Origin of the sequence: Roseibacillus ishigakijimensis (genome assembly GCF_016595415.1) — a bacterium.
GTDB classification, from domain to species: Bacteria; Verrucomicrobiota; Verrucomicrobiia; order Verrucomicrobiales; family Akkermansiaceae; genus Roseibacillus; species Roseibacillus ishigakijimensis.
The window spans coordinates 1-56,582 of record NZ_JAENIO010000020.1; the positions used below are offsets into that span (position 1 = coordinate 1).

Sequence of the window (56,582 nt, forward strand, 5' to 3'; positions counted from 1 at the left end):
TTCTGCAAACCCATTGCAAACCCACAAAAAAAGCGACCGTTAAGTCGCTCATTTTTAGTTACTAAAATGGTGGAGGCGAGGGGGATCGAACCCCTGTCCTGGATGCCTTTCACACAAGCGTCTACATGTGTAGCCGGACGTTTGCTGCTTTAAGAAGCGCGAGCCTCATCCGGCCCGTTCGCACTTCCGATGTCCCTGTTGTATCTCACTGCGTCACCCGGAACCCCGGCTCAACAGCCAGCCTGCTAGTTGTCGGCGGCCCTGATAACAGGCATCTCAGGGCGGCCGTTGCCGTCAATTAAGCAGCAAGTGCGAGCTCGTTAGAGTCTGCAATTATGTTTTTGGACGGCTTTTTTAAGAGGCCAACCGACCAACCTCTACATGCAGCCAGCGTTTCCAACATCCAGTCGAAGCCAAGGCGCCCCCGTTTTTCACGCGGAGTGTCGGGTAGGATGCACGCGAATGAGCCACTAATCAAGGGAATCTTCAAAAAAGTGTGCGCAGCAAACCCACGCCTCTTTCGCCTGGGAAAAGGCCCAGCTCCATCTGGTTCATGGTGTAAGCAAAGGAGAGCCCGCTCTCCGGATCGCAAAAAGCATGACTCCCTCCCGCCCCGGGATGACCGAAAGCCCCTTCGTGAGGACCAAAGAGCATCCGCAACTTCTGCCCCTCTCTCATCGGGTCAAACATGGGACCGGGCCCGAAGGAAGTCTCCAGGTTCATGACCTGATCCGGGCCCTGAATCAGCCGCGTCGCCAGCTCAGCGCGCACCTCGGCCGGAAAGACCTCTGCCGCCGTATTCCCCAACACGGCTTGGTAGAATTTCGCCAAAGCCCGCGCCGAGCCCACTCCTCCAAAAGCCGGAAAACCGCCCGCCCACGCCGCCGGATCGTTCATTTCGCTGGCGGACTGATAGCCCTTCAGGGAGCCGAAAGCCCGCCGGGCAGCGCTTCCCTCGGTCTGCATCGCCTCGTAGAAAGGCTTCTCTTCCCTGCGCACGAGATAGCGCCCGGGATAGAGCTTGGCCACGCGCGGAAACTCCTTCTCGGGCAGTCCGATCCAGAAGTCGAGGTCGAGAGGATCCCCCACCCATTGGCGGAAACACTCTCCCAACCTTCTGCCCATTAGACGCTCACAGAGTTCATCGAGCAGAAATCCGATGGAGCGGGCATGGTAGCCGTGCTCCAGCCCCGGTTCCCAAAAAGGCTCCGTCTTCTCCAAAGCGGTCACCACCTCGGCCCGCTGTGACACCTGCACCACCCCGTCGACCCCGGGCAATCCCGCCCGATGGGAGAGCAGCTCAAAGAAGGTCAAGTCCCCCACCTGAAGCTCGGGCCACACCCGGCGCACCAGGTCCTCCCCCGTCAATCCCGCCTCGCGCAGAACCAGTAAAAAAGTAGCCGCTGCGGGCACCTTCGACACCGAATAAACCGGCACCAGGGTCTCATCCGTCCACGGCCGCTCCTGCTCCCGCTCGCACCAGCCGTCGGACAGAGTCACGACCTCTTCCCCATTCCGCCAGACGGAGACCGAAGCACCAATCTCCCCCCGCTCGGCAAAATTTTCGGCAAAGACCTCCTGCAAGCGCTCCAAATTCATCCCGCTGCCATACCCCGCCGCCGCCCAATGGACAAAGCCAAGTCGGCAAAATCGGAAAATTTTCCCTCTGTCCCCATTTTTCAGCCGCGACAGAAGAGAAAACGTCCTTTGCTTTGGAATCGACTCTCGCTCTCAGCCCGACACACTGGGAGAAACTATGAAAGCACTCGCTTGGATCGGGGGCAGCCTGGCCGCCCTCATCATCCTCACCCTCGCCTTTTCCTCCATCCAGCAATCCGGCAGCACGTCCAGTGGCCCAGCCTTGGGAAATTACCCCGCACTGGCCACCGTGGAGTTTGACGATCTCTCCCAACTCCAAGTGCTCAAACTGGAACGAGGTCAGCTCCTCGACGGAGACCCCACGCCGCCGAAAACGGGGATTGTTTCCTTCGCCGCCCATGGCAGTCGGACAACAGCCTACACCAACCGTTTCTCCATCAGAACCCAACAGATTAATGGCCAGATAACGGGCAGGGAATACACCAATTCTGCCGCTCCCAGCGGACTCTTTTTGTTATTGGAGGCTCCCTTCTTTCACCACGCCCCCAAGTATTCGTTCAACCAAGGCCAACTCGACGACCATTCCTTTGGTCAAAAGGGGGCTCGGGCCGTCGAGTATGTAGAGAGCCCGGCAACAGAAATGCAGAGCGGACGGCCCCACCTTCCTCCCCTCTGCCTTCAGCTGGCCGACGGTCAGGGAGGTTGGCACACGGCCATCGGCCCCATTCAGGAAAACGAGGCCGACGATTCTCTGGCGGTGGTGACCTTTCCGGTGTGGCCGACGACAGCGAAAACCCTGGACTTCCGCGCCCTCATCCCCGGAGAAGCCCCCGAGACCTTCTCTTTGCCCAATCCCTTCCCCGCTCCCAAGGCGCTCTCGATGACTCCCAGTCCCTTGCCCCAGACCCATGCCGAAAAAGACTTCACCCTGACCCTCAAATCTGCAGGCTTGACCGCCATCCCCGAGCTCGGCGAGATTCTCCACCTTGACTATCACTTTGAGAGCCATTTGCCAAAACCACTCCACACCAGATTCCCTCTCCGATCGCCAGTAGAGGTCACGGTGCCTAGTCTACGAACAGAATGGGGACAAATTACCGAGATCGGAAATTTCCGTATGCCGGACGACTCCTTTGAGCATGGCCATGTCATTGCCAGTGATGGCAGTCAATTCGAGGCCACCTTTCGTATCGAGCGTTCAAGTTTTTTCCCCCGAAAGCTCTCTGACGTGATCATTTTGGCCAAAGCCAAAGTCGCCCCGGATGGCAAAACAATCTCTCTGCTTTCACAAGAAAAAGGACTCGGCCTGAAATCTCTCCTTCCCGGGGAACTCAGCCCCGAAGGTGGAGGGCAAAAGCTCCCCCTGAGTGCCCAATTCGAATGGAAATCCCCTTCTCAGCGGAAGGCCGCAATCGGAACAATGAGCTACGGTTCTCTGACCTTTTATCTTTTTGTGGCAAACGCGACCACATCAAGTGGAGGAACCCAATCAAACGGGAGTGGTCAGGGCTCAGGCCCCTTCAAAGAAACCCTCCAGAGTTCGCAGACCTGGTATGGAGCACTCAATCCTGGCGACGAGTTCACCATCGCCATCGGAGAAAAACTACCTGATCAAGAAATCACCTTCACCTTCGACCGCAGTCACTTGCGACAAGGCGAGTGAGGGAAAAGTTCAGGGTTGGCGGAAGGGCGAATCCGGCTCACTCTCAACGCGATGCCCACGGTGCTTTTGATTGAGGACGAGATCGCGATTGCGGAGACCCTGCTCTATGCCTTGCGCACGGAGGGGTTCGCGACTCATCACACCCTCACCGGGCAGGAGGGCTTGCGGTGGTTACGTGAGAATAAGGCCGACTTTCTAGTGCTCGACATCGGCTTACCCGACATGCTGGGCTTCGATCTCTGCCGCGAGCTGCGCACTTTTTCGCACATTCCGGTGCTCTTCCTGACAGCGCGAAGTTCGGAGATCGATCAAGTGCTGGGCCTCGAGCTGGGGGCGGACGATTACGTGACCAAGCCCTTTTCTCCCCGCGCCGTTGTCGCCCGGGTGCGGGCCATACTCCGGCGGCTGGCTTCCGCCGAGACGCCCTCCGCTCCAGCGCAGGTGCCCTTTCTCCATCATGAGAAGGAAGCAATGTCCATTCACTGCCAAGGCCAAGCTCTTCCGCTCACCGCCCACGAATACAAGCTGCTCGCTCTTCTCCTGGGTCAGCCGGGGCGCACCTTTACCCGGGATCAGTTGCTGATGCAGGCTTGGGACGACCCCGGTTCGGCCATGGATCGCACCATTGACGCCCACATCAAGAGCTTGCGGGCCAAGATTCGTCAGGCCGCGCCCGGGCATGACGACCCCATCCAGACCCGCCGGGGCTTGGGTTATTGCCTCCAGCTCTAGTCGGCCAGATGGACAGACACGAAAAAAGCCTTGGAACAAGAGGAGTCCCAAGGCCTTCCCGATTCACGCGACAGAAAAAATGTCGCGGAAGAAATTAGGGCAAAAGATTGACAGAACGAGCGCGCTTGATTTCGCGGACGATACGGCGGTGCATCTTGGCGGAGACGCCAGTGACGCGACGAGGAAGGATTTTGCCAGTCTCGCTGGTGAACTTGGAGAGGGTCTCGGGGTTCAGATAGCTGACTTTTTCAAGCGGCAGATCAATGCGCTTGCGGGGCATGCAACGGTTCGCCTTGCGGAAAGCGATACGGCGTTCGACTGTTTTCGGTTCTGACATGGATAAAAATTCTGGCAGGGGTTAGCGCATCTCGCGGTGCAGCGTGCGACGCTTGAGGAAAGGATTATACTTCACCTTCTCGAGACGTCCGGGTGTGCGGAGGCTCTTTTTGTTGCGGGTGGAAGTGTAACGGGACGTCGGCTTGCCCTCAGCTTTCGCTTCGGTGCACTCGAGGATAATGATATCGCGCGGCATGGTTCTGTTTCGGAAAAGGGGCGGGAGACTACCTTAATCGTCTGACGAGTCAAGCGAAACCGAACGATTACTGTCAGCAAATGCTCCAAAGCCATACTCCCCGGGGGCGACCCCGCGGCTGCGCTGCTCGGCTTCCCACTTTTCCTGACAATCGCGAGTGAGGCGTGCAAAGGGCAGAACCTCAAGTCGTTCCTTGGGGATTTTCTCCCCCGACATTTCGCAAATTCCGTAGGTGCCTTGGGCGATACGATCGAGAGCCATCTCGATCTCATGCAAGGCATCTTTTTCCTTTTCCAGCATGCTGAGGGCAAGATCGCGGTCATAGGAATCGCTGCCCGCATCGCCCTGGTGCTGGCCATTGCCTGCATCCGAGTCGCCGGAACCGGCCTTGATGGCCTCACTTTGGACGCCATGAAGGGCTTCCATCAAGTCGGCATGGAGTTCGAGGAGCTTCTGCTGCTGCTTCTTGACGAAGGGACTCAACTTCACCGGATCGGTGACGAGGTCTTTGGTCTCAGTCAGGCTGGAATCCGCTTTGGCTTTCTTGGCGGCAGTTTTCTTAGTCGTTTTTTTCGCAGGCATGGTCTTTCGGGGGGAGAGAAACGGCGTTGTTAGTCGATAAATCAAGTCCTATGACGAGGAAATGAGGGGCGTCGATTACGTGGAGTTTTCGCCCACCGCAAGCTAAAAGTGAGGGTAACACGTCGTGGGTGCCTGCACTTGCGCTTGAACCCCTGCTCTCAGCCCATTAACAAACCGGGTCCACCCATGGAAATCACTGCAATCATTGAGGCCCTCCTCGTAGCCTCCGACGATCCCCTCCCCGCGGCGGAAATCGCCCGCCTGATTCGGGCCCGTGCCGCCGAGCGGGAAGAAGAGCTTCTTGAGGAGCAGGAAGAGGGTGCGGAGCCAGTGCCCACCACAGAGGCCGATGCCGCCCTGCGAGCTCTCGGGGCGACCAGCGAGATGGAGGTTATCGAGGGATTGGCGCAATTGAATGCCCACTACGAAGAGAGTGGCCGCGCCTTCCGGGCTCTCGAGCGGGCCAAGGGGTGGAAAATATACACCTCGCCCGACTATGGCGAGTTCGTGAAGCACCTCTTCCCGGGCCGCAAACCCAAGCGCCTCTCCGGTCCGGCTATGGAAACCCTGGCGGTGGTGGCCTATCGCCAACCGGTGACCAAGGCGGCGATCGATGCCGTGCGGGGCGTCTCATCCGATGGCATGTTGCAGAAGCTGCTCGATCTGGAATTGGTCAAAATCGGGGGTCGGGCCGAACTACCCGGCCGTCCCCTGCTCTACGAGACCACCGACTACTTTTTTGAGCACTTCGGGGTAAAATCACCTGACGACCTCCCCAACGCCCTGGAACTTCGCGGCATGGACCTCCCCGATGGCAGCGAGAGCGAGGAGGAAACGACAGGCGACAAGGAGGAAGGGAAACAACTCAACCTAGCGGAATCCTCCTCCGCCGACGAGCCTTCGCCACCCTCTGGAGCAGACGAAACCCCCTCGCCAGCAGAGAACTCCTCACCCACCGAGCCCCCCGGGGACTGACCCGGCTCCTGCACGGACTCGATTCACCATTTCCTTTTTGTAAAAACCTTTCTTAAGCTCCCCGCCGTGACTCTAGACGACATCCGCGTTCAAATCGACGCCATCGATTCCCAGCTCCTCGACCTTCTCTCCCAACGGGCCGATCTGGTCCATGAAGTGGGCGTGGTGAAAAAGCGCGATGGCCTGCAAATCTACGCTCCCGAGCGCGAGGACGCCCTCCTGCGCAAACTGGTCGCGATGAACGAGGGCCGTCTTCCCGAGCGCTCCATCCGGGCCATCTACCGCGAGATCATGTCGGCCGCCCTCGCCTTGGAGGACGACATGAAAATTGCCTATCTGGGACCGGAGGGGACCTGGACCCATCAGGCCGCAATCAAAAAATTCGGCCACTCGGTGGAGTATCTTGCCCAGCCCAGCTTCGCGGATGTCTTCGATCAAGTGGCTCGCCGCCAGGCCTCCTATGGAGTGGTTCCCATCGAAAACTCTACGGAAGGGGCCGTTTCCCACACTCTCGATCTCTTCGTCGACTCTCCCTTGCACATCTGCGCGCAGATTCTCCTGCGCATCGAGAATAGTCTGCTGGCCGCCATTCCACGGGAGGAAATCAAGACTCTCTACTCCCATCCCCAGGTCTTCGGTCAATGCAAGAACTGGATTCTGCGCCACTTTCCCCACGCGGATCTGGTGGAAGTCTCCTCCACCACCCGGGCGGCGGAGATCGCGGCGGAGCGGGCCAGCGAGGGAGCAGCAGCCCTTGGGGGAGCCCTCGCGGCCGAGCTCAACGGCCTGGCAGTGGTGGAAGCGGCCATCCAGGACCGCGCAACCAATACCACCCGTTTTCTCGTCGTCTCCGAGAAAACTTGTCCCCCCACCGGAAACGACCGCACCTCCATCCTTTTTGCCGTGCGCGACCAGCCCGGCTCTCTGGTGGAGGCCTTGAAAGCCTTCAATGATTTCCAGATCAATATGTCGAAGATCGAATCGCGACCCTCCAAACAAAAGGACTGGGAATACATCTTTTATGTCGATTTGGCAGGTCATTGCGAAGACCCCGAACTAGCGAAAGCCCTGCGGGAGCTGGAAAGCCACTGCTCCTTGGTCAAGCTGCTCGGCTCCTACCCCGATGCCCGGGAATAGGCGACCAGCCCGCCTCCTCCCAAAATGAGGAAGGCAGAGTTTTTCATCGCTTTTTAAGCAAACTTGGAGATGTTGCCTCTCCAAAGAGGCTTCCACTGGTTCCAAATTTACAAATCATCTTTCATCCTCTACAATTTCTTCCACTCCCGACCCAAGTTCATGGCACGCGCATCCAATCTCACTATGTGTTCCTTCTGTGGCAAAAGCCATTCGGAAGTCAAAAAGCTCATTGCCGGACCGGGCGTCTACATTTGCAACGAATGTATCGACGTCTGTTCCACCATTCTGGAAAAAGAGTTGGTGGGTGAGAGCCGGGAACGCCTGGCCGCTGCTCCCGAGCTGGACCATGCCATCCCCAGCCCGGCGCATCTGATGGCCAAGCTTGATGAGTTTGTCATTGGCCAGCAACACGCCAAGAAAGTGCTTTCGGTGGCCGTGCACAATCACTACATGCGCCTTTTCCACCAAAATCAGGAGGTGCCCGAGGAGTTGGCCGAGGTCGAAATCGAGAAATCCAATGTCCTCCTTCTCGGCCCCACGGGCTCGGGAAAGACCTTGCTGGCCCGCACCCTTGCCCGCCTGCTGGATGTCCCTTTCTGCATTGTCGATTCCACCAATTTGACGGAAGCCGGTTATGTGGGTGAAGATGTCGAAAACATCATCCTCCGTCTGCTGCAGGCTGCCGACTTCGATGTCGAGAAAGCGGAACAGGGCATCATCTATATCGACGAAATTGATAAGATTGGGCGCAAGACCGAGAACGTGTCCATCACCCGGGATGTTTCCGGCGAGGGGGTGCAGCAAGCGCTCTTGAAGATTCTCGAGGGCTCGGTCTGCAATGTCCCGCCCCAAGGGGGCCGCAAACACCCGCAACAAGAATACATTCAGGTCAATACCGAGAAGATTCTCTTTGTCTGCGGAGGAGCCTTTGTGGGTATGGAAGACATCGTCAAGCGGCGCCTGGGCAACAACTTCCTCGGCTTCCGGGCCCAGAGCGATGACGCCAGCGAGGAGGAGAAAGAAGAGACCATTTTGGAAAAAGTTCAGCCCGAGGACCTGCTCCACTTCGGCCTCATCCCCGAGTTCATTGGCCGCCTGCCCGTGCATTCCGCGCTCAACAAGCTGAAGCGGGACGACCTGATTCGCATCCTCACCGAGCCCAAGAACGCGCTGGTCAAGCAGTACACCAAACAACTGGCCTTGCATGATGTGAAGCTGAAGATCACCCCCGATGCCTTGGAAGCCTTTGCGGAAGAAGCGGTCACCCGGGGCACGGGAGCGCGCGCCCTGCGGAGCATCTTCGAGCGCATCATGCTCGACGTCATGTTCGAGGTCCCCTCCCGCGACGATTTGGAGTCGGTCACCATCACGGCAGAAGTGGTGAGAGGAGAAAAAGAACCGGTGATGCGGAAAAAGCGCCGCGCGGCTTGATTTCTCCCCCCTCATCCCCGAAGGTCTGCCCGCCTGCCAACATGAAATTTCTCCCTTTCCTCGCCTTTCTGTCCATCGTCGGGCTGGCTTCCTGCGCCAACAAAAGCGACGAGAGTGAGGCCGACAAAGAAGACGGTGCGGCCACCGAATTGGCTAAGGGTGAGGGCGTCATCCCGCCCCCCGGGGGAGAAGAAGGACTCCCGGAAACAGGAGAGGAGATCGGCTTGCCGGAACTCACCGCTGAGGACCAGGCCGGCCAACCCGCCAAGAAAATCACGGAGTTGGACGGCTTCATCTTTGAAGACCCGACCGGAGATTTACCCGATTCCCGTGATCTGGCTCCTCCCCCCCAGCCCGTGCTGGGAAATCCTTCCGAGATAACCTCGGGAGACGAAACAAGCTTGCTCCCGGAGCGCTAGTCTGTTTTGCAAAGGTCTTCCCCAGCCCGTCACCAGGCGTGCTGAGGACTCTGAAATCGACCCCTTTCACTGCCGTGCGCCCGCCGAAGAAGTTCAAGCCCATCCCCTTTCCCTACCACCACGAGCTCACCCTCGAGATCGACTCCCTCACCAACCTCGGGGCCGGGGTGGGCCGGGTCCAGCTGCCCGAGGCACCGAAAGAGCAAGGCCCTTGGGTCGTCTTCGTGCCCTTCTGCCTCCCCGGGGAAACCGTCCGAGCCCGCATTTACCGGAATGATGCCAATTGCTCGCAAGCTGACCTCATCGAGGTCCTCACTCCCTCTCCCGACCGGGTCACCCCGCGCTGCCCCCTTTTCGGCAAATGCGGAGGCTGTCAATACCAGCATCTCGCCTATCCCAAGCAATTGGAATGGAAAAGGCAACAGGTGGCCGAGCTAACCCGCCGCATGGCGCACCTCGACATTCCCGTCCTCCCTCCCGTCCCCTCGCCCAAGGAATGGCACTATCGCTCCAAGCTCACCCCCCACTTCGCCAAACCCCGCGACGGCGAACTGGGACCAATCGGCTTTCTTGCCCCCGGCACCCGCAGCCGCCTCATCGACGTGCCCCAGTGCCCCATCGCTCTGGAGCCCATCAATGAGGCCCTGCCCGCCATCCGCCAAGAGGTCAGCAAGCGGGCCCACACCTACAAGAAAGGCGTCACCCTGCTCCTCCGGGCACATGAAGAAGGCGTGGAGACCAATCCCCGGGCGGTCATCAGCGAGAAGGTGCACGACCTCACCTTCCACTTCCTGGCCGGAGACTTCTTCCAAAACAACCCCGCCATCTTGCCGGCCTTCGTCGACTACGTGGCGGCCGAGGCCGCCCAGGACGGCTGCACCCACCTCGTGGATGCCTACTGCGGCTCGGGGCTCTTTGCCCTTTCGCTCGCCAAGCACTTCCAGCAAGTGGCCGGGGTGGAGGTTTCCGAGACTTCGGCAGACTTTGCCCGCCGCAATGCCGAACTCAACCAACTGCCCCAGGTCAGCATCATGACGGCTTCGGCGGAGGAAATCTTTGCCGACATCACCTTTCCGGCCGAAGAAACCGCGCTCGTCATCGATCCGCCACGCAAAGGGTGCACCCCAGGCTTCCTCGCCCAGCTGGCCCGATTCGGCCCCCGCCGGGTGGTCTACGTTTCCTGCAATCCAGCCACTCAGATGCGCGACTTTGTGGCCCTCGATGAAGCGGGTTACGAAGTGGAAAAAATTCAGCCCTTCGACCTCTTCCCCCACACCCGCCACCTCGAGTGCGTGGCCACCCTCAAGCGCAAGTAAAAGGGAATGGGAGAGACCGGGGCGGCGCGCAGCTCCCCCGGGCGCGGGAAGAAATCACTCTTTGAGCAGCGCTTCCAGGGTCAACTCGGCGAAAGGGCCCGGCACTCCCCTGTGCTGGATTTTTCCTTGCTTATCGAGCACCCAGCAAGCCGGATAACGCGCCACTTGATAGAGTTCCGCAATCTCCCCTTTTTCATCGAGCCAGTTTTCCCAAGTCACAGTTCCATCCTTGATGAGATGGCGCAACTGCTCGGGGCTCTCACTCGCCACCCCCAGGATAGCCGCTCCCTGGGAGGACTGCTGCTCGGTTACTTTCCGTAGAAAAGCCATCGTCTCGTCGGCCGCTTCCATGCGAGTGTGCCAGAAGACAATCATCACCGGCTGTCCACGGTAATCCTTCAATCTCATGGCGTCTCCAGCCACATTCCATCCCAGAATATCGGGGGCCTTCATCCCTTTCTCCAGATTCATGGTGGCGAAGAGAAAGCGCTCCACCATCTCGCCGATGGTGGTTTGCCCCACCTTGACGTGAGCCGATTGGATCACCGCCTTGCGGATGCGCTCCATGCGCTGCTTGTTCGCCTCCAAATCACCCCCACCCATTTCGCGGGAAAGAAGCACCAGCGCGAAGGCAGCCACCCCCTGCACCTCTTTATCAGGATGAGTGAGCTCCACTTTTTCGAGAAACTTGCGGGTTTTGGGACCATTGTCGACCACGAGAGCAAGACAGAGCGCGCCAATTTTGGGACTCTCGAAATGAAAGCGCTCCGCCGCCGAGCGCACCACTGAGAGCGGGGTCTTGTCGGGAGCCGTCGGAACGGGCTTGACCGAATAAGCGGGGGCCAACTCCAAGAGCTTGGGCGCGTAATCAAGAAACCAGTCCTGATTCCAGGAGCCATCCAGCTGCCGCAGGAGGTCCTGCCCGAAAGCATCGGGATTAGGGCCGACTTTCCAAAGCTGGCGGCGAGCTTCCACATCGGGAGCCGCATTGACCTTGGCGACCCACGCAGCCACTTCACGCTCATAGTCCGCGACTACTTTCTTGGCACCCGCCTCATCTGCGAGCAAGGAAGGGAGCGGAAAAAGGAGAAAAGTAAGAAGAAATCGGAAGAGATGGGAACGGTTCATGAGGAAAAGGTAAGCGATAGCAGTCAGTTCTTTTTCTTGAGAAGTTTGCGTAATTCCGGCCACTGCTCCTGACTGACGATGTAGCCGATGCAGTTGGCTGCCCCGCAGCGGCAAGGATGGTCCTCGTAGCACTCGAGGTCAAAGCCATAATCGAAGGTAAGCTCTTCGCCCTTCTCGATGTCGCGCAGAGCGTAGATAATGATGCGGTCCTCACCATCCCCCTCAACGGTATAGGCGATACAATTCGGATCGCAGGAATGGTTGATCAGGCGCGCGGCGTTCCACTCCACGCTGCCATCAAGGTCCCATTCCTCATTGAGAGTGAAGATGTAGACGGCCGCATCGCCATCCTTTTCGGCCTTGGCCATTTGCGCCCAAGCGCGGCGCTCGCTCTCCTCCTTGTCAACGGGCTCGCCCACATACTCGATGATCTCGGTATCTTCGAGGATGTCGCAGGCGGCGTAGACGCCAGTGCCGTGGATCTCGGACTGACGCACCTCCACCCATTTGCTCTCCCCCCGCAGCTTCATTTCTTCCAGGCGCCGGGCGGCGGCCTCTGCAGTGCGCGCGGCCCGCGAGCGCTTATTCTTCTTTTCCTTAGCCATGTGACCAATCGACAAAGGTCTCAATACCCTCCGCGCTCACCAGATTGCGGAAGTTTTTCTGAAACAAATCCAATGACCCGGTATCCCCCTCAGTTGACGCGGCGAAAGCCCTTCTCTGGAATGGCAAAGTCGGCAATATCACTGGGCAGGGAAGGAAAGAAGCCTCTGAGCTCCTGCACTTCCAACGTGGAGCCATTGATAAAGCCCCAGCTCGCCCCCTCTTCTTTCCCGCGAATCGCCACTTGATAATCAGTCAATTCGATAAATTCCTTGACCCCGGTAGCCGGATCGATGCGGCGCACCTGCCGCTTGGTGGGCACGAAGACAAGCCATTCGTTGAATTCGGGAATATCGAAGCCGCTCACCGCCGGCTCGGCCGTAAACTTGGTAATGGTCAAGCCCGAGGCCGCGAACTCATCGACCGCCCGCTCCATCTCGGCGGCGATTCTGTCGTTCCCCCCCGCTTTTTTGGCAGCGCGCTTCAGGTAGCGAGGATAGGTCTTGTTCACCACCTCGGCATATTCTCCCCGCAGCGTCAAATCACCAAGCTCTTGCACAGCCTGCACCGCTGCCGCCAGAATATCGGCCGGCACGGGTTGGCGCTCGATTCTCTTTTCGAGAATATCGGCATCTTCCAACCGCCCTTCTTGGGAGAAAGCGGGACAGATTCCGAGGAGGGAGAAGGCAAGGATGAAACTGGGAATGCGCACGTCCTACGAGATGCACCCCAAGCCCCCGCAGGTCAAGCCAAAGGCTCGCCAAGTCCCGCCGCCCCCTGCCCGCAGGTAAAAAAAAACGGCCCGGGCGAACCCGGGACCGCTTTTGCAAAATTCGAGCGGAGATTCTCTTAGAGAGAGTCGCCGAGCATCTTCATGGCATCCGCAGCACGGCAGGAGTAACCCCACTCGTTGTCATACCAAGAGCAGACTTTCACCATGTTGCTACCCATGACCATGGTCAGGTCGGAGTCGTAGATGGAGCTGTGGGGGTTGCCCACGATGTCCTGCAGGACGAGAGGCTCCTCGGAGTATTCGAGGACCCCTTTCAAGGGACCTTCCGCCGCAGCCTTGAAGGCTTCGTTCACCGCTTCCGCAGTCACTTCCTTCTTCGTGATAGCCACAAAGTCAGTGAGGGAGCCGGTGGGAGTGGGCACGCGGAAGGCACCACCATTGAGCTTGCCGTTCAACTCGGGAATCACGAGGCCGATGGCCTTGGCCGCCCCCGTGGAGGAAGGCACGATGTTGATGGCCGCTGAACGCGCACGACGGAGATCGCCGTGAGGAGCGTCAAGGAGACGCTGGTCGCCGGTGTAGGAGTGAATGGTGCTCATCATGCCCTGCTCGATGCCGAAGGTATCGTTGAGAACCTTCACCAGGGGCGCGAGGCAGTTGGTGGTGCAGGACGCGTTGGACACAATGTTGTGCTTGGCCGCGTCATACTCATTATCATTGATGCCGAGGCACATGGTGAGGTCGGGATCCTTGGCTGGAGCCGAGATGAGAACCTTCTTGGCTCCGGCTTCGAGGTGCTTGGAAGAACCCGCACGGTCCACGAAGAAACCAGTGGACTCGAGCACGACGTCCACGCCCCACTCAGCCCACTTGAGATTGGCGGGGTCACGTTCCGCGGAAGCGTGAATCTTGTGCCCATTGATGATGATGAACTCGTCATCATAGCTCACCTCGCCGTCGAAAATGCCTTGGCTGGAGTCGAACTTGAGAAGGTGCGCGAGAGTCTTGTTGTCGGTCAGGTCGTTGATGGCGGCGATGCTGGTGAGTTCGCCTTTTTCGACCAGTGAACGAAGGACCATGCGGCCAATGCGTCCAAATCCATTAATTCCGTATTTTGCCATAGAATGAGCGGTTTGTTTTTGTGTGAATGACGGCTCGAATTAGCGCGCCAACGAGAGGGACTTAGCGAAGGAGGGGCCGGAGGTCAACTATCGCTTGGGACTTTGCCCCCAGCCAGATTGTAACGCCTTCCTCACTTGGACCACTCGCCGCGAGGAGATTTCGCCCTTTCCCCGGGCCTCCAATTCTTGCTAGGGATAAATCATGACAAATCGCGAACTTTGGCAAAGGCTGGCGAGCTTTTCCTTCGATGTCCCCGGCGCGGCCTTCACCTTCACCGACCGCCTGGCCAAGGAGAATCTCTGGAGCCAAGGTTTTGCCCGCCAGGTTTGCGAAGAATACCGCCGCTTCCTCTACCTCTGTGTGACGGCGGGCCATCCCGTCACCCCCTCGGAGGAAGTGGATGCCGCTTGGCATCTGCACCTCCTCTACACCCATTCCTATTGGCAAGACCTCTGCCAGGACACTCTGCAAAAAGAAATTCACCACGGCCCTACCCAAGGAGGCGAGGCCGAGGATACCAAACACCGCGACTGGTATGCCCGCACCTTGGCCAGCTATGAGAAGGAGTTTGGCCAGCCCGCCCCCGCCGCCATCTGGCCCCCGGCGGACAAACGCTTTGCGGGCGACATTCGTCCCGTCGACATCTCCCGCAACTTCGTACTGCGCAGACGCACGGTCTATCTCTCAGGATTGGTCACGACGAGCTCTCTCGCTCTGGCTAGTTGTAGTGATGGCGAAGGAAGCCTCTTGATCTGGGCCTTTTTCATAGTCGTCCTCTTCATCGGAATTATCAAGATGGGTGCCGGTCGAGGTGGCGGAGGCGGAAAAGGGGGTGGTTTTGGCGGTGGCTGTGGTTCCAGCTGCGGCTCCAGCTGTGGAGGCGGCTGCGGCGGCGGAGGCGATTAGTCCACTCGCACCCGCCGGTGGTGCCACTTGAAGTATTCCTGATGCGAATAGCCGTCCTGAGTATATCTCATCATCGTGCCAGCGGGAAAGGCGAGATCCCCAATGCTCTTGCGCAGGAGAGGTAGCCCTTTCTCGGAATCCGAAAAGTCGATTCGAAAATAGTTCTCTGCAATCTCCCCATCCCCGCTCCCCCCGCTCGAAGAGATTGTCCCTACATTCCACTTTTTCAAAATGGCCTCCACCGGTTCGAGGTATTGCTTTTCCCCTTCTTCCCAGCCAATCCCTCGAACCCTCACCTCAACGGAGAGCGGAATTTTTTCGCGATCGGCCTCCTCCTCGCTTTCTATAGCCTCGGCAAAAGGGTCCCCAGAGAGCGACCCTCCAACGGTTCCCTCAAAATGCTCCAATGCCCATTCCTCGGCGTCAATCTTCCGCGAATTCTTCGCATCCCTGCGAATCTCTGACACTCGCATTAAAAACGAAAGCTCATCAAATTCCTCACCGCTCTGGGAGTGCTCCCAAGCCTCGCGAATGTAAAATGACATCCAATCAGGATGCTCGATTCCCCAGCTCTCGAAGTTTTTTCGCACTTCCGATTTCTCACTTGTGTTCCAGAGATCGAATTTGGAACGCAGTTGAAAGCCGATCAATCTTCTTGGAGATTTGAAAATTTCTTCTCTCGTCTCCGCCGAATGCTCCTCATTCAACTTAGCGACGAGTTCCTCCAGAAACAACTCTCCAACCGGGAGGATTTTTTCCGATTCGGCCTCGTCGGCCTCAGTCTCGGCAAAGAGGGCCACTGACAACGAAGCAAAGAACCCCAAAAATAAAGCGCGCCTTCTCATCAGCAAACAAAAAGAATGGAATCCACACTAACGGCACAAGCAGCGCTGTCGAGTTCCTTCCACCGCCTTGCCTCCTAACCCTCAGCGTTCTTCACCCAAGCACTCCAAAGAAACACCCCGGCCAAAGTCGGTGGCACTCATCCGTCTGGAGCCTTCCGGCTGCACTTGGCTGAGCAAAAGCGAACCTTCGCCACAGGCGATTTGGAGCCCGTCCGGATGAGCCAGAACCTCCCCGGGAGTCCCGCCGGCGTCCAGGACTTCCGTCGGAGGAAACACCTTGAGCCTTCTACTCTTCCCCCGCCCGTCGCGGTAAGTGGTAAAGGTGCCCGGCCAAGTGTGGTAAGCCCGGATGAGCCGTTCCAGCTCCTCCGCGCCCTGTGACCAATCGAGGCGACCGTCCTCGCGCTCCAGCTTGGGGGCATAACTGGTCGCTGATTCGTTCTGGGGCGTGCGGGTGGCGGTATCGTTTTGCAAGGCCTCCAAGGCCGAAAGAAGAGCCTCCGGCCCCTGCTCCGCCAAGCGATCGTGCAACTCGCTGGCGGTCTCCTGCCTGCCGATGGCGGTGGGATGAGTAGCAATGATGTCGCCAGCATCGAGCGCCTTAACCACGTGCATCACGGTCCATCCCGTCTCCGCATCGCCGTTTTGAATGGCAGCTTGAATGCAGCTCGCGCCCCGATATTCCGGTAACAGAGAGGCATGGAGATTGATGATGGCCTTGCGTGGCAGATCGATGAGCTTTTGCGGCAAAATTTGCCCGTAAGCCATCACCACCATGACCTCGGCCTCCAGCGCGGCCAGCTCGGCCAAAGCCTCCGGTGCCCGCACCTTCTCCGGTTGCAGGACGGGAATGTCGGCCTCTTGCGCGATCACCTTGATGGCGGGGGGCTGCAATTTCGAACTCCGCCCCACGGCCTTATCCGGCTGGGTCACCAATGCCACCACCTCATGGTCCGACTCCAATAATGCCCGGAAAGCCGGCAACGCGATCTCTCCCGTGCCCAAAAATACGATTCTCATAGTTCCAAATCAGGCCTTCTTACCGGCCATTTCCTGATAAATCTCGAGCTGCATGAGCCGCCCGATGACGTCGTAGAGGACCTTGACCGGAGTGCCGGTCGCGTCAATATCAGTGACCAGATTTTCGCCATAATGCGCGAGGATGGGCTTGGTCTCCTCCTCGTAGAGCCGGATGCGCTGCTCGATGACGGCGTCATTGGCATCATCGTAGCGGTTCTCCTTCAGGGCCCGCTTGCGCATCCGGCGGGCAAGCTCCGTGCGGTCGGGACAGGAGAGATGAATGACCTGATGAATGGTGATATTTTCCTCCATCAACCGGGCCTGCTCCACATTGCGGGGAATGCCATCGAGAATGAGCAAGTCGATATCGGGCTTGTAAGTATGGCTATCCGCCCAGTTGCGCATCTGCGTCTCCCACAACTCCACCGTCAGGGAATCAGGAACCAGCTCGCCCTTGGAAGAATAGCGCACAAACTCCTGCCCGAGACGGGTCCGGGTGTCGAGAGAGCGAAAGACATCGCCGCAAGCACAGTGAAAAAAGCGCGGAATCGCGCCCAGGGTTTTCCCCAAAGTTCCCTTCCCCGCTCCAGGTGCCCCGAGGAGAAGAATGGCGGACATCTTCGACTTTTTACTCATGAGTCGAAGCGTTTATACAAGAGTGATTTTGAAAGCAACCACCGAAGGCGAAATCCCATCATTCTCGTGAAAACTTCCGCAAGGAGCCCGGGTAGGGGTTGCCATCCTCAATGCCATGAACCGCTTTTCCAAGCCCTCCGCCCTTCTCTCCCCGACGCTTCTTCTCGCTATGCTGGCCTTCATTTTGCCGCTACCCGCCTTTACCACCCGGGACGCGGACGAAGTTTTCGCCGCCCACGAGAAAGCCTTTTACCGGGAACGCGGGGACCGGGCCTGGTTCCGCGAACACAACGAGGGTCGCCAGAAGGTCTCCTTCTGGATGCGGGCCGAGCAACTGGAAATGGTCCTCGACGCCTATGAGAGAACCGAAGATCCCCGCTATCGGGAGATGTTTGCCAAGCTCTTCCACGGCTTTCAGCACGACCACGGCGAGACCTGGGAGCGCAATGAATTTAATGACGACATTCTCTGGATGGTCATTGCCTGCACCCGGGCCTACTTGCTCACCGGGGAGCAAGGCTATCTCACTGCCGCCCGCGCCAATTTCGACCTCTGCTATGCCCGGGCCCATTCCCCTGACCTCGGCGGCGGCCTGTGGTGGAAGACAGACAAACAGTGCAAAAACGCCTGCGTCAATGGCCCCGGGAGCATCGCCGCCTCCCTATTGGCCCAAGCTACCGGCGAGGACTCTTACCGGAAAAAAGCCCGGAACCTTTTCACTTGGCTCCACCACCAGCTGGTCTCCGCCGACAGCGGACGAGTCCACGATCATCTCAATCGTCAGGGTCGCCTTGACCCCCGCTGCTTCACCTACAACCAGGGGACCTATGTGGGAGCTGCCCACCTCCTGGACGAGCCCGACCTCGCCGAGCGAGCGATACGTTACACGCGCGATGAGCTGTGCAAAGACGGGCTCTTCCCCCCTGCCGGCGAGCGAGGCGATGGCGGCGGGTTCAATGGAATCGCCGCCCGTTGGATCGCCCGTTTTGTGAAGGACCGCAGTCGAGAAGACGAGTATGGCCCTTGGCTACGCAAAAACGTGGAAGCCGCGCTCGCCTCCCGACGCGATTCCGATGGCCTCATCTGGTGCCGTTGGCCGGACAAGACCCCTCCCGGGAGACGCTACTCATGGGGGTGCAGCTCCGCAGTCGTCCTCCTCCAAGTCGTCAACCCCGGATAGCCCAGCAGGGAGCCCGCTTTTCCTTGATAGAGCGCCCCATTCGGCACGAAAAAATCAGGGAGCGGCTAAAGAGAAAAACCTCATCAAAGTAAATTGATGAGGTCGCCAAGGCCGGGCGGGAAATGGAGCGGGTGATGAGATTCGAACTCACGACATCAACCTTGGCAAGGTTGCGCTCTACCACTGAGCTACACCCGCTTTCCGCGTGCGGAGGCGGACGATACAGGAAATCCCGCCCCACGCAAGCACTCAATGGAAAAAATTTCTCGAAAGTCCCAATTCCCTCACAATGAGACAATTTGCTCCAAAAAGAGAGATTTCTCCTCCGCTGCAGGGAGATTCAAAGCCCCGGGAATTTTTGCGGTTGGGAGACTGCTAGCAGATGGCTAGCACCGCCACAGCGAAACCAGAGAACAAGCGCCAAGAGATAGCCTGTAAAAAACTGGTAGCACCGGGCAGATTTGAACTGCCGACCAAAGGCTTATGAGTCCTCTGCTCTACCACTGAGCTACGGTGCCACTTTTCTCGGGGCCGAGGGAGTTACCCTGCTTGCAGACCGCTGTCGATAGTAAAAGTGATCTTTTTTCATCCCCTGGGGGCACCACCCGCTGGCGAAACAACTGGCCACGTCACCGATCCCGTTGCACGCCATGGGCCACCACCAATTCGAGCTGAGGAGCCGCTGCCAGGTCGCGGGGGGTGATCATTTCCCGCTCGACGGGCACGGTGTCACTGCCTTCCACTTTCAAAATCACCTCGCGATAGGGCTGCCAGGGGAGGTCGCCGAGCTTGCGCACTTGGCCCATTTCCTCGCCCGTGACCGCGAGCCAGCCGTCGTAGGGCAATTCAGAACAATAGATTTCCTCATCACTCATGCGGTAGCGAAAATCGTAGACCAGCCCCAGCTGCTCCCGCATGCTCTCGATCCACGCCGGGATGTGCGCACGTTTTTCTTTCTGCAAGCGATAGGCGGCGAAGCGTCCCTTACCCCGCAGGAGCCATTTGCGCAAAGGGATTTCCTGCACGGTAGGCACCATGCCTTCCAGGACATACCAATCCTTACCTTTTTTCACGACCACTCCGCAGTGGGAAAAGTCGCTGTTGGTGCAGCCCTCGATGGCGTCGACGATGTCCTGGCCGGGTGGGTTCGGCAGGGACTGGAAAAGCAGGTCCCCGACCTCGGGCTGATAGACGACCCCTGCTAAGAGGGCATAGCCCCAGCGCCAGATGGAAAGGGCAAGCAAAAGCACGAGGAGCCCGACCAAGCGCAAACGAGCCTTCTTTTCCCGAGGCAAAATCTTCATCCTCTCTCTCTAGCAAAGGGTGGCCTGTGGCACGAGGAGAAAGGGAAAAGAGGGGGAACAGGCTCCTTCCGAGCTTGTCAGCGAGGGGGCAGCCCCTATCGTTCGCCTTTATGGAATACGTGATCACCCTTTTCCTTCTCATCTTGTTGCAGGCGGTCCTCGGCTTCGACAATCTGCTCTATATTTCGCTCGAATCGAAACGGGTGGAACCCGCCAAGCAGGCCTTCGTGCGGCGCCTGGGGATCGGCCTGGCGGTCGGCTTCCGGATCGCCCTTCTCTTCGTAGTGGTCTCTTTGGTGGAAAACTTCAAAGATCCCCTCTTCGAGATTCATCTTGGAGGCCCCACCACGCCGGAAGCCACCCATGGGGCGGAGAGCGGCCCCGTCAGCAAGTTCGTCGATGGCGAGTTCAATCTACACGCTCTCATCGTTCTCTTCGGGGGGGCTTTCATTCTCTATACCGCCATTAAGGAAATCTTTCACATGATCGGAGAGCACCAGATCGGCCATGGCGACCACAAGCCCGCTTCGGTGGCCAAGACGGTTTCCCTGATTGTGACCATGAACGTCATCTTCTCTTTCGATTCCATTCTTTCGGCGATGGCTTTGGCCAAGGACGAGGCCACAGGAGAGCAGCGAATCAGCCTCATCATCATCGCGATTGTCATCAGCGGCATCCTCATGATTTGGCTGGCGGACAAGGTGTCGGACTTTCTGCAAAAAAACCGCATGTATGAGGTTCTCGGTCTCTTTGTCCTCCTGATCGTCGGGGTGATGCTAGTCACCGAAGGCGGCCACCTCGCCCACCTGCACCTCGGCGGCAACGAGGTGGTGGCCATGACCAAGACGACCTTCTACTTTGTCATCGCCGTGCTGGTGCTGACCGATATCGTGCAAGGACGTTATCAGAAGAAGCTGCTGGCTAAAGGCGAGAAGAAGGCCAAAGCAGGTGAGGCCGCTCTCCACTGAACAAGGGCTCCCAGCGGCCACCGGGTGACCGCTGGCTGGACGGGAAATTACCGCTGGCCAATTTTTTGGAGAAGAACTTTGGCCAGACGGATCCCGGCCTCAAAGTTCTCCACGGTGAAGTTCTCGTTGGGAGAATGGATCTGGCAGTCGGGCAAAGCGAGACCGAGCATGAGCGTATCGGTGCCCAGGATTTCCTTCATTCCTTGAATGATGGGGATGCTTCCGCCTTCGCGAATGAGAACCGGCTCGCGGTCAAAGACCTCTCGCAAAGCCTCCTGGGCCGCTTGGCCAGCCTCCGAATGAGGATCGGCCACGTAGGCCTTACCGGAATGCCCGGCCTCGAAGACCATGTGCACGCCAGCGGGCAGGTGGGCCTCGAGATGCGCCCGCACCCGCTCGGTGATGACGGTGGGCTCTTGGTCAGGGACAAGGCGACAGGTAAGCTTGAAGCCGGCCTCAGCAGGCAGCACGGTCTTGGAACCCTCTCCCTGATAGCCGCCCCAGACGCCATTGACCTCGCAGGTGGGCCGCCCCCAAAGCCGCTCGGCTGAACTGTAGCCTGCTTCCCCAAAGAGGTCGGGCGAGCCCGTGACTGCCAGGATATCCTCACGCGACATGCCGGGCACGCGGCTCCACATTTCCCGCTCCCAGTCGGCGAGGGGTTCGACTTCTTTATAAAAATCGGCCACGGCCACCGTCCCGTCATCATGGTGCAGGCTGGCAATGAGGCGTGCGGCAGCAGTGGCGGGATTGGCCACCGCCCCTCCATAGACTCCCGAGTGGAGGTCTTTGTCGGGGCCGAAGATCTTGACCTCGCAGGCAGCGATGCCCCGCAGGCCATAGCCGAGGGTGGGCACCCCGGGAGCCACCATGCCGGTATCGCTCACCGCAATCACATCACAGGCCAATTCTTCTTTCCGCTCCCGGAGAAAAGCCGGCAAATTCGGACTGCCAATCTCCTCTTCTCCTTCGAGGAGAAAGATGAGATTCACCGGCAGTTCGCCCTCTTCCTGTAAAAGCTCCTCAATACCCAGCAGATGGGCCATGTGCTGCCCCTTGTTATCGGTCGAGCCCCGCGCCCAGATCTTGCCCTCCCTGATTTCCGGCTCGAAGGGCTGGCTGTCCCACAACTCCAAGGGGTCGACGGGCTGGACATCATAATGACCGTAAATCAGGACCGTCTTGCGCCCCTCCAGGCGTTCGTTTCTCGCCAAAACAATTGGGTGCCGGGCCGTCTCGCATAGCTCCACCGACAAGCCCATGCGGGCGAATTTATCCACATACCATTGGGCGCAGGCCCGCACATCGGGTGCGTGACGACTATCGGTGGAAATGCTGGGAAAACGGAGGACGGCGAACAGATCTTCGAGCGCAGGAGTCATGGCGGCATCATCCGGTAAACTCGGTGGGCCGCAACCCTAGAAATCAGGGAAATCGTCCTCTTCCTCCAAAATTTCCCGCCGCACCCGCAAGGCATCGTAAAGGGCGAGCAACAGCATCCAGCAAGTCAGGAAAAATGTCAGCCCCCACCAGATGAGGAAGCGCCATTGGGTGCTCTCCACCCAATCGCTGAGTGGCCAATTGCCAATCACCAGCAGGGTGAGCACCACGATGAGCAGCTGGGCAAGGAAGCGGCGGCGCGCCCCCCGATCGTGCAAGAGCGCCCGGGAGAAATACCAGATGTCGACGAGGAAGCTTCGCTTTTTATCAGCCACAACCCCGGCACGGTGGCCGAAAAATGCGCTCAGCTCAAACGAAAAGCCCGCTCCCCTCTTTCTTCAGACTCGCGCCAAGAGCCACTGGCCCTGGAAGTGGACGCGGGCAAACAAGAGGGCCTGGGTCGTGGTATCGAGAAACATCACCACCCAGATCCCGGTGAGCCCCATACCGAACTGAGTCACCGCGAGCGGCACAACGAGAACCCGGTAGAAAAACATCGAAGTGAAGGAATAGCGCATCACGAGCTTGGTGGCCCCCGCGCCCCGCATGGTGGTTTTCAGAACCAGCGCCGTGGCGAGCAAAGGCTGGGCCAGCCCACAAAGAAAGACCAGCGGCCCCGCCAAATTTTGGAACAAGAGCGAATCGGGACCATCCGGCACGATGAAAGCCACCAGTTCGCGCGGGTAAAGCAGAAAAAGAATGCCCAAGAACCCCATGAAGAGAGCGGCGTATTTCCAGCAAAGGCGGGCGGCTTTCATGGCCATCTCAGGATTACCCGCGCCAAGATATTGCCCCACCAGAGCCGCTCCCGCCGAGCCGATGGCAAAGCCCGGCAAAAAGCTCATCGACTCTACCCGGATGGCAATCATGTGGGCTCCAAAACTGCCAGCCTGCGGCAAAGAGGATATGAACCCCACCATCACGGCCTGAATCGCCCACATCCCGCCCATCTCCAGAGACTGGGGAATGCCAACCCGAACGATGCGCGTCAAAACGGCCCGGTCTGGCCGGAAAACGGCCCCTCTGAGAGAAAGGAAGGCTTCTTCCTGATCCTTCTCGATCCGGAGGAGGAGGAAAAGGACCATCGCCAGAGCTCCGACCATCCATCCCAAGACCGAGCCCAGCGCCAAGCCCGCCACCCCGTGGCCGCCGAAAGCCCCGGGTCCGAAGACGAAGAGCCAACTGGTCACGATATTGACGAGATTGACCAGGACCATGGCAAAAAAGGGCGTTTTGGTATCCCCCGCCCCTCGCAGGGCATTGGTAGCAGAGAGCATCACCCCAAGAAAGGGCGAGCTCCAGACCAGAACGCCAAGATAGCTGCGGGCCTGCCGACTGGCCTCGCCAGTGAGGCCAAAGGCAGTGACCAGAGCCGGCAGGACGAGGGACATCAGGACCGCGATGATGAGCCCACTCACCAGCCCCAAGAGTAATCCCTGAGTGAGCCCCTTGCGGGCCATGTCGCCATCGCGAGCTCCGGTCGCCCGGGAAACCAGGGCCATCACCCCGGTGCCGATGGAACCCTGCACGATCATCAACAGCCAAGCGGTGTAGCCTCCCAAAGCCATGGCATCGAGCATGGCGATGCGCAACTCGCCTTCCGCAAGCCGCCCGGTGAAAACCAGGTCCACAGTGGCCACCAAGAAGCCGAGAATCTGCTCCAGGAAAGGCCAAAGAGCGAGGGAGGCCACTTGCCTCTTGAGGGAAAGCTTGCCGAGCCGCCCCCCGAGTTCTCCCTGCGACCGGGCCTTGGCTTCGATACTCACTCCCGGTCGCGACATCGCGGAGGTGGTAGCAGGCCCACCGGCAAATATCAGGGTCTTTTTTGCAAAAAAACAACCCGCCGCGCTTTTTAGCGGGACGGGTTTCGAACAGCGGAAAAGAAACGGTCAACGGTTGCCTGGGAACTGGTTCATCCAGAACTTGAGATGATTCCCCTTGCGCCGAATGCCCATGCTTTCAATGCGCTCGCGGACTTCGGGGCTCGCAGCCGCCTTGTCACCATCGGTCTGCCAAGGGCCTTCGAAAATGACCCGGCCATCGTGATCTCGCACTTTCACCTCACTTTCGCCAGAGCGCGTTTTCAGAGTAATGGTTCCCTGCCCATCCGACCAGGTGACCGAACTTTCGGCCCCGATTTCGAGGTCCACTTGACCCTCGCCCTGGGGCAACTCGCCTTCCAGAATTTCGTTGAGCCGCAGACCCAGGTCCACGTCATTGAAGTCCTTTTCGAGCATCTCACGCAGGCGATTGATTTCCTCCCGGGCCTCGGCGGGAAGCTCTCCACCTCCTGGCCAAATCTCCTGCAACTGGCCCATCTCCTCTACTTTGGGGGGCACGAAGCCAGGTAATCCTTCGGGGCGGGCTTCGAGAGCAACCCGGGCCTCACTCTCCTCCCCTTTCCGCAGAAACGCGACCGTGACCTCATCGCCCACTCCCCGCGCCCGCACGGCATCCCGCAAATCGAGGGGAGTGCGCAGCTCCCGCCCGTCAAAACTTAGCAAAATATCATTTTTCCGGAGGCCCGCCTTGAACGCCCCGCTACCCTCATGCACTTGGATGACCACGATTCCATGGCTGAGGCCAAGGTGGCTCGCCACCAACTCGTCAACCGGTTTACTTCCCACTCCGAGGTAAGGGGTGCCCTCATCACGACGCTCTTCGGCCACCGGCAAAGCCTCCACAATGGCGACCTTCTTTTCGGGAACCGGAGGGACGGCCTCGGGAAGCGAGGTGATCGCTTCTTCCCCGGCCCCGGGAGCGTCGCTCTCAAAATCAGTTTGAAGCTCATGTGGGGTCTCATCCAAATGACTCGGTCGCTCCACGGACCAGAGCGAGGTCGCCGGTGCAAGACTGAGAAACAAAACCGCCCTTCCGATTTGATTCATGCCAATCGTCTTCATTCTCATTGTGCCGGGGTAAGCGAGGAAAGGGAGTTCTTTTGCTTTCCTTTTTGTGTCGCCACGAATGTTTTCTCAGTAGGAAACCGGAACCATGTAGTAATCGACTTTGGGCTGGGAGACTTTCAGCCCGCACCCAGCCCCTTCCGGCGCCCGGAAATCGGCTTCCTCCTGGCGGACAACGCGGATCAGTTGATACTGCATTCCTTCCCGATTTTCCACCACTCCGGCTTCCAGGGAGCTAACTTTGCGCTGCACATTGACGGGCACGAGGGAGGCCTGGCGGAGAAGAGGCACAGGACCTAGGTCGGTCATCGCAGTCACCCCCGATTCCTGGGAACGGGGCATGAGCAAGCCCACGCTCGCGCCCAAGATCGCGACCGCCGCTGCCGCCGCCCACATGGGACGCCAACCGGCGAGATTGCGGGTTTCTTGGGGAAAGGCGACAATTTTAGAGGTGTCAGCTACGGGAACGGCCGAAACCTCTCCCTCTTCCCATCGTTCCATGGCCTCCACCATGCGCGACAAGACCTCGCCCGACACCGCGCTGGGGGCAAACCCACGCAGCTCTTCCTCCAATTGCTTCAACTCTGAATCCATGTTTTCTCCTATCTTCAAATATCTCCTCGAATGCGGGCCGCCGCAAGCTTCTTTCTCATCGCCTCCAGCCCGTAGCGGTAACGAGAGGCCGCCGTGTGCAGGGAAATTCCCAAGGTCTTCCCGATTTCGTCAAAGGTTCGCTCCCCCCAGACTTTCATGGTGATCACCTCGGCAAATTTGGGGGGCAAGTCGCGCAGCGCTTCTTCCACCAACTCGGCTTGCTCACCCTCGCTACCGGTCTCGAACCAATCGCCGCCTGCCACGGGGTTCAATCCCCGGGCATCCTCGATAACGACCTCCTCCCTCTTTCTCCGGCGGTCATCCTTTCGACCGCGGTCGATCGCTTCCCGCCGAATCTGGGTGTAGAGGAAGGGCATCCAAGCATCCTGCCCGCCCACGAAGCTGCCTTCCGCCACTTTGCGAGCCAGTTTGACGAGGGCGTCTTGCAAGGCGTCTTCTGCATCCGCTCCATTGCGGGTCTGCTGGCGGGCAAACAGCAAGAGGCGCGGGCCATTGACCCGTAACCATTCCTGCCAGTCGGGAACAGCGTCCTCGACTTCCTGTGTGTTTGCAGCAATCACCTGTTTTGACTCGTCATCCCCCACAGCGTAGTAAATTCTCGGCTTTGTTTAGGAAAAATCAGGAGAAAGGAGAAGGGTTGGCAAGGAGGGCCCTTTGCCCCCATCCCACTTCCCAATTTTAGAAAAAAACTTTGCTAAACTTAATATTCTAGTGGCCAAAACTTTGTCAACCTTGTAGCTTCTACCCACCCATTCTTTGCCATGTCCACGCAGCGAAAACAACATCTCAACGTCGGAAGCGCCGCCAAGGCCCCCCAGCCCGGAACGGGCGATGAATACAATCGCCAGCTACAGCAGGCCGAGAGCCAGCTGGAGAAGTTGCAACGCCAGCGGGAGGAAATCGAGCGAAAAAGACAAGAAGCGGAGGAAATCACCCATCAGCGCCAGGACTTTATCGATGGCCAAATCGAACTTCTCGAACGGCTCGACCACTCGGTGCAAGCCATCGACCGGGAAATCTACGACTCGCGCCAGGAGCTCAAGGAGCTGGAGGAAGCGCGCAAAACTTTTGCCAATCACATGCAGACCTTGCAGGGCATCGACCCGCGAAAGTGGCGCAAGACCAAGCTCGCCGAGGACTTGCAGGATGCGATGGACACCCTCGAAAACTGCGAAGCGGACTACGAAGAGCTCTCCGCCCATCTTGGCGAGGGCCGTCGCCGGGGACTTTTTTCCTCCCGCCCCAGCGGAAAGAGCGATTCCTTTACCGAGACCCTCAGGCAGGGCTTGGCCTTCAATCTGCCCATCATCGTTCTCGCCACCATCGCTCTTCTGATCTATGTCAACCGCTAGCCCCCTCTCCCTCTCCACTCTCATGCTGCCCTTCCAACGCAAGAAGAAGAAACCAGCCGCTGGAGCCGCCGATCTGCAGGCTCTGGTCGAACAAGAGCGGGCCGTGCGGGAGCAAATCGAGAAGCTGGAGGAAATGATTGCGGAGGCCCCGGATCGCATCCGGCGGGAGTATGAAGACGCCCGCACCACCATGCCGCCTCCGGATGACCTGGAGGATCGCTTGCGGGAAAAACGCTTCCAAGCACACCTCACGCGCGGCGAGGTGCGCAATCAACAACGCTATCAAGTCAAAGCGACCGGACTCTTCGTCCTTCTGCTGCTGGCCATCGGCTCGGTGATCTCCTGGATTCTGTCCTTTCTCAGCACCCTCTCCTAGCGGGGCCCCCGCGACCGCTCATGATGCCCCCAAAAAGGGTTTCCCATCGGGCGGCAACGCGCTAGACACGCTGCGTGTCCGACAACCAAATTGCTCTCCGACGAATCGCGGAACTCGCCCGCCTCGATCTCAATGAGGATGAATTGGCGACTTTCCAGAACCAGCTCGCGCCCATTCTGACTCACATCGACACTCTTTCTGCCATTGACGTGGAAGGCATTGAGCCCACGGCCCACCCCACCCCGGTCTTCGATGTTCTCCGTCCCGACAGTCCCCGCCCCGGCCTCTCCCCCGAGGCCGTGCTGCAGAATGCTCCGGACAGCGCCCAAGAGCAAATTCGCGTTCCCAAGGTTGTCGACGCCTCCTAAAGAACTCCTGCCCTTCATCACTCCCAGGCTTTTCCATGACCACACTTTCACAAGCCCGCGCCGCCCTCACCTCCGGCCAACTCGATGCCACTTCTCTCGTTGGTGAACTCTTGACGCATATTGAGGAAAAGAACCCCTCAATCGGCGCCCTCATCTCTTACGACCGCGAACAGGCTCTGGCCGATGCCCACGCGGCCGATTTGGACAAACCCCTGGGTGGGGTGCCCGTCCTCCTCAAAGACAACATCAATGCCCTCGGCCAACCCTGCACCTGTGGCTCCCGCTTTTTGGAAAAAGGCTACACCGCGCCCTATGACGCCACCGTCACGCGCAAGCTGAGAGAAGCAGGTGCGATCCTTCTCGGCCGGGCCAACATGGACGAATTTGCGATGGGCTCGGCCTGCGAAAACTCCGCTCTGGTCAAAACCGTCAATCCCCACGACCCCAGTCGCATCGCGGGCGGATCTTCGGGCGGCTCAGCCGCCGCCGTCGCAGCCGGGATGGCCCTCGCCTCCCTCGGGTCGGACACCGGTGGCTCCATTCGCCAACCTGCCGCCCACTGCGGCCTCGTCGGCCTCAAGCCTTCCTACGGCCGCGTCTCGCGCTACGGATTGGTCGCCTTTGCCTCCTCTCTCGATCAAATCGGCCCCCTCACCCACACCGTGGAAGATGCCGCCTTGCTCCTACAAGTAATTGCCGGTCACGATCCCCTCGATTCCACTTCCCTCCAGGAACCAGTGCCGGATTATTCCGCCGCCCTGGACAAAGGCGTGCAGGGATTGCGCATCGGGCTGCCCAAGCAATACTTCGCCGAAGGACTGGACCCAGCCATCGAATCGCTGGTGCGCCAGGCCGCGGCCCGGCTGGAGGCGCAAGGAGCCGAGCTGGTGGAGATCGATTTGCCCGCGACCGATGCCGCCGTGGCCACCTACTACATCCTCGCTCCGGCCGAAGCCTCTTCCAATCTTTCCCGCTTCGACGGGATTCGCTATGGCGTGCGCAGCCAGAATGCCAGCGACATCATCGACACCTACCGCAAGTCCCGCGAAGAAGGCTTCGGCCCCGAGGTCAAGCGCCGCATCTTGCTCGGCACCTACGTGCTCTCCTCCGGCTACTACGACGCCTATTACAAGCGTGCGCAGCGAGTGCGGAACCTCATCCAACGCGAGTTCACCGCCGCCTTCCAAGAGGTGGACGCCATTCTCACCCCCACCTCGCCAACTCCGCCCCGCAAATTGGGCGTCGCCGACGAGGACCCGTTGCAGGACTATTTGGCCGATATCTACACCATCTCCGCTAACCTGGCTGGACTCCCCGGAATCTCCGTTCCCTGTGGCACAGTGGACTCCGGGGAAGGAAGCCAGCTGCCAGTCGGGGTGCAAGTGATGGCTCCCCACCTGCGCGACGATCTGGTGCTCCAAATCGGCCGTGCTTTGGAAACCGAGTGATCATTGCCTCCTCGGAGAGGTTCAGGAGGACCAGTTCCGCGAGCAAATTGGACTCCTGAATCCGAATCGATTGCGAGCGCCGCCGAGCCCCCGGCCCGTTGCCTTTTCCCGCAAAAGAGGCGCTCTCTTTTCCGTCAGGAATACCGAAAAGGACCTCAGATTCCCCACAAAAGCGGAATGAGCAAGCTGGCGGTGAGCCAGAGAATCACCGCCAACGGAAAGCCCACGCGGAAGAAGTCTCCGAACTTGTATCCCCCGGCCCCGAAGACATAAGTATTGGTCTGGTAACCAATGGGGGTGGAAAAGCTGGCGGAAGCGCCGAACATGACCGCCACCACCAAAGCCCGGGGGTCGATCTCCATTTGCACACCCAGCTGAATGGCCAAGGGAGTGAGCAAGACCGCGACCGCCTGATTGCTGACCAATTCGGTCAAAATCGCGGCCAGGAGGTAAATGAGAGCCAGCAAGAGGCGCGGGTCCATCCCCCCGCAAGTCTCGGCCACCAAATCGGCCACCGAGCCGAGGAGGCCGGACTGAATCATCGCCAGCCCAATGCCCAACATCCCCATGATGAGAAACAAAATGCGCCAATCGATGGCATCGTAAGCCTCGTTCGGAGTCAAACAGCCGGTGATCAAAACAAAAAGTGCCGCCCCCAGAGCAAGCTGCACCGTGGGAATCTTGGGAATCACCTCGAATCCCCCCAAAGCGCCCAGCAAAACGAAAATGCCCAGTCCCACCAAAGCCCAGCGGGCTTTTTCCTTGCGGAACTCCTTGGTGGTCGGCGCACTCAAGTTCACAAAGTCCCGTTGCTCGAAAAGGCGGCGCATTTTTTCTGCGGAACCCTGCACGAGAAGAGTGTCTCCGAAGGCCAGCTTGGTATCTTCGAATTTCTCACGCAAATTTTGCCCCCGCCGGTGGACGGCGAGAATAATCACGCCAAATTGTTGGCGGAACTTGAGCTCCGAGAGAGACTTGCCCACCAGACTCGACTCTGGGCCCAGAATCCCCTCCATGAGAACCGCTGATTCGGTCTGGACCCCCTCTAGGCCAAATTCTTCCGCCCCGCTATTGACCTCGACGCCCTCGGTCTTCGTGACATCGAGGACCCCGTCAGGACTTCCCTTGAAAAACAGTTCGTCGCTCTGCCGGAAGCGGATCTCCTTGAGCGGGACCCTCACCCGGAGACCGTTTCGCCGCACCTCGATGAGACGAAGCTTCTTGATCTTGGCAAAAGGGGTCTCCCCAAACTCCTTGCCTACCAGAGGCGAACCCTTGCTGACGTAGGCATGGGTGATGAACTCCCGCGAACTCTCGGTATCTATCAGGGAGGCCAGGGTCGAGCGATCGGGCAGGAGCTTGCGACCGAAGATGAGAAGGTAGGCCGCAGTGATGAGACAGAAGATCAACCCCAACTTGGTCACCTCGAACATGCCAAAGGGCTCCAGGCCCCGGTCTTCGGCAATCCCGGCGGCGATGAGATTGGTGGAGGTGCCGATGATGGTGATGGTGCCCCCCACAATGGCGGCGTAGCTCAGGGGGATGAGATAGCGCGAGGCCTTCCAATCCTTGCGGCGGCAGATCCCGAGAATGACCGGCATCAGGACCACCACCACGGGGGTGTTGTTGACGAATCCGGAAAGGAAGGCCACGATCACAATGATCCAGACGAGAAGACTGGTCTCCGATTTCGCGGCCAAGCCCTCGAACCAGTCACCCAGGGTCTCGATAACACCCGTTCGTTCCAGCGCGGCACTGATCACAAACATGCACCCGATGGCCAAAGGAGCCCCGTGGGAAAAGACACTGAGCGCTCCGGCGGGACCATCAAGGTCCAGAATCCCCACAATGACGCAGAGAAACATTCCCGCCAGCGCCACGATCTCGACCGGGAGCCACTCCTTGACAAAGGAGAGAAAGACGACTGCCAGCAAGAGGGCAAGAAACCAGTATTCCCAATTCTGTGACATGGATCAAAAGATGGGCATCGTCACAGAATCCGCCTATTCAGCTCTATCTTGAAAAACTGAAAGTCTCTGTGGGTATCACGAGAAAACGGAGCGGGCTCAGCCCAGACGGTAGACGATCCGGGCTTTGGACGTATCGTAGGGAGACATCTCCATTTTGACCTTGTCGCCAATCACGAGGCGGATGAATCGCTTGCGCATTTTGCCGGAAATGTGGGCCAGAACTTCGTGGCCGCTGGGCAACTCCACCTTGAACATGGTGCCGGCGAGAACCGCGCTCACGGTTCCCTCAACTTCCACGGCCTTGGCTTCACCATCCTTGGCCCGGATGTTGTTTTTCTTGTGCATAGGGCGACGGCCCCGGCCTCCACGGCCACGGCCTCCAGCTCGATTTCTTGGCGGTCCTGCGATAATTCTCCTTTGGTTAGTTGATTGTTGCACGACGAAAAGTCGCGCGGCTTCACTATGGCCCTGATATACCCAGTTGACAATTGGAAAATTTGCGGAATGACGTTTTCGCTTTTCCTTTGGCGGGTATTCTCCCTCCCCCTGTTTCCTCGCGGCAGGCGGCAAAAAGTGCCGACTCCGTCTCACGAAGAAAGCGCAATCGGTGACTGGAGCGAGCCAGCTAGAGGTTCACTTCCCCCATCGGCTTGGAGGCTTCTCTCTCGCGACTGGCGGCATGGAGGAGGGCGGCCAATCCGGCCCAGAAGAGGGCAACCAGTTGAACGAGTGGATTCCACCACCACGACCAGAGAGCGAGCACCGGGCACGCCATCGCTGCGAGAACGAGAGAACTGAGGAGGAGAAGCAGCCGCCGCCCCAGCCCGGGAGTTCCCTCAACGGCGAGAACCACTGCCGAAGTCACCACGACGAGAGCGAGCAATGACCAGGGAGAAGCGGGGGAAACCTCCCTCAGCGCCGGAAATCCCCGGGCTTCGAATCCTCCCCGCAGCCAGTCTCCAAACGAGTCCCCCGCCCCCAGAAGGAGGCAGACGAGCCCAACCACCAGTCCCATCCCGGTGGCCAGCCAAGGGGTTGGCGAGGTCAGCAAATTGTCGTTCTTCATGCGTCGTCAGCCGAAGGCGAGCCCGCCTCCGAGTCGCGACGGTAACTCAAAACGACCATTTCACTCAAGAATTTGTCGGGATCGGCGACCGCTTCGGGAGTGAGTTCAAAATCCTTCCGCCCGGTGTTTTTCTCGATCAACTTGAGCCCGAATTGGTAATCCTTAAAGCGATCACGGCAAACCTGCAGCACACTGCGGGCTTGCTCGGCCGCTTTTTCGGCCAAAGCCACCACCGCCTGGTCATTGAGGTGCACATTCACCTCGTGCTTTTCATTGAATTCCCGTTCCCAAATTTCCACTTCGGCACGAGTCTTCTTCACATCAACCCGTTTTTCCATCGCGGCAAATTCCTTGAGCTTGGCTTCCCGGTTGTCGAGAAGGTCGCGGTTGATGACCAGCTCGCTTACCGCCGTGCCGGGGAGTTCGAATTTGAAGTCGCGCAAGAGCCGTTCCAATACTGTCATGAGAGCCCGCGCGCCCGTATCTTCCTTCTCGGCCAACTCGGCCACATAACGAATGGCATCGGGCTCGAATTTGGCAGCAATGCCATAGGCCGAGAACTCCCGCTCGTATTGGCGCAGGATACTCCCTTCGGAGTCATTGAGAATTTTGACAAAATCATCGGCAGTGAGCTTCTCGCAAATGACCCGCACGGGAAGACGGCCCACGAACTCGGCCTCAAACCCGAAGTCCACCAAATCGCGGGTTTCCACTTCGCGGAAGGTCTCCCCATCGAGAACGGCTTCCGAAATCTCGGCCCCAAAGCCCATGTGCCCGCTCTTGAGCCGGGATTGCACCACTTTCTCCAAGCCCGAGAAGGCTCCGCTGACGATGAAAAGGATATGGCGGGTATTGATGGTGTCCTTTTGAGAACCACTGCCCGTGCGCATCTGCATCATGGCCTTCATCTGGGCCCGCATGTCCATGGGATTGGTGAGAGGCACCTCAGTCTCCTCCATCAGCTTCAGCAAAGTGGTCTGGACCCCGCGTCCACTGACGTCGCGGCCACCCGTGCCGGGCTTGGAGGCCAGTTTGTCGACCTCATCGAGATAGATGATGCCATATTCCGCCAGTTCGACATCGCCATCCGCCTTTTGCACCAACTCGCGCACGAGGTCATCGACATCGCCGCCAACGTAGCCCGTTTCCGAGAACTTGGTGGCATCGGCCTTCACAAAAGGCACCCCGATGAGGTCGGCAATGTGTTTGACGAGATAGGTTTTTCCCACCCCGGTGGGTCCGACAATCATGACGTTCTGCTTCTGATACTCCATCCCGTCGGGGAGTTGTCCGCCATTTTCCTCCTCCAGCGCCCGCATCTGCTTGGCGTGGTTGTAATGGTCGCAGACCGCGATGGAGAGGGCCTTTTTGGCCTCGTCCTGCCGAATGACGAAGCGGTCGAGGTGGCGCTTCACATCACGGGGCAAGAGATCGAAGTCGAAAATGGGCTGGGACTCCTTGACCACCGTCTCCGGCTCGCCGTCCTCGGCAGGGGCTTCGGGGGCATTCATGCCTCCCATCTCAAAACTGACGTTACCAAACTTGCCGAAAAAGTCCTGAAAGACCTTCTGCAATTCTTCGGGAGTCTTGGGCGGCTTGGGTTCCTGGGGATCGTCCTTGGGCATGGGGCAGCATCCTCCCGGTGACAAAAAATTCAACCCGGGAATGCAAGCAAACCGCTACTCGAGGATGCTGGCGGCCTTCACAAATTGCTCGGCCAAAGTGCGGCTGGCGGCATCCCGCTCCTCGCGGGTGGAGCGGGGACCTTTGAAAATGACGTGCAAATCCCGTCCTCCCGGGAGTTTGACCAAGGAATCCTCGCGAAAAAGCTTGAGGGCCTCCTCGTCGCTTTTGACCTGATAAAAGCCTTTCAAATTGTGAGCCTCGATGGTAGGGAGCAGGACTTCGTCCATATCGAGAATCTTGTTGTAGCGCATCTCCAACATCTCCTTTTCGTCTTTCTCCACGGGCTTGGCGAGGGCGAGGGCCACTCCCCGTTCCTCGATGGCCGTCCATTTTTTCCATCCGTAGAATCCTACCCCCGCCCCGATGGCGAAGAAGAGGAAGAGAACAAAGGCGATAAATGCTTTCACGCCCCCTTTCTAGCCCCTCTTGCGAATCATGGCAAAGCGTTTCCTTTCCGTCCTTGAAACACGAAAACGGCTTCAAAAGAGCGCCAAAGTTCGCCAGCCTCCCGGCCACCCAAGATTCTCCATGACCTTTCCTGCCACTTCCGCCACCCGTCACTCCTTGCCCTGCGGCTTGACCGTGATTCTCGATCCCAACCCCACCGCTCCTGTGGTCTCGGCCCAAATCTGGGTGGCCGCGGGTTCGCGCCGGGAGCACGAGCACGCGGGCGGGGGCATCTCCCACCTTCTGGAGCACATGGTTTTCAAAGGCACCAAGTCCTTTGACGTGACCAGCCTGGCCCAGTCGGTTCAGGAAAAAGGCGGCCATTGGAATGCCTACACCTCCTTCGACCGCACGGTGTATTACATTGACGGACCCGCCCGCTCGACAAATTTTTTCCTGCAAGCACTCACCGAACTGGTCTTTTTCCCCAGCCTTCCCGCCGAGGACTTCCAGACCGAAAAGGACGTGATCCGGCGCGAAATCGACATGGGCCTGGATGATCCCGACAGCGTGGCCTCACAACTCCTCTTCGCCACCGCCTTCCAGCATGACCACCGGCGCTTCCCCGTGATCGGCCACCTCGATCGCTTCAACCGCATCACCCACAGCGAGATGGTGGCTTACCACGCCGCCCGCTACCGTCCTGCCAATGCCTTCCTTGTCCTCTCCGGCGACTTTGTCCCCCAAGAAGTGCTGACTCATTTGGAGGAGCTCACCCAGGACCTCGACAATCTGCCCGTGAACGAGTTCCACGAGCAAGCGGAACCGCCCGGCCTCGGCAAGCGGGTGGCCCGGCAGTCCTTTCAGACCGCCGTATCGCACCTCAACCTGGCCTGGCCCATCCCCACCTTGGGGCACGCGGATTGCCCAGCCCTTGAGCTGCTGGCACAAGCTCTGGGTGGGGGCGTATCCAGTCCCCTCTACCAGCGTTTCCGCGAAGAGAGCGGGCTCACTCATCAAATCGGCACCTGGGCGTGGACGCCCAAGGACCCTCCCGGCCTTTTCGTCATCTCTGCCGAATGTGAGCCGGAGAAGCGCGACAAGGTCGAGAGCGAAGTGCTGGCCCAATTGCCTGCGGTGGTGACTTCGCTTACGGACGAAGATTTGGCCAAAGCCTACCGGCAGGTCGCGGCCGCGCAATTCCGCAGTCTGACCACCGCTTCCGGCCGGGCCTCCGATCTGGGGTCCAATTGGCATGAAGCCCGCAATCTCGACCTCACCCGCGACTACTTGGCCGCATTGGAAAAAGTCACCCTCGCCCAGCTCAAGGAGGTGGCCGCCCGCTACCTGCGCGAGGACCGCCTCACCCTGACTTCGCTGGACCCCGAGGACAAGGCCCCGCGAGAGTTCCAAGTGCTCACCGGCACTGCGGCGGAACCCGTCAGCGAACACGTGCTGAGCAACGGGCTGCGCGTCCTGCTGAAGCGCGACAGCCGCATCCCTTCAGTCTTTTTGCAAAGCCCCTTCCTGGCCGGACTACCCAGCGAAGCGATGGCCCGAGCCGGTCTCGGGCAATTGCACGCAGCCACCTTCTTGAAAGGCACCGCCCGGCACAGCGCGCTCGCCTTCAACCGCTCGCTGGAGTCACTGGGGGCCCGTCTCCGCTTGGGGACCGGCAACAACACCTCCCTCCTTTCCGGCTTTTGCCTCAGTATGGACCTGCCGCAATTTCTGGCCCTGGCAGGAGAAAGCCTGTGCGAGCCCCTCTTTCCGGAGGAAGCCATCGCGCGCGAGAAAGCGGCCCAGCGCGCCGCCATCGAGGAGGCCCAAGAAGACCCCTCCCGCATGGCCTTCTATCATCTGCGCCGCCACCTCTTCGGCGAGCAACACTACGGCATTCCCAAGCTAGGGCTAGCGGAAACCCTCGCTATCCTGAGCCGGGAGGACGTGCAGGCCCATCACCAACGCGCCTTCACCGCCCGCAATGGCGTCTTCGCGCTCTACGGCGACCTCCCCGCCGAGGATGAAATCCTTCCCCTGCTGGAGGACCACTTGGGCAAACTCCCCGCTGGCGAAGCCCTCACCTTTCAGCCCGACACCAGCGCCATCCCGCACCAGGCCGGCGAACACCGCCATCGCCTCGACCGGGAGCAAGCCGTGCTGGCGATGGCCGTGCCCGGGCTCTCCTTCGATTCCCCCCAAGCGGTGGCGGCCGAGCTCTTGCAGGAGCACACCTCCAACATGGCGGGTCCTCTTTTCACCCGCATTCGGGAAGAACTCGGCCTGGCCTATTACGTCTCCAGCAGCCAATTCCACGGCATCGGCACCGGAATGTTCGCCACCTATCTGGGCACCTCTCCCGAGCAGCTGGGCCTCGCCCAGCGCGAATTGACGGCCGCTTTGGAGAAAATCGCGGCGGAAGGACTGAGTGTGAGCGAAATGGAACGCGCCCGCACTGCCACTCTTTCCTCCCATGCTCTCGATGAACAATCCCTTTCATCGCAAGCGCGCCAAGCTGCCCTCGACCGCGTCCTCGGGCTGGACCTGGACCATGCCCAGCAAAATCTGGCCCAGCTGGAGCGCATCACCCGCGAAGAAGTGAACGCCTTCACCCGTGAACTGCTGAGCCAAAGCACGGTCACCGCCATCGTGGAGCCTCCCAGCCAGTAGTGCCTCCCGAGCCCGATCCTTTTCCCTTTCCTCCCTTTTCAATTGAAAGGAAGGGAGCGCTGGCCCGTTATTTGTTTTGCAAGCTGCCCAACCCCAGCCTACTTTATTGCCATGCCCAACCTCGGTGGACCAGAAATCCTGATTATTTTCGTGATCGTGCTTCTTCTCTTCGGTGCGAAGAAGATTCCTGAACTTGCTCGTGGACTTGGAAAGTCCATGGGAGAATTCAAACGCGCACGGGAAGAATTCGAAGACGAGATCAAAAGAGCGGCCGACGATGTCGACCTGGACAAAGATTCGAAGAAGCACGAATCGGGTCCGGCCAACAGCGAACCTCGCAAAAGCTGACCATGCGACCTTGGAAAAATTTGTTTCAGAACGCCCCTTTCGCAATTGGGGCGTTTTTTTTGGTCTTTGTCACCCTGAGCTGCAAAGAAAGCGAGTCCACCGCCGAGTGGGTGGTGAAGCCAGCGGAAGAACAAGTCGCCCAGGACCCTCCCCCGGAATCACGGCAAAACACGCCGCAAGCCCCGCCCATTCCCCCGTCCTCCGGGCACGAGGTCCGCTTCCTGTCCTACAATTTGGAAAATTACCTGACCATGCCTCGTGGTGAGGAAGAGCGCCCCAAACCCGAGAAAGAAATCAGCCCCCTTATCGAAATCATCGTCAGCGAGCGTCCCGACGTCCTCGGAGTTTGCGAGATTGGCAAAGAATCCGATCTGCAGGACTTGCAAGAGCGCTTGGCCGCCGCAGGCCTCTCCCTGCCCTATCACGAACATGCCGGGGGCTCCGACGACACCCGACACCTCGGCCTTCTCTCGCGCTACCCCATCGTTGCCCGGAACTCCCAGGCCACCCTCGACTACCGGCTCTCCGGCCGCACCTGGCTCATCAATCGGGGCATTCTCGACGCCACCATCGCGGTCGGCGACCAGCAACTGCGCTTCCTGGGAGCCCACCTCAAGTCCAAGCGCGAGATCGAAGCCGCCGATCAAGAGCTGATTCGGCTCAATGAAGCCCGCCTCTTGCGCAGTCATGCGGAGGAAATCCTCACCAGGGCCCCGGAGACCCGCCTGCTGGTTTACGGCGACTTCAACGACACTATCAATTCCCCCGCCCTGCACACCTTGCGCGGGGAGCCCAAAGAAACAACCACCCACCTGCGGGACTACTATTTCAAGGATTCCCGGGGCGAACTCTGGACCCACTTCTGGAATTATCAGGACACCTATTCCCGATTCGACTATGTCCTTTATTCAGAGCCCCTCAAGTCTCATTTTTACGGCAAAGGTTCTTACATCGTCGACCATGAGAACTGGTGGCGGGCCTCCGATCACCGCCCCCTGATGCTCGTCATCACTCTTTAGTCGTCTCGGTGCCGACAGGTGGCTCAGTTCCCGCCGCCCCCTTGGAGTCCGGTGAGTCCGGTGAGTCCGGTGAGTCCGGTGAGTCCGGTGAGTCCGGCAATTTCGCCGGTAATGCCGGCGGGGCGGGAGAGAGGGAGGAGGGCACATTCGCAGAAGGGGCCAGGGCCGCCGAGGCCTTGGGGGTGGCATCAGCAAAGGAGGCCACCAGCCCCATTCCCACGGCCCCGAGGAAGCCCGCGTAGCCCGTAGTCACCCCGGCCGCCATTCCCACCACAAAAGGGGTGAAAAAGATCAAGCCGAAGACCATCCAGCTGGGCTTGATTTCGTAGTGGTGGACCACGAGGCGGATGCGGGAACGGGCGATGGCCAGGCCCATCACAGTGTAGCAGTAAAAAACACCGAAAGCATTGCAGTAGAAGAAAAAGCCCACTTCCCCCTCGCGGGCCGCGCTCGCGGCCACCGTGCCCAGCAAAGAAAGGAGAAAGGACCCGAGGAAAAAGACGAAAACCCCGATACGGGCCGCCATGCCCGGGAAAGAGGAAGCCCCCAGAGCCCCCGCCGAAATGATGGCCGAGCCCAGCACCACCGATATCGCCAGAGAGATATTCCGCCCCACGTCCACCCCGCCCATGAAGTAGCGGACAATGACGTAAGGCAACAATGAGGAGAAAATCAGGAGACAGATTCCCCAGATAACGAGGAACTTGCCACCCACAACCTGCCAGCGGGTAAGCGGAGTCATCTGCAAGAGCTCATGATTGCCCTCTTCCAGCTCCTGACCCATGAGAACCAGCCCGCCCAAAGGCATGGCGAGAAGACATATCAGCCCCACCACTACCCAGAAAGGCCCGGAATACATCTCACCGGGAAAAAAGAGGAGCAAATTGAGGGGACCGGCATAAGCCGTGGATCGCTCGATGTCTTCAATCCTCATTTGAAACTCCCACCCCAGGGCCGCAACGACAAAAAAATGAATTCCGGCAAAAATAGACAAGAAATAACCCCGCCGCAGACCTTGTCGCAACTCCTTGACCAGCATCGGGCCTAAACGCTCGGGCAAATCCCGCGCTTTCCACCAGTCTTTCGTCACCGCCATCACCAAAAGCCTAATGACTTCCCTCCCCAGGGAAAGCGGGAAAAAGCTTCTTGGGAAAGTCGCCGCCGGACGCAGTCTCCGAGAAACACAATTGCAAAACAAGACCCCTTCCCTGCACGACAGATTTTTTTTGCTTCGCTCTTCTTTCCCGGCGGGAAATAGCCCACACTCCGCCCGTGGCTCTGCTGGACGTTACCAATTTGACAACCCGTTTTCATACTCGCGATGGCGTCGTCCACGCGGTGGAAGACGTTTCCTTTTCGGTCGAGAAAGGCCAAACTCTCGGCATCGTGGGCGAATCCGGCTCCGGGAAGTCAGTGACCTGCTATTCACTCCTGGGCCTCATCCCCAAGCCGCCCGGCCGCATCCATGCCGGCCAAGCCCTTTTCGACGGTATCGACCTCCTTTCCCAAAGCGAGAAACAGCTGCGTTCCGTGCGCGGGAAACGGATCTCGATGATCTTTCAGGACCCGATGACTTCGCTAAACCCCTACCTCAAGATCGTCGACCAACTCATCGAGCCCCTGGCCTTGCACGAAAACATCCGCGGGGCCGAGGCTCGCCAGCGCGCCATCGAAGCCCTCGCCGAAGTCGGCATCCCCAAACCCGAGAGCCGGGTGGACAGCTATCCCCACGAATTCTCCGGCGGGATGCGCCAGCGGGTGATGATCGCGATGGCCCTCATCACCCGTCCGGAACTCCTCATCGCCGACGAGCCCACCACCGCGCTGGACGTAACCGTGCAAAAACAGGTCCTCGACCTCATCAAACAGCGGCAACGCGATCTCGGCTCCGCGGTGGTCCTCATCACCCACGATCTGGCGGTCGTCTCCGAAACCTGCGATCACGTCAATGTGATGTATGCCGGTCGCATTGTGGAGAGCGCCCCGGCGGCCAAGCTTTTCCAAAATCCCCGCCACGCCTACACCCGGGCCCTGCTGCAGAGCATCCCCGCCAATCAAAAGAAGGGTGAAGCTCTTTACACCATTGAAGGTCTCCCTCCCAGCTTGACGCAACCCCCTTCCGGCTGCTCCTTCCGCCCCCGCAATACCCTGGGCGATGCCAGCCGCTGCCTGACAGAGCACAGCCCGGCACTGGCGGAAGTCGCCCCCGGGCACTTCGTGCAAAATTGCCCCGGCTGCCTCGCCTAGGCCCACCCAACTCCCCCAAAACCCTGACCCCAAGCACTGGAGAGTGGCTTGCAGGATCCCCTTGTCTCGCGCCCTCCCCGGCCCCGCCGACAGTCGGCATGGTCGACGAGGGCGCTCTTTTACCAGTTCAGAATCACCTCTTTCCCCTTTGACAAGGCCTTATTGGCGACCAAAGTTCCCCAGCGGCATCTGAACCAAAAACAAGAAAAACTTGGCAATTTCAAGCGCCAAACTCACTTCTTGTCTTTACAAATGACTTACCAAGGCGATAGTTTATCTGTAAACATCGATGAAAGTGGGTGAGAGCGCTCCTCGCAGGTGCCACCCTCTCGAATCTCGCAAAAAAGAAAAAATCCGTTACTAAAAACAAAAAACGACGGAAAGCGGAATGTCGAGAAAACACAAAAAGAACAGCGGGTTCCTACAATCAAAATCTCGGCAAAAGTGATTTACTACGTCAAGACATCGATTTGTTTTCAAAAATCCCAAAAAACCTATGAGACGAAAAACCCACCCCCCTACTCCGCAGAAACCCTCCGGGTTCTCTCTGGTCATCACGGTGACGTTGATGATTCTTCTTTCGCTGATTGCCGTGGGACTTCTCAGCTTGTCCTCCAGCGTGCTACGCTCCTCGGCGAATGCCAGCACCATGATGCGAGCCCAGGCCAATGCCCGCCTGGGCCTCATGATCGCGATTGGCGAGCTGCAAGAGAACCTGGGGCCCGACCGCCGTATTTCGGCCAATGCCTCCTCCGTGCTGCCTGATGCCAACGAACCTGAACTCCTCGGAGCTTGGGAAAGCTACCGTTGGGATGCGGAAGCGGGAGGCCGTCCCGATTACAGTGGGAAACGCAGCCTCTTCGGCCGTTGGCTGGTCTCGACGCTCGACTCCGAGAACGCCACCAACACGCGTCTGCCCAGCGGTTCGCTGCCCAACGCCATTCAATTGCAACGTCCTTCTCCCGGGGCAGGACAGACCCAAAGCGATGGTCTGCGCGGCTCCATCGTCCCTCTCGGCACCGATGACAACAGTGCCTTGGGCGGCTATGCCTATGCCGTCATCGACGAAAGCCAGAAAGTGCCCATTGATACGCCCCTTGATTTGCCGGAGGAAACCTACGAGGAAATCGCCTTCCGCACCTCGCCTCCGAGGGCCCGCCAGGAGTTGATTCTCGATGAACTCGACCCTGAGAACGTCGCTTCCCCGGAAACACTGGTCAGCCTGCCCACCGCCGGTTTGGCCACGGGCTCGGAAAACATTCTCAACTACCAAGGGGCGCTCACTACCGGCACCTACTCCCTGCTCACCGATGTAGTGGAGGGAGGATTCAAGAAAGACCTCACCACCGCCTTCGAGTCGAGCAACGTTGATCTTGCCGACATCTTCGATCGGGACTCCCTCTACTTCAGTCCCGATGACGGGGCCTTGCGCTGGGACTATCTCAAGGATCATTACCTGCATTACCGGGACCTTTCCCAAACCGACTCCGGAACCCCCGAGAAAAATCTCCGGAGCGAATTACGCCCCAGCCGGATTGGGACTTATCTCGACCCCGAGGAAGAGCGCCTCCTCCCGGTCATCTCCAAGTTCCAACTCATTTTCTCCATGGTGACCCACTATGCCCACATCAGTGAGCGGGTGACCTTCTTCAATCAGAATGGCGGCAACACCAACTATGGGGTGCCCCATCTCGTCTATGACCCCGTCATCACTTTGTATAACCCCTACGACGTTGCCCTTAGCTTGGAGCAACTGCGCGTGCGCATCTGGGATCCTCCCATCTTGTTTGGTTTCAAAAAGAATGGTGCCTGGCTCAGATCCCAACACGCGAGAGGGGAACTCCACGGCTTGGCTCGTTTTCAGATTGCCTACGAGAAAGACCCCAATGCCCGCAAATACTTCACCCTTTTCCTCTCCGAGCGGGACCGCCGGGGCAGCCCGGGCGACCCCATCACCCTCGAGCCTGGTGAGGTCCGCGTCTTTTCTCCTTGGGTGGAAGACGACTGGACCTGGGGATTGGAAACCGGTAGCGGAGACTACTCTCCCCGGGCCTTTTTCGATTGGGATGCCCGCAATGAATTCGGCAACATCGACGGACGCACAGGGAATCGCCTGGGGGTGGAGAGCATCCCCGGCTGGGACACTCGGGCCGGCTTCCAAGTAGACCACTTGAGCTACGGAGGAGACCGCCCTCCCGCGACCCTGTATGATTTCGAGCGCAATAATGGGATCGGCCAAGGCGGCTGGCTGGGCATTCGCATCACTGACACCGTCTCGGTAGTAGCCAAGCCCGGTCGGTCCAACGCCAACCGACGCGTGCCGGACTTCGCCATCGACATCCTCGCGGGCAGTGGCCGGGCCGGCAGCAACTTGGAAGATGTCTCCACCGACCTCGTGCGCAGCTACACCTTCGATTTCAACAATGTGGAGGAAGAGCTAGGCGGCACGCTTGTTCGTCCAGAGATCGAACGCACCTGGCGGGTGCGGGACCTCTTGCAACGCCCCAATGACAAGAGTGCGGGAGGAAAGACCCCCTTCGCCATGTTGACCATGAGCGCCAAGACCACGGTCGATGATTACGATATTGCCAAACCCTGGCTTCATAACCATCCCGTGGTGGAAGGTTTGGCCCAAGACACCGGCCGGGTCGGCAATGCACTGGACACCTATGATCTGCGGGTGGATGAAATCGCCTCCTTCAGTGATGCGGTGCAGTTTGAGGACAGCACCGGCCGGGGTTACTACGGAGCCAGCAGCCAGGCCCAGCTCGGCACCACCAATGTGCCCATGTTCCGTGTGCCCGTCACTCCTGCAGCCAGCTTGGGCGATCTCATTCCCGGAAACTTGGCACCGAGCTCGGCCCTGCCCCGCGTGACCCATCCCCTCGGTAATTCCCGGGCCCATCCCCTCATCTCCAGTGGCTCGGTGACCAATTCCCTCACGGGAGGAGACCGCCGGATCTTCGGCAGCGGCTTGATGCTGGACCACAGCTATCTTCTCAATGACGCCCTTTGGGACCGCACCTTCTTCTCAACGGTTGCTGACTTCGCCGGGGACCTGGCTCCCCGCCGCGATGCCCGCCAGATGCTGGAAGGGTTCTTCCAAGGAGAAGAATCCTTGCTGAACTCCCGCCTCGCACCCCTGAATCCCGAGAACCAGAAGCCGGAAGAACTGGCTGCCAGCTTGATGGGAATGAACGAGGAAGAACGTGTCGAACGCATCGCCGGCTCCCTGGCCATTCGCGGAGGCTTCAATGTCAATTCCGACTCCTATGAAGCCTGGAAAGCTGTTCTCAGCTCGGTCCGCGACCAGGCGGTGGTCAGCTGGAGCCTGGCGCGATCGGAATCGGAAGGCCGCAGCGCCTTCCCCCGGGCCACCCTACCTCTGGTGGATGACAACGAACGGATCAATGGCATTTCGATGGAAAACAACCGTGCTTGGGCCGGCTACCGGAGCTTGAGCGATCAACAAATCGAAGCCCTGGCCACTTCCATCGTGGAGCAGATTCGCCGCCGGGGTGAGCAAGACCTCGCCCCCAGCCTCTCGCTGGCCGAGTTTGTCAACCGCCGCATCGACGGCTCCGGAGCACTGCACAGCGTGGCCGGACTCCTCGAGACCGCCATTGAAGAGACTGGCCTCAACGAGTCTTTTTACGGAGACTACTCTCTGCGCGTCTCCGGAACGGACAGCTTGACCCCGGCCGACCTGACTGGCCTGGCCGAACCTGCGGCCCGGGAAGGTCAGACAGCGGAGGGCAGCCCCATCGCCCTCACCCAGGGAGATTTGCTCATGCCTTTGGCCAGCTTCATCACCGTGCGCGGCGACACCTTCCGCGTCCGAGCCTATGGCGAAGCGCGGGAAGGTCGCAATGGTCCCCTGGTGCGCGCCTGGTGCGAAGCCACCGTGCAGCGGACCCCCGACTACCTCGACCCTGCTGATGAGAATCATTTGAGCGAGGACGAACTGACAAGTGAGGTCAACCAGCGTTTCGGACGACGCTTCCGCATCACTTCCTTCCGCTGGCTTTCGGAGGACGAAGTTTGATTTTCCCTCCAGCCAGCCTTAGCCTGCCCTTCCCCTTATTGACGACATGAAATCCGCCCTACTCCCAATCGCCCTACTCCCAATCGCCCTGCTCTTTGCCTTCCTCCTTCCCCTCGCGGGGCAGGAGGAACCGGAGGAACAGCCCAAGACCCTCATCCGAGCCCTCGCCTTCGAGGCCCGCCGGATTCCCGCTCCCCTCTATGCCCATTCTCCCTCCAGCCAGGGAGCGGAAGGAGTGGAGCTGGAAGTCAAAAGCTATCTGAACCATGTGCAGCAAGAATTGCCTCTGAGCAAAAACGTGATTCTGACCACCTCGGCGGATCCAGCCAGTGTGGAAGACGACAAACTGGTGGTGGGCAAGACGGCCCTGCCGGACAACACCCAATCCGTCATCCTCATCCTCTTGCCCGCGAAAAGCGAGGGAGGGGGACAAAAGTTCCACCTTCTCCCCATCCCTGACTCGTTGCGCGACTTTCCCAAAGGCTCCTTCACGGTGATCAACCTGAGCCCGGCCGATCTCCGCATCACCCTCGAGAAAAGCGGTTTCGAAATCGGCTCGATGAAGGCCAAACTCATCGAAGATCCACCGGTGAATGCACGCAATGCTTCCGCCATGACCGCCTGGAGCAATGTCGGCGGCGAGTGGGAAAAATTCAGTTCCTCCTCTTGGGCCCACCCCGGAGGAAAACGGGAAATCCAGATTGCCTATATGAATCCCCGCAACCAGCGCCTCGACATCAAGGGAATCAAGGACATTGCCATTCCCGGAGACGAATAAACACAAACCTCTCATGACCCTGACCGCTCCCTGCAGCCCGGCCCTCACCAGAACCGCCAGCCTGCTGGGAGCGTTTCTGTGTGGGGTGGGCTCCCTCTCTGCTCAAGAAAGCGCTTTTCCCGTCGCGATCTCAGTGGAGGCCAACCGCCCGCTCACCGAATGGAAACCCATTTGGCGCTTTTTCGGGGCCGACGAGCCCAACTATGCCACCATGCCCGATGGCCGGGCCTTGTTGGGTGAATTGGGGGAGATGTCCCCCGATCAGGTCTTTTTCCGCACCCACAATCTGCTCACCACCGGCGACGGCACCGCTGCCCTCAAGTGGGGCTCGACCAATGCCTACACCGAGGACGAAGCGGGGAATCCCGTCTACGACTGGACCATTGTCGACGGCATCTTCGATGCCTACCGCGAGAAGAAGGTGCGCCCCTACGTGCAGATCGGGTTCATGCCCGAGGCTCTTTCCAGCCGCCCGCACCCCTATCGCCACAGTTGGACGCCACGCGCCAAGTATGACGAAATCTACACCGGATGGACCTTTCCCCCCACCGACTACCAAAAGTGGAGTGACCTCGTTTACGAATGGACGAAGCATTGCGTGGAACGCTATGGCAAAGAAGAAGTCCTGACCTGGTATTGGCAGACCTGGAACGAGCCCAACATCGGCTATTGGCGCGGCACGGATGAGGAATTCTACAAGCTCCACGATCTCTCGCTGGCTGCAGTGCGTCGAGCCCTCCCCGGGGCCAAAGTGGGCGGCCCCGACCTTGCGGGGGGAGCAGGTGGCGACTATCTGGAGCGTTTCCTCCGCCACTGCCAATCCGGCACCAATGCCGCCACTGGCGAGGTGGGCACCCCCCTCGACTTCATCTCCTTTCATGCCAAAGGCTGGCCCGAACACGTGGAGGGACATGTGCGCATGGGAATGGCCAACCAGCTCCGCGACATTGACGGCGCCTTCCGCGTGGTGAGCAAGTTCCCCGCCTATCGCGACCTCCCCCTCATCATCGGCGAGTCCGACCCCGAGGGCTGCGCGGCCTGCCAGGGAGACAACCTGGCCTATCGCAATGGCACCATGTATTCCAGCTACACGGCGGCAAGCTTTCCCCGCAAACTCGAACTCGCCGCCCGCCATGGAGTCAACCTCGAAGGGGCGCTCACTTGGGCTTTCGAGTTTGAAAACGAGCCCTACTTTGCCGGCTTCCGCGCCCTCGCTACCCGGGGCATTGACAAGCCCGTGCTAAACACCTTCCGCATGATGGCGAAACTGCGCGGTCAACGGGTGGCCGTCCGGAGCGAGGGCGAGGTCTCCCTCGATGACCTCCTCAAAAAAGGCGTGCGCGAAGAACCCGACGTCAGCGCCGTGGCGACTCGCGATGGCGACCGCCTGGCCGTGATGCTCTGGCACTATCACGACGACAACGTGCCGGGCCCCGAAGCCGAAGTGACCCTGCAACTCTCCGGCTATGCCGCGCAGGAGAAATCTCTCACCCACTACCGCATCGACGAGAGCCACAGCAACGCCTACACCCTCTGGCTGGCTTTCGACTCTCCGCAAAACCCCTCCCCTGCACAAATCGCGGAACTCAAGGAGGCCGGGCAGTTGCAAGAGTTCCACGACCCGACCACGGTCCGGACCAGCGGCGAGGATTCCCACCTCACCGTGACCCTGCCCCGCCAAGCGGTCTCGCTCTTTATCTTCGAGTAAAGCCCGACCTGACGGGCAAAGACCTGACCGATAGGGGGATATCAGGGCTCCGTGACCTGCAGGCGGAAAAAGCGACGCACATCCCCCTCTCCAAGGGTCGGCACCACTTCTTCAACCGCATCCGCCCGGTAGTCTTCCGCCCCGGACCAATCGCGCCACAACTCCCAATCGCCCGCCAGACTGGTGCTGCTCCAGAGTTGATAACGCCTGAAGGACTCGCGCCGAAAAGCCAGCTGGCCCTCTTCCCCAAGGGTCAAGGGATGAAGGCTGGCGGCCTCCGTGGGGTCGCTTTTCCAAAGATACTCCTCGTAGTTGCTCAGTCCGTCACCATCATCATCTTCTTCCCGAGCTCCGGTAAGCGCGTAACCCGCCGCCCAGTCGGCATAGAGATTCCGCTCGGGCAGTTCACTCTCGATCCAAGCCGTCAACAAAGCCACCCCTTGGTCATCGACGACACTGGAGGCTAGGGGCGGCATCCGGGTGTAACCCTCCCGCTCAGCCATGCGACTGACCACCACCGAACGGGCCACCTCACCCGGCACCACCAGGCGATCGGCGGCATGCCGGGGGGCCGCGACCAAACCCCGCACCAACCCGGTTTCCTCCAGAGTGAGTGGCGAGCGCCCGTCCCAGCCGGAAGCCCCTCCTCCCGGTTGATGACAATAGGCACAATTCACCGCGAGATAGGACCGCACCCGCTCTTCGAGAGTGGCCTGTGCCTCCTCATAACCCACATGCCGAGGCAAATCCCCAACCGATTCCAATTCGTTGCCCAAGTAACCGGCTTCAGCAAGCAGAGCCAAGACATTCCCTGCCGAGCCATGAATCTGTCCCTCCCGATTGAGTTGCCGCGTATTAAAGGAAAGCGCCAGCCCTCCCGCTGCGGTGTGACAAGTGAGGCATTGCCCGCGGCTGGGAACACTCCAAATCAGCTCCTGCAATATGCCCTCGACCTCCACCGAAAGCGGAAAACTCTCCCCTCCATCCGCGACGAGCGAAGCCTCCGACTCTTCCTCGTTCCAGCGGTAGCTGACGCCGTAGAGGCCGGTCTCATTCTTGACCAGGATTCGGGTTTCAATCCGACGCGCACTTTCGGGAACCCCTCGCACCGATTCCATCTCGAAGTGCTTCACCCAAATCTGACCGCTGGGAAAGATCCAAGGCTCTTCCCGCCGCCAAGTCATCGTCATTTCCTCCGCTGGGAGGGAAAACCAGCGCTGTTTGCGAGCGTGATCGCTCCAAAAGGTCAGTCGGGGTTCGTAGGGCAAAAGCCCTGGCTGCGGAGCAAGGGCCGCCACCTCGGCAAAGAGTCCCGTCGCACTCAAGGTCTCGGGAAAAGTTCCTTCCGGCGTTGCTGCCACCAATCTCTTGAGGCCATAGCTCTCACTATTCGCCGCCCCCGCAGGAGTATAGGTAATGAGGACATCCCCATTCGAGGGATCATGCCCAAAACTCGAGATATAGGACAGGCCTCCAATCCTCTCCACCATGACCGCGCCCTCGTCGCGAGCCAAGGCCCAGAGATGCCCACTCACTTGATCTCCAAAGAGGTATTTTCCTGATAATTGCGGGATGCGCTGTCCCCGATAGACCACCCCTCCGGTCACCGAGTTGCCCTCGAACAACGGATCCCCCGCCGCCGCGGTGTGCTCGTATTCATACAGGGGGTCGATGGCGATCTCGTTGAAGTTGGCTGGTTTCTCCGGCCAACCGGCATTGAACTCGGTGACGTCGTGGGCACCTTCGCGAAAGACCCAACCGTAGTTGCCTCCTTTCTCAATGAGGTTAATCTCCTCGTAGAGATTTTGCCCGACATCCCCGACCCAGATTTCGCCAGTCTCCCGGTCGATGGAGAATCGCCAGGGGCTGCGTAACCCCACCGCATAAAACTCGGTGCGAACCTCAGAAGAGTCGACACTTTGGTCCAAAAATTCCGTGGCTTCTACCCAGGGATTATCCGCAGGAACCGAATACCGGGCCAAGCCCTCGTCAGTAGGCACCGCCGGATGGGGGTTGGGCTCCAAGTTGCCTTCCCGCTTGTCGACATCAATGCGGATGAGCCCCGAAAAGAAATCTTTATCAATGCGCTGACTATTGAGGCGAAAATCAAAAGGATTCTCTTCATCTCCCAAAGACAAATAGAGATAACCATCCGAACCGAAATGAAGATCTCCTCCCTGATGATTGGCCCCCTCGTCGAACTGCTCCAAGAGAATCAATTCGGAGGAAACATCCGCCTGAGGAATCGCTTGCTCTCTCTCCGCTAGGGGAACGGTGAAGCGCGAAAGCCGCTGGAAAAATCCCAGCCCAGCCTTTCGCACGGTGTAGCTCGCAAAGAAGTAGCCATTGACCTCATACTCGGGGTGAAAAGCCAATCCCAGGAGCCCCAGCTCCTGATTCGCCCCTCCCTCGATCGTCTCGTTCGGATCGCGACCGGCTATGGCTTCGTTTAAATCCAATACCACCCCCGCCGTCGCGCTACTCGCAGTCACGTCAGGAATCACCTTCACCCCCCCCCCGATTTCGCTCACAAAAAGCCGCCGCTGATCGCCCGGAGGGCTGGCGAGCGACACCGGCCGATTAAAGAAAAGCCCCGGGAAAGCGTCAACTACGGCGAGTTCCGTAGCAGGTGGTTCCAAGGGCAAGGTGCTGGTCACCGGACCATTGAGACGCAACTGGTCGGTGAGCTGCAGGACCACCTCTCCTTCAACCAATTCTCCCCCAATGCCCGAGATGGCGTAAGTGAAGCTCACCGGACCCAGCTCCTCTCCCGCATGTCGATAGAGAATTTTTCCGCCAGGCAGGACTTCCGCCGTTCCCACGGAAGGAGCCCCGGCAATGGTGAGAGTCTCAGCCAGAGGCCCGCCCTGATCGTTGGCCAGGACTGGCAGGACCACCCTTTGGCCGAGATGCAGGGGACTCCCATCGGCCACGGCCTCCGGCACCGGGAAGATGAAATCCGGTCCGTTGCTGAAACTGCTCCGAACCTCGCGGTGACTGATCGCGCGATCATAGATGCGCAGTTCGTTGATGCTCATCGCCGAATTATTGTCAGCTCCCCAGTTGGAACGACCGATCCAGTTGTTGACATCATCGAGGTCCCGGAGCCGGAAAGGCACCTCGATGCTGCCCTGCAATTCACCCTCGCGATACCACTTCACCAGGCAGCCTGATTCTCCCCCCGCCCCCGCCTCCACCGTCATCACATAATGATACTCCGTGCCCACCTCGGTGAGGGACGAAAGGTCGGTATTCCTCCCCGTCTCCGCCCCTCCATTCAGCTTGGCCCCCAGCCGTTGCACCCCCAGCGTGTTTTGCACATTGAGGGAAAGAAAAAGATTGTCACTCGCCTGATACCCCTCCGGAACAAATTCATCATCGATAACTTCCCCTGTTAACGTGCCTTCTCCATGGGTGGTGGTGCAATTACCGAAGTCAAAAACCCGTTGCCAGTTGCTCCCCCCTTCCCGCGGAGTGAGCCAGATTTCCACACTGAGATCATCATATCGGGAAATGAGACCATTCGGCAGGTCCAGGTAGGCCGATATCTCCTCCGCCGTTTGATAGCCGTTGCCATTGCCCGGCAAGACCAGCTCCCGTCCGGTCAAGCTGCCCCCCTGCCCCCGCAGAGTGGCCTCTTCCCCCACCCCCGAATCCAAAAAGGTCTGCCCCGGGGGCGCACTCCCGGGAGCGGTGTTGAAGTCCCACTTCCGCACCGGCACCGGAGCTGGCACCGGAGGCTCCGGAGGACCACTGTCCGGATCCGGTCCGGAAACATAACTCGCAAACACTTCCCCGGCGGTGAGGGATTGCCGATAAATACGTAGCTCATCAAGCGCGAGGTGTGAATTGGAATCCCCGGTATACATGGAACGCCCGATCCAGTTGTTGACGTCGGCCAAGTCCACCACCCGAAAATTAAAGTCATCGCTATTCTGCAAAATACCATCCCGATAGTAGCTCACCCGACAGCCATTGGCCCCAAATTCACCCACCTGATCCTCGACCACCAAGACCATGTGATACTGCTCTCCCGCCACCGTTTCCGCCTGCGAGGCCGTGAAGACGGGGCCGTTGTCAGCAAACTCCCCTTCCAGCTGCTGGGCATTGAAGTCGTCGCCATTGTTCAGGGTCAGCGAGAGATTGTCATAGGCTCCCGTGAATCCCGGAGCCACTGGACCATCGAGGATTTCCCCCGGCAAAGCTCCGGCCCCACTGGTCTGCACGGTGCGACCGAAATCGAAAAGCCGCTGCCAGGTTCGGGACGAGAGCGGCCTGACCCAGGCCTCAAAGGTGACATTGGCGGAAGCCGAGAGAATGCCGTTGGAAAGATCGAGATAGGCGGACAAGCTGCGCTCCGGCTCATTCCCGGTCGTGGTGCCAGGCAAAACCACCTCCCGCCCATTCAGAGCCCCACCTTGCCCTCGCAAAGTCGCCGTCCACTGCCCCCCGATCTCGTCCACAAAGACCTCCCCCGAGGGGAGTTCGGAATTTGCCTGCTGGTTGAAAGTCCAAAGATGGTCCGCTTCAGGCAAGTCAACCGCCGTGAGAGAATCCGGCCCCGCCGCGAAGTTCTCTCCAATTTTCTCCGCAGAGAGCACCTCGTTCCAGATACGAAACTCATGGTAATTCGCCTCCGCGTTGAAATCATTGGTCCACTGCGAACGCCCAAGCCAATTGTTGACATCTTCAAAGTCCTCCAAACGGAAATCGACATCCACCTGATGGAGAAGCTCGCTATTGCGATACCAGCTTACCCGCCCGCCCGTGGCGCCGAATAGCCCCACCCCGTCGGCAAAAGTCATCACGTAATGATAGGTTTGCCCCAAGGCGGTGACGCGCGCGACATCTTGCACCGCCCCCGGAAGGGCGAAGTTTTCCTCCTTCACGGTGAGCATCCGCATCTCCTCCTCGTCATTCCCGACTGCAAAGGTCATCGCCAGGGTATCCTCCCCCGCCGTCGCCCCCGGGATAGAACCCTGGCCGTTGATATCGACGATCTCCCCTTCCGCGGCCTCAGGCCCACTGGTGTCCTGGCTTCGGCAGCGCCCGAAATCGAAGATCCGGTCAAAATTCTCCACCCCCAGAGGAGCAGCCCAAACCTCGACGGTGAGATTGGGGTGGGCGGAGATCAAACCATTGGGCAAATCCAGATAGGGCGACATGAACCCGAGGGAATGGTTGCCATTGGAAGTTCCCGGCAGATGCAAGGCCGCCCCGGTGAGAACCGCGCGCTGCTGAAACTCGCCCCGCAGAACGGCTTCTTCTTGCGCAATGGAATCGAGAAAGAGTGTTCCGCTGGGAACTTCGCCCGGAGCCTCGTTGAACGACCAACGATGGAGCAGTTCGCCGGGGCTCAGAGGAGCCCCGAGGAGGGTCGCGGCCAAGGCAAGGGACAGCCGGAGAAAGAATTGGGTTTTCATGGCAGGAAGGAAATCGATTCACATCGATCGGTTGATTTTTACCGAAACGAACAGCCTTCCGCGAGAGCTAAGTTTCGCGAATTCCCCTAAGGAACAGGGCAATTTCGTCTCTACCATGTAACGAAGCAGGCAACCCCTTCTTAGAAAGAGTCGCCTTTATACCAGCAACCCTACCATTTTTTCCCAGAACCCTGAGAGAGCGGAACGCTACTTCTTCTTCCCCCGGCGGAACCGGCCCCGATACTCGCGCGGAGACAGGCTCATCATCTGGGTGAATTTCTTCGAAAATGAGCTGTGGTCATAGAAACCGACATCGAGGGCAATCTCGGTAATGGGCTTGGTGGTGCTGGAGAGCAGATCACAAGCCCGCAGCACCCGCAGCTTGATGAGATATTGCTTGGGCGTGGTCTGAAAAGTCTCACTGAAGCGCCGCTCCAACTGGCGCACGGAGAGCCCGGCCATCTTGGCCAGTTCATGCACCGAAACTTTCTCGGCATAGTTCTCGCTCAAATAATCGATCACAGGCGCCAGGTTCAGATAAGGCTGAATCTCGGCCTGCGCTCCTTTGAAGCTCCGCACCATGCCGCACAGCCCGGCCACTTCACCCGAACGGTTGAAGAGCGGCACCTTGTCGGTCACGAACCACTCGGGATCGCCCATCTGATTGGGAAAGAGTTCCACGATGCCGGTGATGGCCTTGCCACTGGCGATCACCAGCCGATCATCCTGGGAATACTTTTCGGCCAATTCCGCCCGAAAAATCTCGTGGTCGCGTTTTCCCACCAATTCCGCTTCGGATTGAAAGCCGCACCGCTGCACGAAAGCCCGATTCCCACTCATCAGCCGCAATTCCGCGTCTTTCGCAAAATAGAGCATGTTGGGAAGATACTCGAACAGCTCGCGCACCGTTCCGGGACGCACATCCTCCAACCAACGAGAGACAATATCCTCGGCAGACATGGCGAAATTTTACCAACTTTCTTCCCCACTTGGCAAGACATTCTCCGCTCCGCGGTTCCGCCGCTCACCCTTTCTTCCCTCTTTAGGCCGACGATGGCCACACCTCCCCAGGACGGCGGTTTTTTTCCAAGACAGATTTGCCTCAGGACTGGATGCGCCAGTGGCGACGCCAACTCCCCAATTGGCCCTCGACCCGCAACTCCAGCGCCCCCAGCGTCATAAAGTCGGCCCCGCCATTGGCCACCGCATACTGGATGGAGCGGTCGTTGCTGGCGACCAGGACGCGCCGCTTTTTAGCTTGGGAAGCGGCCAATTGCTCAACGACGGCGTCCGCTGACTCACGCGCGCGGGCGTAGATGACCATCACTTCCCCTTCATCGCCCTGCTGGACATCGCGCTGGGCCCCGCGGCCATCGAAGACCACCACTACGGCGTCCTCGCTGGCGGACTGGTAGCGCGAGAGCCAGTCGATGAGCTGCTCGCGCGCCAGCGTGCCATTCTCGCGATGCCGTTCGGCAAAGCGGGCCAGCCCCAAGAGGGCATTGTGACCATCCACGATGAGGAGTTGACCGGACACGGGGATGGTCGGGGAATGGGTTTAGTCGAGGATGACCACTTTGCCGGCCACCCCTTTGGCAGCGGCTTCGGCGCGGGCCTGGGCTTCGTGTTGCTCGGGCGAGCAAGAGGAATCGATGGGAGCGTCGGGCTCTTCCTCGCTCCGGGTGATGAGGCCCTTTTCGACCATCCAGTTTTCCACTTCCTCACCGCTGACGTCGGCCAGCATGGTGCCATTGACCTCCACACAGGGCGAGAGTGGCTGCCCGCTCTTCATCTCCATCTCCATGCGCATGGCAGGATTCTTGATAATGTCCTTTTCCTCCCAAGTGAGATTGTATTTGCGGAGGACGGCGCGCACGCCTTCGCTCCAGCCACAATAGGTCTTCAGGTAACAAACGATTTTCGGTTGGTCGCTCATGGCCGCCAATTTAGCCTCTTTCGCAAAAAGCTCAAGTGTGCTTCCTTCTCTTCCCGGCATGATTCGCCCGCATATTTCTCTCAATTTCGCCCTGTCCGCCGACGGGAAGATTGGCACCTCGCAAGGAGGGGCCTCGGCCTTCACCTCCCAAGCGGACTTGGAGCACCTGTGGGCCCTGCGCCAGCAAGCGGATGCCGTTCTCGTGGGACGGGGCACCTTGCAGGCCGACCAAATGTCGCTGACCATCCCGGACCACCTCGGGCCCGAGCGCCAGCCGCTGCGTTGCGTCATTTCCCGCAGCGGCCACTTCGATCCCGACCACAAGTTTTTCCAAAGCGAGGGAGGAGATCGCCACCTAGTCGTGACCGGGCCCTCAGGCGATTTCTCCCCTTTTTTTTGGGAAAAGGCGGGAGCACGCGTCCACTTGCTTTCCTTGCCCGATTTCCTCTCGCGGGCCAAGGAGGAACTCGGGGTGAACCGCCTCCTCTGCGAAGGCGGAGGCTCCCTCGCCAAGACCCTTTTCGAGCTGGATGTGGTGGATGAGATTCACCTCACCATCGCCGCCCACACCCTGCTAGGAGGGCAGGATTCTCCCACCCTCACCGGAGTGCCAGGCGAGTTCCTCCCCGCCTCCCGGCGCTACCTCCTCGCAGACTGGACAGTCAACGAGCATGACGAGCTCCTGGGCACCTGGCGCCGGGCGGAGGAAGAAGTGGCGCTGGTCAACGAGCCTTGATTTGCCCGTCTCCCCGCAGCCGGTATTGATAGCTGGTGAGCTCCCGTAGAGCCATGGGTCCCCGGGCATGCAACTTGTCGGTGGAAATGCCGATCTCCGCGCCAAAGCCGAATTCCTCGCCATCGCTGAAGCGGGTCGAGAGATTGTGAAACACGCAAGCGGAGTCAATCCCCCGCAGGAACTTCTCCGCCTCGTCCCCATCCTCGGTCACGATGCAGTCACTGTGCTTGGAGCTGTAGTGATTGATGTGGGCCATCGCTTCTTCCTGGGAGGGCACCACTTTGACCGCCAGAATGTAGTCAAGATACTCCATCGACCAGTCTTCCTCGCTGGCCTTCTTAGCCGCAGCACCGAGGATTTCGCAGGTGCGCTCGTCCCCGCGCAATTCCACGTTCTTCTCCTGCAAGGCCTCTGCCACCTGGGGAAGAAACTCGCTGGCGATGAGCTCGTCGACCAGCAGCGTTTCCAAGGCATTGCACACGCTGGGCTTTTGGGTCTTGGAGTCCACCACGATGTCGACCGCTTTGGTAAAATCCGCCTGGGGCGAGACGTAGACATGGCAAATGCCGTCGTAGTGCTTGATCACCGGCATGCGGGCCAGAGAGACCACGGTTTCGATGAGGCCCTTTCCGCCGCGCGGGATGATGAGGTCGAGGTATTGGTCCATGCCCGCCATCACCTTCACGCTTTCGCGGTCGGTGAAGGGAATGAGCTGAATGGCGTTGGCGGGCAGTCCCGCCTTTTCGCCGCCTTCCTGCAGAGCCTTGGCGATGGCACGGTTGGAATGGATGGCCTCGCTACCGCCCCGGAGGATGGTGGCATTGCCGCTTTTTAAACAAAGGACAGCCGCATCGCTGGTCACATTGGGGCGGCTCTCGTAGATGATGCCAATCACGCCGATGGGCACGCGCACTTGCTCGATGGAAAAGCCCTTGGGATGCTCCCATTGGGCGAGGCGCTCCCCCACCGGATCGGCAAGGGTGGCTACTTTTTCCACTCCGGCCGCCACGGCCTCCAGGCGGTCCTCATCGAGCCGGAGGCGGTCCAGCATCGCGGACGACAAGTCACGCTTCTCACCCGCCGCGATGTCCTCGGCATTGGCGGCCAGGATTTCGGCGGCGTGCTCCCGCAGACCATCGGCCATCGCGCGGAGAATCTCGTTCTTCTTGTCAGCGTCGAGGGTCGCCAGTTCCAAGGCCGCAGCCCGGCCCTTGCGTCCCATTTCCA

The 56,582-nt window shown here is 59.3% G+C and carries 51 protein-coding genes, 2 tRNA genes and 1 other RNA gene (1 of these 54 running past the window's edge); 22 read left to right on the forward strand and 32 right to left on the reverse strand.

The window, feature by feature from the left end:
• Window positions 1-67: 67 nt before the first annotated feature.
• Window positions 68-426: a transfer-messenger RNA gene (gene ssrA, locus JIN78_RS09080) on the reverse strand.
• A 60-nt stretch (window positions 427-486) separates the two neighbouring features.
• The gene (locus tag JIN78_RS09085; protein WP_200391647.1) at window positions 487-1,599 is read right to left on the reverse strand and encodes a serine hydrolase domain-containing protein; all 1,113 of its coding nucleotides are present in this window, start codon (window positions 1,597-1,599) and stop codon (window positions 487-489) included.
• 157 nt (window positions 1,600-1,756) lie between these two features.
• Between JIN78_RS09085 and JIN78_RS09090 the strand changes: the two genes are divergently transcribed.
• Window positions 1,757-3,262, forward strand: coding sequence for a hypothetical protein (locus JIN78_RS09090; protein ID WP_200391648.1), 1,506 nt, complete (start codon window positions 1,757-1,759; stop codon window positions 3,260-3,262).
• 51 nt (window positions 3,263-3,313) lie between these two features.
• Window positions 3,314-3,994 carry a two-component system response regulator CreB gene (gene creB / locus JIN78_RS09095; protein WP_200391649.1) on the forward strand — a complete coding sequence of 227 codons (681 nt, stop codon included), beginning with the start codon at window positions 3,314-3,316 and terminating at the stop codon, window positions 3,992-3,994.
• Between the two features lie 94 nt (window positions 3,995-4,088).
• On the opposite strand, the gene rpsR is transcribed toward creB, so the two are convergent.
• From rpsR to JIN78_RS09110, 3 genes are read right to left on the reverse strand one after another with little or no spacing between them, the layout of a single operon-like run.
• Window positions 4,089-4,331: a 30S ribosomal protein S18 gene (rpsR, locus tag JIN78_RS09100; RefSeq protein WP_200391650.1), complete on the reverse strand. Its 243-nt coding sequence runs from the start codon at window positions 4,329-4,331 to the stop codon at window positions 4,089-4,091.
• A gap of 21 nt (window positions 4,332-4,352) precedes the next feature.
• Window positions 4,353-4,526, reverse strand: a complete 174-nt coding sequence (rpmG, locus tag JIN78_RS09105) for a 50S ribosomal protein L33 (protein WP_200391651.1) — start codon at window positions 4,524-4,526, stop codon at window positions 4,353-4,355.
• Between the two features lie 33 nt (window positions 4,527-4,559).
• Complete coding sequence (locus tag JIN78_RS09110) at window positions 4,560-5,108, reverse strand: TraR/DksA family transcriptional regulator (RefSeq protein WP_200391652.1); 549 nt, start codon at window positions 5,106-5,108, stop codon at window positions 4,560-4,562.
• Between the two features lie 186 nt (window positions 5,109-5,294).
• Between JIN78_RS09110 and scpB the strand changes: the two genes are divergently transcribed.
• The 5 genes from scpB to JIN78_RS09135 all read left to right on the forward strand — a co-directional run bounded on the left by scpB (window position 5,295) and on the right by JIN78_RS09135 (window position 10,386).
• Window positions 5,295-6,083, forward strand: a complete 789-nt coding sequence (scpB, locus tag JIN78_RS09115) for an SMC-Scp complex subunit ScpB (protein ID WP_200391653.1) — start codon at window positions 5,295-5,297, stop codon at window positions 6,081-6,083.
• 66 nt (window positions 6,084-6,149) lie between these two features.
• On the forward strand, window positions 6,150-7,220 hold the full coding sequence (gene pheA, locus JIN78_RS09120) for a prephenate dehydratase (RefSeq protein WP_200391654.1): 1,071 nt from the start codon (window positions 6,150-6,152) through the stop codon (window positions 7,218-7,220).
• Between the two features lie 159 nt (window positions 7,221-7,379).
• The gene (gene clpX, locus JIN78_RS09125) at window positions 7,380-8,651 is read left to right on the forward strand and encodes an ATP-dependent Clp protease ATP-binding subunit ClpX (protein ID WP_200391655.1); all 1,272 of its coding nucleotides are present in this window, start codon (window positions 7,380-7,382) and stop codon (window positions 8,649-8,651) included.
• Window positions 8,652-8,692: 41 nt separating this feature from the next.
• Window positions 8,693-9,070 carry a hypothetical protein gene (locus JIN78_RS09130; RefSeq protein WP_200391656.1) on the forward strand — a complete coding sequence of 126 codons (378 nt, stop codon included), beginning with the start codon at window positions 8,693-8,695 and terminating at the stop codon, window positions 9,068-9,070.
• 74 nt (window positions 9,071-9,144) lie between these two features.
• Window positions 9,145-10,386 (forward strand): class I SAM-dependent RNA methyltransferase, encoded by a 1,242-nt coding sequence (locus JIN78_RS09135; RefSeq protein WP_200391657.1) that lies wholly within the window; start codon window positions 9,145-9,147, stop codon window positions 10,384-10,386.
• A 54-nt stretch (window positions 10,387-10,440) separates the two neighbouring features.
• Here the strand turns inward: JIN78_RS09135 and JIN78_RS09140 are convergent, their stop codons facing one another.
• The 4 genes from JIN78_RS09140 to gap all read right to left on the reverse strand — a co-directional run bounded on the left by JIN78_RS09140 (window position 10,441) and on the right by gap (window position 13,971).
• A complete protein-coding gene (locus tag JIN78_RS09140; protein ID WP_200391658.1) occupies window positions 10,441-11,514 on the reverse strand; it encodes a peroxiredoxin family protein in 1,074 nt (357 codons plus the stop codon).
• 23 nt (window positions 11,515-11,537) lie between these two features.
• Entirely contained in the window at window positions 11,538-12,119 is a 582-nt protein-coding gene (locus JIN78_RS09145; protein WP_200391659.1) for an SET domain-containing protein, read from the reverse strand.
• A gap of 89 nt (window positions 12,120-12,208) precedes the next feature.
• Window positions 12,209-12,829, reverse strand: coding sequence for a hypothetical protein (locus JIN78_RS09150; RefSeq protein WP_200391660.1), 621 nt, complete (start codon window positions 12,827-12,829; stop codon window positions 12,209-12,211).
• Between the two features lie 137 nt (window positions 12,830-12,966).
• Window positions 12,967-13,971, reverse strand: a complete 1,005-nt coding sequence (gene gap / locus JIN78_RS09155) for a type I glyceraldehyde-3-phosphate dehydrogenase (RefSeq protein WP_200391661.1) — start codon at window positions 13,969-13,971, stop codon at window positions 12,967-12,969.
• A gap of 202 nt (window positions 13,972-14,173) precedes the next feature.
• On the opposite strand from gap, the gene JIN78_RS09160 reads away from it, so the two are divergent.
• Window positions 14,174-14,878, forward strand: coding sequence for a glycine-rich domain-containing protein (locus tag JIN78_RS09160; RefSeq protein WP_200391662.1), 705 nt, complete (start codon window positions 14,174-14,176; stop codon window positions 14,876-14,878).
• Here the strand turns inward: JIN78_RS09160 and JIN78_RS09165 are convergent.
• From JIN78_RS09165 to JIN78_RS09175, 3 genes are all read right to left on the reverse strand, one after another.
• Window positions 14,875-15,684 (reverse strand): hypothetical protein, encoded by an 810-nt coding sequence (locus tag JIN78_RS09165; protein WP_200391663.1) that lies wholly within the window; start codon window positions 15,682-15,684, stop codon window positions 14,875-14,877. The two genes, JIN78_RS09160 and JIN78_RS09165, sit on opposite strands and share 4 nt — an antisense overlap.
• Window positions 15,685-15,804: 120 nt before the next feature.
• Window positions 15,805-16,743, reverse strand: coding sequence for a methionyl-tRNA formyltransferase (gene fmt, locus JIN78_RS09170; RefSeq protein ID WP_200391664.1), 939 nt, complete (start codon window positions 16,741-16,743; stop codon window positions 15,805-15,807).
• 9 nt (window positions 16,744-16,752) lie between these two features.
• Window positions 16,753-17,379 carry an adenylate kinase family protein gene (locus tag JIN78_RS09175; RefSeq protein ID WP_200391665.1) on the reverse strand — a complete coding sequence of 209 codons (627 nt, stop codon included), beginning with the start codon at window positions 17,377-17,379 and terminating at the stop codon, window positions 16,753-16,755.
• Between the two features lie 115 nt (window positions 17,380-17,494).
• Between JIN78_RS09175 and JIN78_RS09180 the strand changes: the two genes are divergently transcribed.
• Window positions 17,495-18,559 (forward strand): glycoside hydrolase family 76 protein, encoded by a 1,065-nt coding sequence (locus tag JIN78_RS09180; protein ID WP_200391666.1) that lies wholly within the window; start codon window positions 17,495-17,497, stop codon window positions 18,557-18,559.
• A 123-nt stretch (window positions 18,560-18,682) separates the two neighbouring features.
• Here the strand turns inward: JIN78_RS09180 and JIN78_RS09185 are convergent.
• From JIN78_RS09185 to JIN78_RS09195, 3 genes are all read right to left on the reverse strand, one after another.
• A tRNA-Gly gene (locus JIN78_RS09185) sits at window positions 18,683-18,757 on the reverse strand.
• 245 nt (window positions 18,758-19,002) lie between these two features.
• Window positions 19,003-19,077: transfer RNA gene (locus JIN78_RS09190), tRNA-Met, on the reverse strand.
• Between the two features lie 111 nt (window positions 19,078-19,188).
• Window positions 19,189-19,863 (reverse strand): YiiX/YebB-like N1pC/P60 family cysteine hydrolase, encoded by a 675-nt coding sequence (locus tag JIN78_RS09195; protein WP_200391667.1) that lies wholly within the window; start codon window positions 19,861-19,863, stop codon window positions 19,189-19,191.
• 110 nt (window positions 19,864-19,973) lie between these two features.
• On the opposite strand from JIN78_RS09195, the gene JIN78_RS09200 reads away from it, so the two are divergent.
• Window positions 19,974-20,831 carry a TerC family protein gene (locus tag JIN78_RS09200; protein WP_200391668.1) on the forward strand — a complete coding sequence of 286 codons (858 nt, stop codon included), beginning with the start codon at window positions 19,974-19,976 and terminating at the stop codon, window positions 20,829-20,831.
• 47 nt (window positions 20,832-20,878) lie between these two features.
• Here JIN78_RS09200 and JIN78_RS09205 read toward each other — a convergent pair whose 3' ends face one another.
• The 6 genes from JIN78_RS09205 to JIN78_RS09230 all read right to left on the reverse strand — a co-directional run bounded on the left by JIN78_RS09205 (window position 20,879) and on the right by JIN78_RS09230 (window position 26,352).
• Entirely contained in the window at window positions 20,879-22,213 is a 1,335-nt protein-coding gene (locus tag JIN78_RS09205) for a dipeptidase (protein WP_200391669.1), read from the reverse strand.
• A gap of 36 nt (window positions 22,214-22,249) precedes the next feature.
• Entirely contained in the window at window positions 22,250-22,546 is a 297-nt protein-coding gene (locus JIN78_RS09210; RefSeq protein ID WP_200391670.1) for a hypothetical protein, read from the reverse strand.
• A gap of 63 nt (window positions 22,547-22,609) precedes the next feature.
• Window positions 22,610-24,052: an MATE family efflux transporter gene (locus JIN78_RS09215; RefSeq protein ID WP_200391671.1), complete on the reverse strand. Its 1,443-nt coding sequence runs from the start codon at window positions 24,050-24,052 to the stop codon at window positions 22,610-22,612.
• Window positions 24,053-24,160: 108 nt separating this feature from the next.
• Window positions 24,161-25,159 carry a PDZ domain-containing protein gene (locus JIN78_RS09220; RefSeq protein WP_200391672.1) on the reverse strand — a complete coding sequence of 333 codons (999 nt, stop codon included), beginning with the start codon at window positions 25,157-25,159 and terminating at the stop codon, window positions 24,161-24,163.
• An 87-nt stretch (window positions 25,160-25,246) separates the two neighbouring features.
• The gene (locus tag JIN78_RS09225; RefSeq protein ID WP_200391673.1) at window positions 25,247-25,771 is read right to left on the reverse strand and encodes a hypothetical protein; all 525 of its coding nucleotides are present in this window, start codon (window positions 25,769-25,771) and stop codon (window positions 25,247-25,249) included.
• Window positions 25,772-25,785: 14 nt separating this feature from the next.
• Window positions 25,786-26,352 carry an RNA polymerase sigma factor gene (locus JIN78_RS09230; RefSeq protein WP_200391674.1) on the reverse strand — a complete coding sequence of 189 codons (567 nt, stop codon included), beginning with the start codon at window positions 26,350-26,352 and terminating at the stop codon, window positions 25,786-25,788.
• A gap of 201 nt (window positions 26,353-26,553) precedes the next feature.
• Here JIN78_RS09230 and JIN78_RS09235 point away from each other — a divergent pair, with 201 nt between their 5' ends.
• The 4 genes from JIN78_RS09235 to gatA all read left to right on the forward strand — a co-directional run bounded on the left by JIN78_RS09235 (window position 26,554) and on the right by gatA (window position 29,336).
• Window positions 26,554-27,144: a hypothetical protein gene (locus JIN78_RS09235; protein ID WP_200391675.1), complete on the forward strand. Its 591-nt coding sequence runs from the start codon at window positions 26,554-26,556 to the stop codon at window positions 27,142-27,144.
• Window positions 27,131-27,520 (forward strand): hypothetical protein, encoded by a 390-nt coding sequence (locus JIN78_RS09240; protein ID WP_200391676.1) that lies wholly within the window; start codon window positions 27,131-27,133, stop codon window positions 27,518-27,520. The genes JIN78_RS09235 and JIN78_RS09240 overlap by 14 nt, the downstream gene beginning before the upstream one ends.
• Window positions 27,521-27,594: 74 nt before the next feature.
• A complete protein-coding gene (gene gatC, locus JIN78_RS09245; protein WP_200391677.1) occupies window positions 27,595-27,888 on the forward strand; it encodes an Asp-tRNA(Asn)/Glu-tRNA(Gln) amidotransferase subunit GatC in 294 nt (97 codons plus the stop codon).
• A 35-nt stretch (window positions 27,889-27,923) separates the two neighbouring features.
• Window positions 27,924-29,336 carry an Asp-tRNA(Asn)/Glu-tRNA(Gln) amidotransferase subunit GatA gene (gene gatA / locus JIN78_RS09250; RefSeq protein WP_200391678.1) on the forward strand — a complete coding sequence of 471 codons (1,413 nt, stop codon included), beginning with the start codon at window positions 27,924-27,926 and terminating at the stop codon, window positions 29,334-29,336.
• A gap of 155 nt (window positions 29,337-29,491) precedes the next feature.
• Here gatA and JIN78_RS09255 read toward each other — a convergent pair whose 3' ends face one another.
• The 5 genes from JIN78_RS09255 to JIN78_RS09275 form a co-directional block, all read right to left on the reverse strand.
• The gene (locus tag JIN78_RS09255; RefSeq protein WP_200391679.1) at window positions 29,492-31,306 is read right to left on the reverse strand and encodes an SLC13 family permease; all 1,815 of its coding nucleotides are present in this window, start codon (window positions 31,304-31,306) and stop codon (window positions 29,492-29,494) included.
• 96 nt (window positions 31,307-31,402) lie between these two features.
• A complete protein-coding gene (gene infA, locus JIN78_RS09260; protein ID WP_200391680.1) occupies window positions 31,403-31,651 on the reverse strand; it encodes a translation initiation factor IF-1 in 249 nt (82 codons plus the stop codon).
• Between the two features lie 280 nt (window positions 31,652-31,931).
• Complete coding sequence (locus JIN78_RS09265) at window positions 31,932-32,372, reverse strand: hypothetical protein (RefSeq protein ID WP_200391681.1); 441 nt, start codon at window positions 32,370-32,372, stop codon at window positions 31,932-31,934.
• A complete protein-coding gene (locus JIN78_RS09270) occupies window positions 32,369-33,997 on the reverse strand; it encodes an AAA family ATPase (RefSeq protein WP_200391682.1) in 1,629 nt (542 codons plus the stop codon). Before JIN78_RS09270 ends, JIN78_RS09265 begins: the two co-directional genes overlap by 4 nt.
• A 54-nt stretch (window positions 33,998-34,051) precedes the next feature.
• Entirely contained in the window at window positions 34,052-34,465 is a 414-nt protein-coding gene (locus JIN78_RS09275) for a hypothetical protein (RefSeq protein ID WP_200391683.1), read from the reverse strand.
• Window positions 34,466-34,586: 121 nt separating this feature from the next.
• Between JIN78_RS09275 and JIN78_RS09280 the strand changes: the two genes are divergently transcribed.
• Genes JIN78_RS09280 through JIN78_RS09290 form a run of 3 tightly spaced genes read left to right on the forward strand, consistent with a single transcriptional unit; the run spans window position 34,587 to window position 38,482 of the window.
• On the forward strand, window positions 34,587-37,115 hold the full coding sequence (locus JIN78_RS09280; RefSeq protein ID WP_200391684.1) for a M16 family metallopeptidase: 2,529 nt from the start codon (window positions 34,587-34,589) through the stop codon (window positions 37,113-37,115).
• Between the two features lie 42 nt (window positions 37,116-37,157).
• Window positions 37,158-37,463 carry a Sec-independent protein translocase subunit TatA/TatB gene (locus tag JIN78_RS17725; RefSeq protein WP_307832989.1) on the forward strand — a complete coding sequence of 102 codons (306 nt, stop codon included), beginning with the start codon at window positions 37,158-37,160 and terminating at the stop codon, window positions 37,461-37,463.
• Between the two features lie 2 nt (window positions 37,464-37,465).
• Window positions 37,466-38,482 carry an endonuclease/exonuclease/phosphatase family protein gene (locus JIN78_RS09290; RefSeq protein ID WP_200391685.1) on the forward strand — a complete coding sequence of 339 codons (1,017 nt, stop codon included), beginning with the start codon at window positions 37,466-37,468 and terminating at the stop codon, window positions 38,480-38,482.
• Here the strand turns inward: JIN78_RS09290 and JIN78_RS09295 are convergent.
• Window positions 38,472-39,578 carry an ABC transporter permease gene (locus JIN78_RS09295; protein ID WP_200391686.1) on the reverse strand — a complete coding sequence of 369 codons (1,107 nt, stop codon included), beginning with the start codon at window positions 39,576-39,578 and terminating at the stop codon, window positions 38,472-38,474. The genes JIN78_RS09290 and JIN78_RS09295 overlap by 11 nt on opposite strands.
• Window positions 39,579-39,754: 176 nt before the next feature.
• On the opposite strand from JIN78_RS09295, the gene JIN78_RS09300 reads away from it, so the two are divergent.
• The 4 genes from JIN78_RS09300 (at window position 39,755) to JIN78_RS09315 (ending at window position 47,260) form a co-directional block, all read left to right on the forward strand.
• Window positions 39,755-40,729 carry an ABC transporter ATP-binding protein gene (locus JIN78_RS09300; RefSeq protein WP_307832990.1) on the forward strand — a complete coding sequence of 325 codons (975 nt, stop codon included), beginning with the start codon at window positions 39,755-39,757 and terminating at the stop codon, window positions 40,727-40,729.
• A gap of 496 nt (window positions 40,730-41,225) precedes the next feature.
• On the forward strand, window positions 41,226-44,774 hold the full coding sequence (locus tag JIN78_RS09305; protein WP_200391687.1) for a hypothetical protein: 3,549 nt from the start codon (window positions 41,226-41,228) through the stop codon (window positions 44,772-44,774).
• A 46-nt stretch (window positions 44,775-44,820) separates the two neighbouring features.
• Entirely contained in the window at window positions 44,821-45,552 is a 732-nt protein-coding gene (locus JIN78_RS09310; RefSeq protein WP_200391688.1) for a hypothetical protein, read from the forward strand.
• 13 nt (window positions 45,553-45,565) lie between these two features.
• Window positions 45,566-47,260 (forward strand): GH39 family glycosyl hydrolase, encoded by a 1,695-nt coding sequence (locus JIN78_RS09315; RefSeq protein WP_200391689.1) that lies wholly within the window; start codon window positions 45,566-45,568, stop codon window positions 47,258-47,260.
• Between the two features lie 41 nt (window positions 47,261-47,301).
• Here the strand turns inward: JIN78_RS09315 and JIN78_RS09320 are convergent, their stop codons facing one another.
• From JIN78_RS09320 to JIN78_RS09335, 4 genes are all read right to left on the reverse strand, one after another.
• The gene (locus JIN78_RS09320) at window positions 47,302-52,683 is read right to left on the reverse strand and encodes a LamG-like jellyroll fold domain-containing protein (RefSeq protein WP_200391690.1); all 5,382 of its coding nucleotides are present in this window, start codon (window positions 52,681-52,683) and stop codon (window positions 47,302-47,304) included.
• 207 nt (window positions 52,684-52,890) lie between these two features.
• The gene (locus JIN78_RS09325) at window positions 52,891-53,643 is read right to left on the reverse strand and encodes an AraC family transcriptional regulator (RefSeq protein ID WP_200391691.1); all 753 of its coding nucleotides are present in this window, start codon (window positions 53,641-53,643) and stop codon (window positions 52,891-52,893) included.
• Between the two features lie 142 nt (window positions 53,644-53,785).
• Entirely contained in the window at window positions 53,786-54,220 is a 435-nt protein-coding gene (locus tag JIN78_RS09330) for an NYN domain-containing protein (RefSeq protein WP_200391692.1), read from the reverse strand.
• Window positions 54,221-54,241: 21 nt separating this feature from the next.
• Window positions 54,242-54,619, reverse strand: coding sequence for a glutaredoxin family protein (locus tag JIN78_RS09335; protein WP_200391693.1), 378 nt, complete (start codon window positions 54,617-54,619; stop codon window positions 54,242-54,244).
• 58 nt (window positions 54,620-54,677) lie between these two features.
• Between JIN78_RS09335 and JIN78_RS09340 the strand changes: the two genes are divergently transcribed.
• A complete protein-coding gene (locus JIN78_RS09340; RefSeq protein WP_200391694.1) occupies window positions 54,678-55,355 on the forward strand; it encodes a RibD family protein in 678 nt (225 codons plus the stop codon).
• On the opposite strand, the gene JIN78_RS09345 is transcribed toward JIN78_RS09340, so the two are convergent.
• On the reverse strand, window positions 55,342-56,582 hold the 3' portion of the coding sequence (locus JIN78_RS09345) for a glutamate-5-semialdehyde dehydrogenase (protein ID WP_200391695.1). 31 nt of this gene lie beyond the right edge of the window; 1,241 of the gene's 1,272 nt are visible here — the last part of the coding sequence; its start codon lies beyond the right edge, outside the window — the gene reads right to left on this strand; its stop codon occupies window positions 55,342-55,344. The two genes, JIN78_RS09340 and JIN78_RS09345, sit on opposite strands and share 14 nt — an antisense overlap.

Excerpts from the sequence above, each read along its gene's own strand:
- creB (WP_200391649.1), top strand. The coding sequence starts at position 3,314 with ATGCCCACGGTGCTTTTGATTGAGGACGAGATCGCGATTGCGGAGACC.
- fmt (WP_200391664.1), bottom strand. The coding sequence starts at position 16,743 with ATGAGAATCGTATTTTTGGGCACGGGAGAGATCGCGTTGCCGGCTTTC.
- JIN78_RS09160 (WP_200391662.1), top strand. The coding sequence starts at position 14,174 with ATGACAAATCGCGAACTTTGGCAAAGGCTGGCGAGCTTTTCCTTCGAT.
- JIN78_RS09255 (WP_200391679.1), bottom strand. The coding sequence starts at position 31,306 with ATGTCACAGAATTGGGAATACTGGTTTCTTGCCCTCTTGCTGGCAGTC.
- JIN78_RS09175 (WP_200391665.1), bottom strand. The coding sequence starts at position 17,379 with ATGAGTAAAAAGTCGAAGATGTCCGCCATTCTTCTCCTCGGGGCACCT.
- JIN78_RS09320 (WP_200391690.1), bottom strand. The coding sequence starts at position 52,683 with ATGAAAACCCAATTCTTTCTCCGGCTGTCCCTTGCCTTGGCCGCGACC.
- JIN78_RS09270 (WP_200391682.1), bottom strand. The coding sequence starts at position 33,997 with ATGCCCAAGGACGATCCCCAGGAACCCAAGCCGCCCAAGACTCCCGAA.
- JIN78_RS09235 (WP_200391675.1), top strand. The coding sequence starts at position 26,554 with ATGTCCACGCAGCGAAAACAACATCTCAACGTCGGAAGCGCCGCCAAG.
- JIN78_RS09335 (WP_200391693.1), bottom strand. The coding sequence starts at position 54,619 with ATGAGCGACCAACCGAAAATCGTTTGTTACCTGAAGACCTATTGTGGC.
- JIN78_RS09200 (WP_200391668.1), top strand. The coding sequence starts at position 19,974 with ATGGAATACGTGATCACCCTTTTCCTTCTCATCTTGTTGCAGGCGGTC.
- gap (WP_200391661.1), bottom strand. The coding sequence starts at position 13,971 with ATGGCAAAATACGGAATTAATGGATTTGGACGCATTGGCCGCATGGTC.
- JIN78_RS09305 (WP_200391687.1), top strand. The coding sequence starts at position 41,226 with ATGAGACGAAAAACCCACCCCCCTACTCCGCAGAAACCCTCCGGGTTC.
- JIN78_RS09310 (WP_200391688.1), top strand. The coding sequence starts at position 44,821 with ATGAAATCCGCCCTACTCCCAATCGCCCTACTCCCAATCGCCCTGCTC.
- JIN78_RS09240 (WP_200391676.1), top strand. The coding sequence starts at position 27,131 with ATGTCAACCGCTAGCCCCCTCTCCCTCTCCACTCTCATGCTGCCCTTC.
- JIN78_RS09090 (WP_200391648.1), top strand. The coding sequence starts at position 1,757 with ATGAAAGCACTCGCTTGGATCGGGGGCAGCCTGGCCGCCCTCATCATC.
- rpsR (WP_200391650.1), bottom strand. The coding sequence starts at position 4,331 with ATGTCAGAACCGAAAACAGTCGAACGCCGTATCGCTTTCCGCAAGGCG.
- JIN78_RS09085 (WP_200391647.1), bottom strand. The coding sequence starts at position 1,599 with ATGAATTTGGAGCGCTTGCAGGAGGTCTTTGCCGAAAATTTTGCCGAG.
- JIN78_RS09195 (WP_200391667.1), bottom strand. The coding sequence starts at position 19,863 with ATGAAGATTTTGCCTCGGGAAAAGAAGGCTCGTTTGCGCTTGGTCGGG.
- JIN78_RS09340 (WP_200391694.1), top strand. The coding sequence starts at position 54,678 with ATGATTCGCCCGCATATTTCTCTCAATTTCGCCCTGTCCGCCGACGGG.
- JIN78_RS09325 (WP_200391691.1), bottom strand. The coding sequence starts at position 53,643 with ATGTCTGCCGAGGATATTGTCTCTCGTTGGTTGGAGGATGTGCGTCCC.
- JIN78_RS09110 (WP_200391652.1), bottom strand. The coding sequence starts at position 5,108 with ATGCCTGCGAAAAAAACGACTAAGAAAACTGCCGCCAAGAAAGCCAAA.
- JIN78_RS09315 (WP_200391689.1), top strand. The coding sequence starts at position 45,566 with ATGACCCTGACCGCTCCCTGCAGCCCGGCCCTCACCAGAACCGCCAGC.
- JIN78_RS09220 (WP_200391672.1), bottom strand. The coding sequence starts at position 25,159 with ATGAATCAAATCGGAAGGGCGGTTTTGTTTCTCAGTCTTGCACCGGCG.
- infA (WP_200391680.1), bottom strand. The coding sequence starts at position 31,651 with ATGCACAAGAAAAACAACATCCGGGCCAAGGATGGTGAAGCCAAGGCC.
- JIN78_RS09280 (WP_200391684.1), top strand. The coding sequence starts at position 34,587 with ATGACCTTTCCTGCCACTTCCGCCACCCGTCACTCCTTGCCCTGCGGC.
- JIN78_RS09290 (WP_200391685.1), top strand. The coding sequence starts at position 37,466 with ATGCGACCTTGGAAAAATTTGTTTCAGAACGCCCCTTTCGCAATTGGG.
- JIN78_RS09180 (WP_200391666.1), top strand. The coding sequence starts at position 17,495 with ATGAACCGCTTTTCCAAGCCCTCCGCCCTTCTCTCCCCGACGCTTCTT.
- JIN78_RS09265 (WP_200391681.1), bottom strand. The coding sequence starts at position 32,372 with ATGAAGAACGACAATTTGCTGACCTCGCCAACCCCTTGGCTGGCCACC.
- rpmG (WP_200391651.1), bottom strand. The coding sequence starts at position 4,526 with ATGCCGCGCGATATCATTATCCTCGAGTGCACCGAAGCGAAAGCTGAG.
- JIN78_RS09295 (WP_200391686.1), bottom strand. The coding sequence starts at position 39,578 with ATGGCGGTGACGAAAGACTGGTGGAAAGCGCGGGATTTGCCCGAGCGT.
- JIN78_RS09205 (WP_200391669.1), bottom strand. The coding sequence starts at position 22,213 with ATGACTCCTGCGCTCGAAGATCTGTTCGCCGTCCTCCGTTTTCCCAGC.
- JIN78_RS09130 (WP_200391656.1), top strand. The coding sequence starts at position 8,693 with ATGAAATTTCTCCCTTTCCTCGCCTTTCTGTCCATCGTCGGGCTGGCT.
- JIN78_RS09225 (WP_200391673.1), bottom strand. The coding sequence starts at position 25,771 with ATGGATTCAGAGTTGAAGCAATTGGAGGAAGAGCTGCGTGGGTTTGCC.
- scpB (WP_200391653.1), top strand. The coding sequence starts at position 5,295 with ATGGAAATCACTGCAATCATTGAGGCCCTCCTCGTAGCCTCCGACGAT.
- gatA (WP_200391678.1), top strand. The coding sequence starts at position 27,924 with ATGACCACACTTTCACAAGCCCGCGCCGCCCTCACCTCCGGCCAACTC.
- JIN78_RS09145 (WP_200391659.1), bottom strand. The coding sequence starts at position 12,119 with ATGGCTAAGGAAAAGAAGAATAAGCGCTCGCGGGCCGCGCGCACTGCA.
- clpX (WP_200391655.1), top strand. The coding sequence starts at position 7,380 with ATGGCACGCGCATCCAATCTCACTATGTGTTCCTTCTGTGGCAAAAGC.
- JIN78_RS09215 (WP_200391671.1), bottom strand. The coding sequence starts at position 24,052 with ATGTCGCGACCGGGAGTGAGTATCGAAGCCAAGGCCCGGTCGCAGGGA.
- JIN78_RS09140 (WP_200391658.1), bottom strand. The coding sequence starts at position 11,514 with ATGAACCGTTCCCATCTCTTCCGATTTCTTCTTACTTTTCTCCTTTTT.